We start from the raw sequence: 57,671 nt of genomic DNA, 5'->3' as shown, positions 1-57,671 counted from the left end.
ATGAGCGCGATCAAGCAGGACCTGGGTGTTGTTCCGCGTCTCTCGTCATGCCACACCGCAGTGATCAACGGAAAATTTGTTGAAGGCCATGTACCTGCCGAGCAAATAGTTGCTTTGAGCAAACGCGATGACCTTATCGGGATTGCTGTGCCGGGCATGCCGGCAGGCTCACCTGGTATGGAGGTCGATGGGAAGCAGGATGCTTATCAGGTCATCGGCCTGAGCAAAGCAGGTACCGACCAAGTGATTGCCGAGTACCCGGCAAACTAATCACAAACGTTCATAACCCGAACGATAGTAAACCGATCGATCCGGCATCGGCAAAACGCTCAAATGTCGGTACGAATAGCCCATCATGGCCCAGCATCAATACGATGCCGCCGTCAGATGCCGAATGACTGTACGTGTGCAGTCGGCACGAACATAAGCGGAAGTAGGCCGAGCTAGAGAATGAAAAGCTGGGTTACAGCAGATACCGTGCGCTGGGCAGGTCATGCATGGGTAGGTCCCGGTATCGGCGTCTTTCATGGCCGCGTCGGTCACCAGGAATGGCACCTTCATCAAGCGCATCAGATCTCAGTTGGCCTCGACTCAACTGTATCGGTTCAAACCCCAATGGGTATTCAAGCAGGGGGCGCCATTTTCATTCCGGCCGGCTTGAAACACCGGCTGGGCGGCGCTCACGTCCTGTCGATCTATGTGGATGCGCTGTCCGAGGAAGCTCGTGCTTTGCATGGTGCCGAAGAAGCGAGGGTGATTGGGATCACTCCAGCGGACGTAGCGCCGATTATCGACGCGCTGCACACGACAGGACACACTGATCTCCAGGTTAGGACTGGGGTGCGCCAGGCGCTGCGACTCCCCGATCTCCCGCCCCCAGATCCTCGCTTGATCAAGGTAATTGAGGGGCTGCGCAGAGGCCAAATGGGACGCAGAGAATTGGCCGCGGTGGTGCATCTATCCCCCACACGGTTTTCTCATTGGTTCGTGGAGCAGACGGGGCTGCCGCTTCGCAGTTACGCGAGATGGTTACGTCTCACGCAAGCCCTGCAGCATTTGGCCAAAGGTGCACGGCTGACCGACGCGGCTCATGAGGCGGGCTTTTCAGACTCTGCTCATTTCTCCCGGACATTCCGGGCGCTACTGGGTATCGATCCGTCATCCGCCTTGGCTGAAGTTCATCTCCAGGAGGTTTAGCTCTTTCGTTCAAGTCGAAAGCTCACCTCTTCACATATTGTGATGGTTCCATATCCAGGAGCTGAGCAATGCCTTCCTTTCTCCGATTCGCCTTACGGTGGGTGAGCTATCCACTCGTGTTTGGCGGCTCTGCTGCCTTCATGATCTGGGCGCTGTATACCGGCGTACCGTATTGGCCCACGATTCCCCTTGTCGCTGCAGTGGGACTTTTGATCATTGCTGGTTTGGAGCGCATCCAACCTTTCCGCGAAGCCTGGCTTGAGGATCATCAAGACACCGCGACAGACCTGCTGCACATGCTGGTGAACCTTTCCGTCATTCAATTCACAGCTGGAATCCTGGTCAAGCTTGGAGATGCGGTGCCAGCTTCGGTTCGTCTCTTTCCGATCGAGAGCCCGCTGTGGTTACAGTTGCTACTGGTCATCGCTGTGCTCGATCTGAGCCTGTATGCCATGCACCGGATCAGTCACCGAGTGCATTGGCTGTGGCGTTTTCACATGCCTCATCACAGCGCCGAGCGGTTGTATTGGATGAACGGGGAGCGACGACATCCGTTGCACGCGGTGCTTATGGCGAGTCCGGGGCTGGTGATCCTGTTCGCATCAGGCGCACCCTCCGCAGTTGTGGCCATCTGGTTTGGAATTCTAACAGTGCACTTGGCCTTCCAGCATTCGAACCTGGACTACCGGCTGGGATGGTTGCGCCACATCATTGGGGTTGCCGAAATTCATCGCTGGCATCACAAGCGTGACTTTGAAGACGCCCAGGTCAACTATGGTGAGTTTCTGATGGTGTGGGACCGACTGTTTGGCACGTTCTACGACAGTGTGGGGGATCTGGGCCAAGCCGAAGTCGGATTGCATGAAAAGGATTACCCCCAAAACTACCTTGGACAGCTCATCGAACCCTTTGAGCATGGCCGGGTAAACAAAGGCTAGTGGGCTCCCTCACTTTGTAGCTACGGCAGCTACCGAGGCCACACTAAAGGCAAAACCGATCTAACATGATTCGAGCGGCATGCTGTGAGCTGTAACTACTTCCATGCTCAGGGAATTGGGCGTCGTTGTTTAGCGAGTCCTTGTTTCTAAGAGAGGGAATTCATGTTGATCTGCAAATGCTGTCTGGCAGGCTCTTCCTGACAGATTCGTAATGGTATAGCCCGTCACCAGCGACTAGACTCCCTCGCATGAAACGCTATCTGCGGTGTTGCCTCATTTTCCTGATCAGTCTGGCGCTTCCCCTGAGCGGGATGGCGGGCATTCAGTCACCGACAGAACCTTGCCCGATGCAAACGACGGGCATGACCATGATGGATGATATGAACCAGGACTGCTGCCTTGACCTGAGCAGCTCCGCCGATCACGGCAAACCCTGCAAACCTGGCCAGGAATGCAGGAGCGCCAGTCTGCTACAAGTGTCGTTTGGGAAACCTGCCACCCGTTTGTCCAGTCCGCAGATGCTGACAATCTTCAGCGACTTCCTGCCTACTCAGGCCCCGTCCGGGGTGTGGCGACCGCCTCGCGCTTGATACCGCACCACACTGAGTCTCATCCCGCTCTGACGCGAGATGGCATATCTGCGCGCATGTTTGAAGAGGCGCGCAGTGGATCATCACAGGAATCGTGAACATGAATTCCAAGTGCTACTGCACCGGTTGGCCCCTCGTGGCGGCCCTGGCGGCAAGCGTGCTGGCATTGCCAAGCCTTGCTGCGCCCCTGACACTCGACGAAGCCTTACGCTTGGCTGAAAACAATGCACCATCGCTGACCGCCCAAGCGGCCAAACTGCAAGCCGCCAGCAGCGCCGCCATTCCAGCCGGCGAACTACCCGACCCGAAGCTCCTGCTGGGCGTACAAAACTACCCCATCGGCGGCCCTGACCGCTGGCGCCTCGAGCAGGACTTCATGACCATGCAGATGGTCGGCGTCATGCAGGAGGTGCCCAACCGTGACAAGCGTCGGGCGCGCATCGAAGTTGCCGAGGCGGCCGTAGATCGAGCCGCGGCCGAAGGCCGTGTCGAGCGGCTGAACGTTCGTCAGGCCACAGCATTGGCCTGGATCAGCAGCTACTCCGTCGAGCGTAAAGAGGCGCTGTTTCAGGATTTTTACCGTGAGAACCGTCTGTTGGCTGATACCGTCCGGGCGCAGATCGCCGGTGGTCGTGCTCAGCCTGCCGATGCAGTAACGCCGAAACAGGAGGCGGCTCAGTTGGCGGAGCAACAAGACGACCTGATCCGCCTGCGGGCACAGGCCAGAGCGGCTCTCCGACGTTGGATAGGTCCGGCCGCAAATGACCAGCCCGTCGGTAGGTTGCCCGAGTGGCCCATCGACGCCTCGGGTTATCCGCATAAGCTGCAGCATCACCCCGCACTGGCGGCGTTCGTCCCAATGACTCGCGAAGCGCAGGCCAAGGTCCGTGAAGCAGAGTCGGAAAAGCAGTCCGACTGGAGTTGGGAACTTGATTACCAGCGCCGCGACCGTCAGTTCGGCGACATGGTCAGCGTGCAGTTCACGTTCGACCTGCCACTGTTCCCCGACTCCCGACAAAACCCGAAGATCGCCGCCAAACACGCCGAACTGAATCAGTTGGAGGCCGAGCGCGAAGCGCTTTCACGTGAACATACCCAGCAACTGGAGGACGATTTGGCCGAATACGAGCGTCTGAACCGTGCTGTGCGCCGCAGCCAGGACAGCCTGTTACCCCTAGCCAAGGAAAAGGTTGGGCTGACCATGGCCAGCTACCGCGCCGGTAAAAGCGACTTAGCCGCTGTCATCGCTGCCCGACGTGAACTCATCGAGACCCGCCTCAAACAGATCGACTTCGAAGAACAGCGAGCCCTCACCAGTGCTCGCTTGTATTTTGCTTATGGGGACACCAATCAATGAGCGCTCGAATCTGGAAAGGGGCTGTGCTGGCAGGCCTCTCGATTGCCCTGGGCGCTGCCGGCGGTTACTGGCTCGCTCAGCAGCGCATGAGTGCAATGCCTGAGACCACCGCCGAACAGGCCCCTAAAACGCAAGACGAACGCAAAGTACTGTATTGGTACGACCCGATGTCCCCGCAGCAGAAGTTCGATAAACCAGGCAAATCGCCCTTCATGGATATGGAGTTGGTGCCCCGATACGCTGATGCTGCGGCGGACAGTGCGGCCATCAGTATCGACCCAAGCCTGACCCAGAATCTCGGCTTGCGACTGGCCACCGTCACTCGCGGCGTGCTTGCTTCCAGCCTGGACGTGGTCGGTGTGCTGGCATTCAACGAGCGGGATGTCGCGGTGATTCAATCGCGTACTGCTGGCTTTGTGGAGCGGGTGTATGCCCGTGCTCCAGGCGATGTGCTCAAAGCCCATGCGGCTTTGGCCGATATCCTGGTCCCGGAGTGGGCCGCTGCTCAGGAAGAGTTTCTCGCACTCAAACGCAGTGGCGATGCGGACTTGCTGGCGGCAGCACGCCAACGCTTGCGCTTGACCGGGATGCCAGCGACGCTGATTGCTCAAGTGGAGCGAAGCGGCAAGACCCAGCCGGTCCTGACGCTCACCAGCCCCATAAGCGGTGTGCTGCAAGAGTTGAATGTACGTTCGGGTATGACCGTTGCGGCCGGCGAGACTCTGGCTCGAGTCAATGGCTTGAGCAGCGTCTGGCTGGCAGTGGCCGTTCCAGAGTCGGAGACTGGATCGATCAACATGGGGCAAGCGGTCGAAGCACGTCTGCCAGCCTTTCCAGGAACAGTGCTCAAGGGCACGGTCAGCTCGATTCTGCCCGAAACCAATCCCGACAGCCGAACTGTGCGTGTTCGGGTCGAACTCCCCAACCCTGATGGGCGACTCAGGCCGGGTATGACAGCCCAGGTGCACCTGAATCGTTCGACCGAACAAAGCGTTCTGTGGGTGCCGAGCGAGGCAATCATTCGCACCGGCCGACGGGTCCTGGTGATGCTCGCCGAAGACGCTGGTCGCTACCGACCCGTAGAGGTGCAACTCGGGCAGGAAAACGAAGGCAAGACGGTGGTGTTGAAGGGGTTGGAAGAAGGTCAGCAGGTAGTCAGCTCTGGACAGTTCCTGCTCGACTCTGAGGCCAGTCTCAAGGGCATTGTTGCGAGCGCGCTGGAAATGTCACCACCCAGCGCAGCAGCCTCCAGCTTTCATGAGGCGGATGGGCAGATCGTCGAGATCAACAACCAAGACGTAACAATCGCCCTTGGTCCGTTCAAGACGCTGGGCATGCCTGGTATGACTATGACCTTCCCATTGGCTGACCCTGCTCTCAAGCAAGGACTCAAGGCGGGCGACAAGGTTCGGGTTGCGGTGAGCCAAACCGATGATGGATTGCGCGTTGAACGCCTGGAAAAACTAGGGGGCCAGCCATGATCGCCGCCCTTATCCGCTGGTCAGTCGCCAACCGTTTTCTGGTACTGCTGGCCACGATCTTCGTCACGGTCTGGGGCGTTTGGTCGGTTCAGAGCACTCCCATCGACGCATTGCCAGACCTTTCCGATGTTCAGGTGATTATCCGCACCCCTTATCCGGGACAAGCGCCGCAAATCGTTGAGAACCAGGTGACCTATCCGTTGGCTACCACCATGCTCTCGGTGCCGGGGGCCAAGACCGTACGCGGCTATTCTTTTTTTGGCGACAGCTTCGTGTACGTATTGTTCGAAGACGGTACGGACTTGTACTGGGCCCGCTCGCGGGTGCTGGAATACTTGAGTCAGGTCCAAAGTCGTCTGCCGGCTTCCGCCAAACCGTCGTTGGGGCCAGACGCCACAGGCGTGGGCTGGATCTATCAGTACGCACTGGTGGATCGCACAGGGGGACACGACCTGGCGCAACTGCGCGCCTTGCAGGACTGGTTCCTCAAGTTCGAACTCAAGACCCTGCCGAACGTTGCGGAAGTGGCCACCGTGGGCGGCATGGTCAAGCAGTACCAGGTGCAGCTCGATCCACTGAAACTGGCCAACCTGGGCATCACTCAAGCAGCGGTGACCGAGGCTATCGGCAAGGCCAATCAGGAAACCGGTGGTGCGTTGCTGGAGATGGCGGAGACCGAGTTTATGGTGCGCGCTTCCGGTTATCTGAAGACACTGAATGACTTTCGTTCGATTCCGCTCAAGCTCGGTGCCGGTGGGGTGCCGGTGACCCTCGGCGACGTGGCAACGATCCAGTTGGGCCCGGAGATGCGTCGTGGTATCACCGAGCTCGACGGCGAGGGTGAGACTGTCGGCGGCGTGGTTATTCTGCGTAGCGGCAAGAACGCTCGTGAGACCATTGCGGCGGTCAAGGCCAAACTGGACGACCTGAAAAGCAGTTTGCCGGCTGGGGTGGAAATCGTCACCACCTATGACCGCAGCAAACTGATCGATCGCGCCGTCGAAAACCTCAGCTACAAGCTACTCGAGGAGTTCATCGTCGTCGCGTTGGTCTGTGCAGTATTCCTCTGGCATTTGCGTTCATCCCTGGTGGCAATCATCTCCTTACCGGTAGGGGTGCTGATTGCCTTCATCGTTATGCGTTACCAAGGGATCAACGCCAACATCATGTCCTTGGGCGGGATCGCCATCGCCATCGGCGCCATGGTCGATGCCGCGGTGGTAATGATCGAGAACGCCCACAAGAAGATTGAGGCCTGGCATGTGGCCCATCCAGGGGAAGAGTTGAAGGGCGAACGTCACTGGCATGTGATAACCGAAGCGGCGGCGGAGGTGGGACCGGCGCTGTTCTTCTGCCTGCTGATCATCACCCTGTCGTTCATTCCAGTGTTCACCCTGGAGGCCCAAGAGGGTCGTCTATTTGGTCCATTGGCCTTCACCAAGACCTATGCCATGGCTGCGGCGGCAGGACTATCGGTAACCCTGGTGCCGGTGCTGATGGGCTACTGGATTCGTGGACGGATCCCCAAAGAGGAACGGAATCCTCTAAACCGCTGGTTGATCAGGATCTATCAACCGGCCCTGGATGCGGTGTTACATCGGCCAAAAGTCACCCTGTTGATCGCGTTATTGGTCTTCCTCAGCGCGTTGTGGCCGATCTCCCGTTTGGGTGGCGAATTCCTCCCTGCGCTGGACGAGGGCGATTTGCTCTATATGCCTTCGGCTCTGCCGGGATTGTCCGCGCAGAAAGCGGCGCAGCTGCTGCAACAGACCGACCGCTTGATCAAGACGGTACCCGAAGTCGAACACGTTTTTGGTAAAGCGGGTCGTGCCGAAACCGCGACCGACCCCGCGCCGCTGGAGATGTTCGAGACCACTATCCAGTTCAAACCACGCGAGCAGTGGCGTCCTGGTATGACCCAGGAGAAATTGGTGGAAGAGCTGGATCGAGTGGTGCGCGTCCCTGGGCTGACTAATATTTGGATACCACCGATCCGCAACCGCATCGACATGCTCGCCACCGGGATCAAGAGTCCGATCGGAGTGAAAATTGCCGGCACCAACTTGACGGAGATCGATGCAGCGACTCAGGCGGTTCAGCGCGCGGCCAAGGACGTGCCGGGGGTCAGTTCGGCCTTGGCTGAACGATTGACCGGAGGCCGTTACATCGATGTGGATATCGATCGCAAAGCCGCTGCCCGCTACGGGTTGAATATCGCTGATGTGCAGTCGATCGTCGCCGGTGCTATTGGTGGTGAAAACGTTGGCGAGACCATTGAAGGGCTCGCCCGCTTCCCGATCAATGTGCGTTATCCCCGAGAGTGGCGTGATTCGCTTGGCGCCCTGGAGCAACTGCCGATGTACACCCCGCTGGGGAGCCAGATCACCTTGGGCACGGTGGCGAAGATCAAGGTCAGTGAAGGCCCGCCGATGCTCAAGAGTGAAAATGCCCGACCTTCCGGCTGGGTGTACATCGACGTGCGTGGCCGGGACATTGCCTCAGTGGTTGCTGATCTACGTCGGGTTGTGGGTGAGCAGGTCAAGCTGCAGCCAGGCATGAGCCTGAGTTACTCAGGGCAGTTTGAGTTTCTTGAACGAGCCAACGCACGGCTCAAGCTAGTGGTGCCAGCCACGCTGTTAATCATTTTCGTGCTGCTGTACCTGACGTTTTCCCGATTCGACGAGGCGTTGCTGATCATGGCCACCTTGCCATTCGCCCTTACAGGTGGGGCGTGGTTCCTCTACCTGCTGGGATTTAACCTGTCGGTGGCTACTGGCGTCGGTTTTATCGCTCTGGCGGGTGTGTCTGCCGAATTCGGCGTGATCATGCTGCTCTACTTGAAAAACGCCTGGGCCGAACGTGTAGAGGCCGGCGACAGTACCGAACGTGGGCTAATCGCAGCAATTAGCGAAGGAGCCGTGCAGCGGGTTCGACCCAAGGCCATGACGGTGGCGGTCATCATTGCTGGCCTGTTACCGATCCTATTGGGCAGCGGTTCTGGTAGCGAAGTGATGAGCCGCATCGCTGCGCCCATGGTCGGTGGCATGGTCACCGCGCCCTTACTGTCCCTGTTTGTCATCCCGGCAGCTTACCGCTTGATGCGCCGCCGACGCCTTGTTGTCGAGTCCATACCCGCGGAAGGAAGCAGGCTATGAAGTGATTGTGTCCGCCACTGCCTGTGCCGTCACTGCACGACCCCTGATTGCCTGCGCAACATCATCCAGCGGTCTGGTTTTCTGGTAGGGCAGGGGACGACCCTTACAATCAATCGGGGATCGAACTCTATCGGCATTGCGTCAAAACACGGCTGATAGAGATCGATACTAGGGGCTAATAGGCCATTCTCGACGCGGATTAACTGTAAGAGTGAAGGTGTGTTTCCTCTGAGACAGACCCGGTGTATGGAAATGTCAGGCTTGATTGATTTGTTGGCGGGCAAAGGAAACAGCTTGATCGGCAGTGTTTTGAGTGATGCCGAGGCGGTGGCGTTTGTTAAGGCGAATTTTCCGGGCAGAGCGTATTGCCTGGTAGCTGACTGGACCGTGATCGATGTGTCCGTTTCCGACGAGCAGGCCAAAATGCTTGCGACGCTGGGCCACGCGGCCAGCATCGTTTATGCGCTTTGTGTCATTGAAGACAGTCGTGGGCATTTTCTTCCAGGAGACTGGGTTAAAAGCTCCTACGGAGTTTCGTTCACTCACGGATGCCTATTCGAAACTCAAAACACTGTCTATGTCTTGATGAGAGGCGGTCGCCGGTTGGGTGCAAATCTGGAATTTTTACTAAGCCTACGCTGATGCGCGTATTGCTACGCGCTTGTCGAGGGATGCTTTAGGTAAGCTCATAGCTCGCTAGGCTGGATTCAGCACTGGCGTTTGAGAGCAGACAATCAGCTGTCTGGCCCCGCGGGTGAGTGCCACGTACAAGTGGTTTGCGTCCATCTGATCTAATGTACTGCCGACAGCTCGGCGAGAGACAGGCCGCCCAAGATGACGGTTCTGATCCCGAATTCGCAGGGTGGCTTCATGAAATGTCACTCCTCCCTGTGCCGTCAGATTGAGTGCTTGGCGGGTGGTACGCATTATTTCTGGTCAATACACTCTCACCTCCGGTTGCTCGCTTAAACAAGGTAGCTGCGGTGCTCATCGTCATGGTCTGATTGGCCGCGTAGCAGGCGCATGGCTGGCTTTCAAGCACAACTGAGTGTCTGCGGGGAAACAGGAAACTGGTGAGCGTTTTGTCGTTGAAGGTTCATTCCAATCTTATTCTCGCTGATTCATGTCCTTTGGTGTGCACGGCGAAACCGCTCTACTGCTGCGCGTCGATTAACTATGCAGGGGCGGGTGAGAGCAGGCTTCGAATCAGTCGGTATACTCTGGAAAAACTCATGGGTACTACTATGACACTCACTGACGCTACTCTCGTGTTGTTCTTGGCGGCGCGCATTCATGGGACGGATGAGGCTGTCAGGGCCTCTGCGAAGATCTGTGTAAAGAAGTTGCCGCGCGGCAAACGTGATCTCATGTACACGGTGATTAATAGCCGAAACCCGCTCGAGCTAGTGGGCTTTCTAGCGCAGAACCTCGATACGTGACTGTTGAGGACCGGTAGGTGACTATGTGGGAGGGCCAGTTGAAGAGGCCCAAGATCGTTGCTGCCAGCCATAGTAGTGATGACTACTATTTCTCATCAAGCTTGCTGCGGCTTGTCCGCTGATTGAGCAGTGGCCACAAGACACGAAAAAAGCTCTGCAGAACTGCAGCTCAAAGGTGGCGGACGATGCCTTTGAAGGCACCGCACTCGTTGCACTCGAACTGCGTGGTTTCCCACGGAGCCTTGGGCTACCGGGGAAAAGCATCCTTCGCTCATCCAGGACACTACTGGTGTAAATCCCCTATCCACCGGAAGACAACGGTAACTGGCCGGGAAATCCCCGGCCAGTCTTCTCAATGTTCAAGTCCGGGTTTAACGCACATGCACGTAGGTGCCAGGTGCGGCCTCCATCGGCGGGTGGTTCTGGTTGCCCAGCGCCAGCTGAGTTTCGCGTTGCTCACCAGAACGCGCCTGAATCCAGCCCAACCACTCTGGCCACCAGCTGCCATCGTGCTTCTGCGTGTCGAAATACCAGGCACGCGGGTCGGACGGTAGCTTGTCGTTCTCCAGGTAGCTAGCCTTGGGATTACCTGGCGGGTTGAGGATGCTCTGGATATGCCCGCTGTTGGATAGCACGAAGCGCCGTTCGCCACCGAGCAGCAGGGTCGAGCGATAGACCGCGTCCCAGGGCGTGATGTGGTCGTTGATCCCGGCGATGCTGAAGCTGTCGACCGTGACTTTCTGCAGGTCGATCGGCATGCCGCACACCTCCAAGCCGCCAGGGTGCATGAGCGGGTTGTATTTGAAAAAGTCCAGCAGATCGCCATGCAGGGCGGCCGGTAGGCGAGTGTTGTCGTTGTTCCAGTAGAGGATGTCGAAGGCCGGGGGTTGCTTGCCGAGCAGGTAGTTATTGATCCAATAGTTCCAGATCAGGTCATTCGGGCGCATCCAGGCGAAGACCTTGGCCAAGTCGCGGCCATCCAGCACGCCTTGCTGATAGGAGCGGCACCTGGCGGCTTCCAGGGTTTGCTCATTGACAAACAACATGGCTGAGCTGTCGATCTGACTGTCCAGCAGGCTGACCAGATAGGTTGCGCTGGCGACTTTGCGCAGCTGTCGCTTGGCTTGCAGGTAGCCTTGCAGGGCGGCGATGCTCAGGCCGCCGGCGCAGGCGCCCATCAGGTGGGCCTCTTTGCTACCGCTGATGGCGCGGGTCACATCGAGGGCTTCTTCGATGGCCTGTACATAACTCGATAGACCCCACTCGCGATGACTAGCGTTCGGGTTGCGCCAGCTGACGATGAACACCTGTAAGCCGTTCTTCAGCGCGTACTGGACGAAGCTCTTCTCCGCGCTGAGGTCGAAGATGTAGTACTTGTTGATCTGCGGCGGCACGATCAGCAGCGGGCGGGCATACTGTTTTTCGTTCATCGGCTGGTACTGGATCAGCTCCAGCAGCTCGTTGCGGAACACCACGGCGCCGGGGGTGGTGGCGATATTCCGACCGACTTCGAAGGCCTGCTTGCTGACCTGGCTGGGCATGCCGCCATTGTGCCGCAGGTCGTCGAGCAGATGACCAATCCCCTTGAGCAGGCTGGCGCCGCCGGTGTTGAACAGCTCCTTGACCGCCAGGGGGTTGAGCGGGCTGTTGGACGGCGAGAGCGCATCGCCGAGCTGGGCCAAGATGAAGCGCGCGCGGGCTTGGTCGTCGGCCGCCAGGTTGCTCTCGTCGACCCAGGCGTTCAGTTGCTTCTGCCAGGCCAGATAGGCCTGCAGGCTGCGGCGGTAGAAGGGGTTGAGGCGCCAGGAGGGGTCCTGGAAGCGCGCATCCTGGACGGGGGGTTGCTGCGACGTATCGCCGAGCAGCACGCGGCCCAGTTGGCCGCCGAGGGCCAGAGCATGGCGGGCGCTGTGGATCGGCTGCTTGATGCCCTGCAGCGCCAGGGTACGCAGCGTGGGCAACAGATTACGGCCACGCAGGCCGAGTATTGCGCTTCGTTCTACCTTCACAAAGGACGCGGGTACGGGCAAGGCGCCCGCCGCTGGTTTCTTTCGCATGAACCAAACTCCATCGTCATATCGTCATATCGTCATATCGTCATAGAGCCAAACAGAAAAGACTTGTACCAAGGCACGCCAAACTGCCGCGCGAAGCATCAACCAGAGCCACGTCCCTCTAGCGGGGCAAGTGGCTATGCGCCGCACGGTGACTAAAGATACGGTCACTGGCTGCGTAGCGGTGCCGGCTGCCCAGCGGCGGCGTGCTCTTCGGCATGACCAGGCTGGAGGCCGGCAGCAGAAAGCCGAGTAAGGCGTGCTGGGTGTCGTGCCAGGCCGCCTTGTGTTCCATATCGAGGAAGTGTCCGGTGTTCTTGATTGTGCTGAACTGGCACTGACGGACATGGCCGGCAAAAAGGCGGGCGTCTTGCGCCGAGGTGTACTCGTCCCATTCGCCGTTGACGAACAGTAGCGGAACCTCGATGGCATCGGCGCAGTCGACGTAGCACTGGGTGTCTTGGGTCAGCACCTCATTGATGTGGAAATGCATCTGCCGGTATTCGTGCTCGGCCAGGCTGCTGATATGGCGGTAGTTGAAGCGTTTGAACAGCGACGGCAGGTGCTTGCCGATGGTGTTGTTGACCAAGCGGCCAACGTTGAAGCGGTCGCAGGCCTGGAGAAGGCTCAGGCCGCTCTCCAGGTAGTCGCGCATCGGCTTATTGATCCGCGCTGCGAATGAACTGATCACTGCCTTCTCGATCCGTCGCGGCCGCTGAGCGAGTGCCAGCAGGGTGGCCGCCCCGCCCCAGGAGAAGGACAGCACATGGTCGGCGCGGAAGTGTTCGACCAACTCCAGCAGTATCTCTGCCTCGTCCTCCTTGCAGATCGGCGGACCGTAGCGGTTGTGCGGTCGCGACTGGCCGGCGTAGGGTTGATCGTAGAGAACCACATTGAACCGCGGCTGCAGGTAACGCACCGTTTGGGCGAAGGATGCGGTGGTTGCCAGCGAGCCATTGACCAGAATGATGGTCTTGTCAGCGGCGTTGTTGAGATAGCGTTCGGTATAAACCTTGTACTTGTTGAAAATCTCGACGATGGCAGTTTCTGGCTTCATGTCGTTATCCTTCTGGCACAAGTCTGGCTCAGAGAACAGCGTGAGTGGCTGGTCGCAGGGCCATACAGTAGATTGCAGAACGCCCGGCCCCAACAGTTGAGCACCAGACAAATAAATAACTTGTTTGGTTTCAAATAGTTACCGAGATCTATCGAGTGATACTCCTGCGCCAAAGCAGAGGATTCCCCCCGATTCAACCAGGCAGCACAGAAGCGCGAGGACTCTCTGATGCTCGTGGTGACCGTGTAGTCACTAATCGACCTGAGGTTCAGAGTTAAGCAGGCGATCTCCCACATGCAAGCGCAAACGAACTATTCCGACGAGCCGTGAGCTATGCCTGTGAGGCTGGACTGTCAGCGATCCATGCCGCCCAATTTCGGCGGATTGCTCCGTTCAAACTGCTGAGCGAAAGGATTATCACCCAGCCCCTGACACGCTTGAGTGAGCGCACTCTTGGCAAACGACCTGGTGACCTCGCTGCGCGTTATGGCAGGGCGTAGTGTTGCCTGGCACGGGCTATGTTTAGGGCGTTTCTGGTTGCAGAGAAAATTCGGCGTGCGGTTCAGCAAGCTGGAGTCGAACACGACGAAAGCGCTGAAGGCACCGTCACGGTCAGTCTTGGCGTCAGCGGATGCTGCCTCGATCCAAGGGGTGCCGGTAGTCTCAAATTGAGCCATCGTCGCTCTCTACTCCGATAAATTATCAGAGCGTAGATGAAGGTTGAGCACCAGGGTTGTGAAGGTCTTTGGCGAACTGCTCGACTCAGAGGCCTGGTACTGAATTTTTCCGTTTCCACTCAGACGAATTTAACGGTTGCTGCGTGGTTAGCGGATCTCTGTCGAGGAGGGAGGATAGTCATACTCGGTCATGAGCGATCGCAAGTGCTCGATGGCGTCATGATATTTAAGATCGGCATGCCGTCTACACTCTTGGTACTGCATGAAAACTTCCGCATCCATGTAGGGCCGGTCGAGAAGGTCAAGGGCGGTGCAGCTCAAGCTATGTGCTTCGCTGAACAGCTGGTTGTTACGTTCAAGTGCCAGGTTCAGACATGCCGTGGCTTGATCGGAAATCCTCGAATCATTCATTGCTGCACCCTTTGTATTGACCCGTTCTTGTTTATGCGCCTGATCCTGCTCTCGGCGGTGCTTATCGGACAGCCTCGGAGTACACAAAAAAACCGATTTCAAGAGCGTGACCTGCAGCGAGGCTCCTTCACCGGCTTTGCCAACTGAACACGTTTATCGGTTGGTCTTGTCTTTGGTGTCAAGCCAGTTCTGGCGGGCTTCGATGTACTTGTTGTCCGCACGCCTTTTGAGCTCCGAGAACTCATGAAGGGTTTGAGTCGAAACTGGTTGGTTACTCAAGAGCGCATAGGCCGCTTCGCTGAGCTGATCGGCTTCAACGAAGAGCTGATTGCTGAGGTTAATGGATTCAGGCCATGGGGAGTTTTGCGTTTTTTTTGAATTTACAGTGTTCATAGCGGCATTTCCTTTCGGCAGAACTGGAAGGTGAAAATGCTCTCCTAGCATTCCTTCAAGTCATGGAATCCAGTGCGAGAACTCGCTCGGTTTGCGGGCATCGTTCCTGACCGTTGCGGCATATGGCGTTAAATGAGTTTGTACCAGGTTGAAGCTTTTTGCGGCGTTCAACGATGAATGGTTTCCCGCACCTAGCACCCGTCGGGCCCGTACCCCACTCCCTTCAGTTCCAGACGAGTGTGGACTGACTGGATCTATCGCGCCCTGGTACTTCTGGTGGTTGCCTGCCCTTGTGCGCTGGTCATTTCCACGCTGGTGTCGATCGTCAGCGGTCTGGCGGCAGCGGCTCGCAAGGGGATTTTGGTCAAGGGTGGCGTCTACCTGGAAATTGGCGCGAAGCTGAGCTTCGTCGCGCTCGATAAAACCGGGACGATCACCCACGGCAAACCAGTGCAAACCAATTACCTCCCGCTCTCCGAGACTTCATACGTCGCGCCACAAATCATTGCCGCCAGTCTCGGTGCGCGCTCGGATCATCCGGTTTCGCAGGCAATAGCCAAGCACGAGGCCCTGCACGCATCAACGCTCAAGCAAGTAGATAATTTTGAGGCACTTCCCGGCCGTGGGGTGAAGGGCATGATTGAAGGGCAGCTCTATCACCTTGGAAACCATCGACTGATCAATGAACTGGGGCTCGCTACGCCGCTGCTGGAGGCTTCACTGAATCAGCTGGAGCGTCAGGGCAAAACCGTGGTGGTGTTGACCAGCGCCACTCAGGTCTTTGCGCTGTTTGCCGTGGCCGATACAGTGAGGGATTCCAGCCAGACCGCGATCAAAGAACTGCACGAGCTGGGCATCAAAACCATGATGCTCACGGGGGACAACGCCCACACGGCGCAGGCCATTGCTCAACGGGTCGGAATTGATGAGCCGCGAGGAAACTTGCTGCCCGCCGACAAGCTGGCTGCCATTGGTGAGTTGCAGAACCGTAACCACGTGGTCGGCATGGTCGGTGACGGTATCAACGATGCACCGGCCTTGGCCAAATCGCAGATCGGTTTCGCAATGGCCGCTGCGGGTACAGGAACAGCCATTGAAGCGGCAGACGTCGCGCTGATGGATGATGACCTGCGAAAGATCCCGGCCTTTGTTCGTCTGTCACGACAGACCGCATCGGTTCTTAAACAAAACATTGGGTTCGCGCTCGGAATCAAGGCAGTGTTTCTGGTGTTCACCTTGATGGGCTTGGCCACCATGTGGATGGCAGTGTTTGCAGACGTTGGTGTCAGCCTGTTGGTAGTGCTGAATGGGCTGCGCTTGCTGAAAAAATAGTCCGGGGGCTGAGCATGAAAGAGATGTTGCATAGTGCAATTCTTGAGGGCTTCGACGAAGCTCGTGTAGCGATTCGGTCCCGAGATTACGGGCGCGCTTATCATTGGCTCGAGCGCACCCACATCCTTACGCAACGCCGCACCTTGCTACATGCAAAGTCCCATGTCTTGATGTTGTACTTGGGCATCAGGGCACAAGATCCTCGGGAGGTTTTGGGACAAATACCACGTTTCCTCGCAGCACTGCTATTTTCTCAAGTATGGGTGCCTTCAGGAAATACTGGTCGAGCCCGAGTCAGTGCTTTTCAGGTGATGCCTCTTTCTCAAGAACTGGAATCTCTTCTTAGCGAAGAGTGCTCCCCCCCCGGGCGACTTCTGAGTTGTTTCGCATCCGCTCACACACATGGAGAGACTTATGAGCGCTGGTCATAGTCACGGTCAAGCACGTGCAGGACACGAGAAAAAATTGTGGATCGCTCTGGCGTTAACGACAAGCTTTATGATCGCAGAGGTCATTGGGGCTTTCATTACCGGCAGCTTGGCGTTGTTATCCGACGCCGCTCACATGCTGACCGATTCCACTGCCCTGGCTATTTCATTGGTTGCTATTCAGATCGCCAAACGCGCTGTGGATAAAAAACGGACGTTTGGCTATGCACGATTTGAAATCCTTGCGGCTGCTTTCAACGCGATTTTGTTGTTCATGGTGGCGGTCTACATTCTGTACGAGGCCTATCAACGGTTTAAAACTCCGACAGAAATCCAATCGACAGGCATGCTGATCGTCGCTGTGATAGGGCTACTTGTGAACCTTGCTTCAATGCGCTTGCTCATGTCTGCCAGTGCCGAAAGCCTCAACGTCAAAGGCGCGTACCTGGAGGTTTGGAGCGACATGTTGGGCTCCATAGGTGTAATAGGGGCGGCATTGATCATTCGTTTTACCGGATGGACTTGGGTTGACTCGATCGTTGCCGCGGCTATTGGGCTGTGGGTTCTCCCCAGAACTTGGGTTCTGCTCAAAGAAAGCATAAATATCCTGTTGCAAGGGGTTCCAGAGGGTATCGATATCGCTGAAGTTGAGGCGAGAATCAGGGCGGTTGAAGGCGTTGAAGATATCCATGATCTGCATATCTGGGCTTTGACCAGCGGCAAAAATATCATGAGTGCACACCTTGTCGTCCAACGTTCCTCCCGCAACGAGCAGGATATTTTGGCTGAGGTGACACGACTGATGAGCGAGGCATTCCATATTAGCCAAACGACTCTTCAATTAGAGAACTCGCAATTTCATGCCAGGCTCGAAGAAAACGAAGGCATGCAACACTAGAAAGGTACCTCGCGAACATCCCATGTCAGGGCAGGGCAGGGGTCGCAGTGTGCTGAAATCTCAGCGGACAATATGCCCCTGAACCACCGGAGCATTTCCAGCAGTACAGGGGAATATTGACTGCGGTTTATGCAAGCATGATGTAGAAATTTACCCCTGAGTCTTTTTTGCCTGCTGCCAGGTGGTCTGTCCATCGAGGTTTGGAAAACTCAACCTGAAAACGGTGATGCTGCCAGGCATGCTCTGAACCTCCGCAGTTCCCTGATGAAGGCTCATGATCGATCGAACAATCGCCAAGCCAAGACCGGTACCACCTTCCGCACGCGAGCGACTGGTGTCGACTCGATAAAAGCGGTCGAACACGTGCGCCAGATGCTGAGGTTCGATCCCTGCGCCTGGGTTGCCTACCAGTAGCGAGACCTGTTCGGCATGGCTTTCGATAACAATTGAAATAGATTGTCCTGCCGGGCAGTGGCGTATCGCGTTGGACAACAGATTTGATATTGCTCGCTGAATCATCAACCTGTCGCCAATGGCCTTGCCGTTTCCGGTGACGCTCAGGCTGATCCGTTTCTCTTCCGCAGACAGTGAAAACAGATCGACGACCTTCACTGCTTCATCTTCTAAAGTAATTGTCTCGAACGGGGCGAGCGCCGCGGGGTGACTGACCTGAGCAAGGAAGAGCATATCCGAGACAATTCGAGTGACACGGCCCAACTCTTCGGTGAATGACTCCAGCACCGCTTTGTACTCTTCGGCCGATCGCTCCCTAGACAGTGTCACCTGGGCCTTGCCCATCAAATTGGAGATGGGGGATCGCAGTTCGTGGGCCAAGTCATCGGAGAACTGAGACAGCTGTTGAATACCATTGTCGAGTCGGTGCAGCATGAAATTGATGCTATGGGCCAGCTCACTGAGCTCCTGAGGCATTTTGACCACAGAGAGGCGATGGCTGAGGTCTTGAGCCGAGATCATGGCGGCGACCTTCCGGAACTCTCTCAGTGGAGAAAGTCCTCGCTGCACCACGGCCCAGGCACTTATACCGATAAGTATCAGTAAAAGCGGCAGTGCAATAATCGTCGACCGAAGATACGCACTGAGCAGCGTTTCATCGTTTGCAGAATCCATCGACAGCAATACGGGAACGCCGACACCGTTCTTTAACTGAATGAGCTTGGACGCGGTAAGAAAGTTCCGACCCTCACCATCGGAATTGGTGGAATATGAAATTTTGTCGACGGTAGCACTCGCCGCCTTCAACTCAATCCGCAGATCCGACAAGCCAGACCCGAATTTCAGTAAGGGCGTCCTGAGGTTTGTCAGGTCATAGATGGCCAGGTTCAGATTGTCATGCCCCATGACTTGGTCCAGCAACGAGTGCGGTTTCGAGTTTACGTGGGCCGTGTCCTCGTATAGTGAGAGGTGGTGTTCAACCTGCTGCATTTTCTTGTCCAGGCTGTTTTTCGCCAGCTTGTCCAACTCATGCGTTAACGCGAAAAAAGCCAGGACAGCCAAAAACACTACCTGCAACGCCCCCAGAATACTCACCGTCAAACCTAGTCGCATTGACAGGCTGACCGGCTTCATTTACGCGCCTCCAGTACGTAGCCAACACCGCGTAGCGTATGGATCAATTTGGTATCGAAGGGGTCGTCGATTTTGGCTCTCAATCTACGAATTGAGACCTCGACAACGTTAGTGTCGCAGTCGAAGTTCATGTCCCAGACCAATGAAATGATTTGGGTGCGGGAAAGTACTTCGCCAGTCTGACGCATCAGCAGGTGCAGAAGCGCAAACTCCTTGGTCGTCAGATCTATGCGCTGATCACCACGAAAAGCACGGTGGCGTGCTTGGTCGAGCTCCAGATCGGCTACCTTGAGTACCTGCGGGACAGGAATGTGATCGCTGCGCCGCATCAGGGTTCGTACCCGTGCCAATAGCTCAGGAAACTCAAACGGTTTGACCAGATAGTCATCGGCGCCTAAATCCAGTCCGCGGATCTTGTCCGCCAGGCGCCCTCGGGCCGTCAACATCATGACCCGGGCATTACTGCTTTGGCGCAGACGTTCAAGGACACCCCAACCATCAAGTTCTGGAAGATTAACGTCAAGTAGTACCAAGTCATAGGCATGTTGACGTGCCAGATGAAGTCCATCTGCGCCAGTTACTGCACGGTCTACAACATAGCCACTTTCAGTCAGCCCTTGATGCAAGTATTCGGCAGTTTTAGGCTCGTCCTCAATTACAAGGATTCGCATGATATGTCACCATTTTTAATAGGGAAAATAATTAGTTAATTCAGAAAAGTTAGTATTTTTTAGGTTTCTGACCGAAATGATCCGACTTTGAACCTCTTCAGTTGTTCGTGGCCTCAATGTCCAGCCGCTCGGTAAGGATCATCACCTTAAAGCCTGTAGCTGCTATAGGGTCAAGCCAAGGCCTCGTTTTTTAGCCGTCCAGGCAACTTATCGCGACGAGATGTCACATGAAATGTAACTAAGCTTATCCATGGGCTGATGGCCTGCCATAATTGTAGACTTTTAACAAGTCTTTTCAGCAGATATTTGTTTCGTCATATTGCCAGCCATATGCGTTTATTATTGATTTCCCTATCCTAGTGCATAAAAACACATACGGATCGTCAGATAACGTATTTGTAATTTTTCAGTCACCTTGCTGATAAGTGGAAACTCTATATTTATGCATAGAGAATATTAGCGTTAAAGGAATTATGAAATTGCGTCGGCATAGAAAGTTAACTGCACCCTTGAGCATAAAAAAGGCCTTATTGGTAGTAGGCTTAAGTGGTGTGTTCTCACTGGCAGGCACCTGTTTTGCCGCAGTTTCGTCTTCGCGGACGCTAACCATAGATCAAGCGCTGGAAACGGCTTTTACGAACAATCCCGACTTGGCGGCAGCACAGTGGGAAATTGGTATCGCTCAAGGAGATCGACAACAAGCGGGCTTGATTCCTAACCCCGAGCTGTCCTGGGAGGCTGAAGATACTCGACGAAACTCGCGGACTACGACGGTTATGATCAACCAGCCGATTGAACTCGGTGGCAAGCGTGGGGCCAGGATCGACGTTGCCACCCGAGCCCAGGATGCGGCTGGAATTGAACTGGAGCGCAAACGTAATGTTTTGCGTGCCGATGTCATCCAGGCGTTTTACAGCTCATCGACGGCGCAGCAAAGGTTGCTGTTGGCACGTCAGTCCCTTGAGCTCGCCGAGCGAGGATTGCGTGTTGCTCGGGGGCGTATCGATAGTGGTAAGTCATCTCCCGTGGAAGGTACGCGAGCAGAGGTCCAGCTGTCTGAGGTGCGCCTGGAATTGAGGCGAGCCGAGCGGGATGAGGCCCGTGCCTATCAGCAACTCGCTCAGGTCATGGGGGCACCGTTGCCTGCATTCTCGTCTGTGGGTGATTCAGGCCGGTCGATGCCAACGGTTCCGGAACCTTCACTGCTGCTTAATCGCATCGGTGAAACCGCAGAACTACGGTTGGCAAAGCTGAAAATCGATCAGCGTGAAGCCTCCCTTGGCCTGGAGAAAGCTCAGCGTATTCCGGACCTCACCGTGAGTGTGGGCAGCCAATACGATGAACGGGAACGCGAGCGGGTGAATGTCGTGGGGCTGTCGATGCCCCTTCCGTTGTTCAACCGTAACGAGGGCAATGTACTGGCAGCCGCCCGCCGAACTGATCAGGCCCGCGACCTTCGCAATGCCAGTGAGTTACGCCTGCGCACAGAAATCCAGACCGCTCTGGATCAGTGGATGACCGCGAACACTGAAGTCACGTCGTTCAATCAAACCATCCTGCCTGCCGCGCAAAGTGCCGTCGACACCGCAACCCGAGGGTTCGAAATGGGCAAGTTCAACTTCCTGGACGTACTCGATGCGCAGCGCACCTTGATCAGCGCCCGCACCCAATACATCCAGGCCATTGCAGAGGCGACAGACGCCTGGGTGCGCATTGAGCGAATTTTCGGTGATGTCACCCAGCTCACTCGTACCCCTTGAATTTCATATAACGCTTTTTTTACCGCTGCTCAGCATGGCAGTGCCACGGTAATCCGTGAATGCCGACTGAGCTGCGTGGGGAGTCTCCATGGATAAAAAACAAATCCTTGTCGCCGCACTGACCTTGACGGTGGGCATAGGAATCGGTTCGCTCTGGATGGGTAACACGTCGGCACCGTCCACCGAAGCTCTGGCCCAAGAGGAACAGGGCCACGACGATCACGGCGACGAAGGTGCTGGCAAGGAGTCAGCTGAAGGCAAACATGCCGAAGGCGAAACGGAAGAAGGTCACCTGACACTGAGCGATGAGCAGATCAGCTCGGCCGGCATCCAGTTGGCCGAAGCAAAGGCACAGAACATCAGCCTCTCATTGCCCTTTCCTGGAGAAATCCGCTTCGATGAAGACCGCACTGCGCATGTGGTGCCCCGGGTGCCGGGTGTCGTCGAGTCGGTACATGTCAATCTTGGCCAACCGGTGAAAAAAGGTCAGCTACTGGCCGTGATCGCCAGCCAACAAATTTCTGATCAGCGTAGTGAGCAAGCCGCAGCGCAACGTCGTCTGGAGTTGGCGCGCACCACCTACGAGCGTGAGCGGCAGTTATGGCAGGACAAAATCTCTGCCGAACAAGATTTCCTTCAAGCCCGTCAGGCTCTGCAAGAAGCTGAAATCGCCCTCAGCAATGCCCGTCAAAAAATCAGTGTACTCAGTGGCAGCTCGGTGGCCAGCGGTGGCAACCGGTATGAGCTGCGTGCGCCGTTCGACGGCGTCGTGGTCGAGAAACACTTGGGCCTCGGTGAGGTTGTCAGCGAAACCACCAATGCCTTCACCCTCTCGGATTTGTCGCGTGTGTGGGTAACTTTCGGCGTTTCCCCCAAGGATTTGAACAAGGTGCTGGTGGGCAAGGCAGTCACGGTCAGTGCCCCTGAGTTGAACGCCGAAGTCACGGGAACCGTGGCCTACGTCGGAAGTTTGTTGGGCGAGCAGACCCGTACCGCCACGGTCCGTGTGACCTTGGCCAATCCGCAAGGCGCTTGGCGTCCCGGGCTGTTCGTGACCGTGCTGGTTGACACCGATACCCGGCAAGCGAAAGTCGCAGTGCCAGAAGCCGCAATCCAGACGGTCGAGGATAAGCCAACTGTTTTCGTTCGAACTGATGACGGGTTTAAGGCGCAGCCGGTGGAAATAGGCAGCCGTGCGGCGGGGCTGGTCGAGATCACAGAGGGCCTGGAGCCCGGTGTTCAAGTCGCTGCTGCCGGCAGCTTCATTCTGAAATCAGAGCTGGGTAAAGCCTCGGCTGAACACGCCCACTGATCCGCCATTTCCACGAGAAGGTTCTCATGTTCGAACGCCTGATCCAATTTGCCATCGAGCAACGCATCATCGTGCTGCTCGCGGTTCTACTCATGGCTGGCCTCGGCATCGCCAGCTACCAGAAGCTGCCGATCGATGCCGTACCCGACATCACCAACGTCCAGGTGCAAATCAACACGGGTGCCGCAGGTTTCTCACCGCTGGAGACCGAGCAGCGCATCACTTTCCCCATCGAAACCGCCATGGCCGGCCTGCCCGCTCTTGAGCAGACGCGTTCGCTCTCACGCTCGGGCCTGTCGCAAGTCACGGTGATCTTCAAGGAAGGCACCGACCTGTTCTTCGCCAGGCAATTGGTCAATGAGCGATTGCAGGTGGCCAAGGAACAACTGCCCGAGGGCGTGGAAGCCGTCATGGGGCCGATCTCTACCGGCCTGGGTGAGATTTTCCTGTGGACGGTCGAGGCCGAAGAAGGTGCCGTCAAGGAAGACGGTAGTCCCTATACGCCGACGGACCTGAGAGTGATCCAGGACTGGATTATCAAACCTCAGTTACGCAACGTTCCCGGCGTCGCCGAAATCAACACCATTGGCGGGTTCGCCAAGGAGTACCAGATTGCGCCCGATCCAAAACGTCTGGCGGCTTACAAGCTGACGCTGACTGACCTCGTGACAGCGCTGGAGAGGAATAACGCCAACGTCGGTGCCGGTTACATCGAACATAGCGGCGAACAGTTACTGATTCGTGCGCCCGGCCAAGTAGCGACCACCGACGACATCGCCAATATCGTGATGGCCAACGTCGACGGCACTCCTATTCGCATTAAGAACGTTGCGACCGTGGATATCGGCCGTGAAATGCGCACGGGTGCGGCTACCGAGAACGGTCGTGAAGTCGTGCTCGGTACGGTGTTCATGTTGATCGGTGAGAACAGCCGAACCGTGTCTCAGGATGTTGCTCTCAAGCTGGAGCAAATCAATCGTTCGCTGCCTAAAGGGGTGGCGGCGGTCACCGTCTATGATCGTACCAATTTGGTGGACAAGGCGATTGCCACGGTCAAGAAGAACTTGATTGAAGGTGCGATCCTGGTGATCGCGATTCTGTTCCTGTTCTTGGGCAACATTCGCGCGGCGCTGATCACTGCTATGGTGATCCCGCTCGCTATGCTATTCACATTCACCGGCATGTTCACCAACAAAGTCAGCGCTAACTTGATGAGTCTTGGCGCGCTGGACTTCGGCATCATCGTTGACGGTGCGGTGGTGATTGTCGAGAACGCAATCCGGCGTCTGGCTCATGCTCAACAGCATCATGGCCGTATCCTCACACGCTCCGAACGCATGCATGAAGTGTTTGCCGCAGCCAAGGAAGCCCGCCGCCCGCTGATTTTCGGTCAGTTGATCATCATGGTCGTGTATCTGCCGATTTTTGCCCTGACCGGCGTCGAAGGGAAAATGTTCCATCCCATGGCGTTTACCGTCGTGATCGCCTTGTTGGGCGCCATGCTGCTGTCCGTTACCTTTGTTCCTGCGGCGATTGCCATGTTTGTGACTGGCAAGGTGAAGGAAGAGGAGAACGCGGTCATGCGAGGGGCGCGACGGGCGTATGCACCCGCACTGGATTGGGTCATGAGCCATCGATCGCTGGCATTCGCCATGGCACTGGGCGTCATTGCGGGATGCGGGGTCGTCGCCAGTCGAATGGGCAGTGAGTTTGTGCCGAGCCTCAGCGAAGGGGATTTTGCCCTGCAAGCATTGCGCGTACCGGGTACCAGTCTGACGCAATCGGTAGAAATGCAGCAGCGTCTGGAAAAGCTTGTGTTGGCAAAAGTGCCTGAAGTCGAGCGGATGTTCGCTCGTACCGGTACCGCAGAGATTGCCTCCGATCCAATGCCACCGAACATCTCTGATAGTTATGTGATGCTCAAGCCGAAGGATCAATGGCCTGATCCGGATAAATCCCGGGAGACGTTGATTGCCGAGATCCAGAAAGCTGCGGCCGCTATGCCCGGTAGCAACTATGAGCTTTCCCAGCCTATTCAACTACGTTTTAACGAGTTGATTTCAGGCGTGCGCAGTGATGTGGCGGTCAAGGTCTTTGGTGATGACATGGCGGTGCTGAACAGCACCGCCGCGAAAATTGCCGCGTCCATGCAGAAGATCAATGGCGCCTCCGAGGTCAAGGTTGAGCAAACGACGGGGTTGCCGGTACTGACCATCAACATCGACCGTGACAAAGCTGCTCGTTACGGCCTGAACGTTGGCGATGTACAAGACACCATTGCGGTGGCGGTCGGTGGCCGCCAAGCCGGCACGATGTATGAAGGAGACCGCCGCTTTGACATGGTGGTGCGTTTATCCGACGCCATGCGCAAGGATCTCGAGGAATTGTCCACACTGCTGATTCCAGTGCCGGCGCTGCTCAACGGCAATGACGATCAGATTGGTTTCATTGCCCTTTCAGAAGTGGCAACTCTCGATCTGGTGCTGGGGCCGAACCAGGTCAGTCGTGAGAACGGAAAGCGTCTGGTGATCGTCAGCGCCAACGTGCGTGGACGAGATATCGGCTCGTTTGTACAGGAAGCCAGCAGCGCCATTGATCAAGAGGTGCAGATACCGGCCGGTTATTGGATCAACTGGGGTGGGCAGTTCGAGCAACTCCAATCAGCGGCCAAACGCCTACAGATCGTAGTCCCGGTGGCTCTGCTTCTGGTATTCGCCCTACTGTTCATGATGTTCAACAATCTCAAGGACGGTCTGTTGGTGTTCACCGGGATTCCATTCGCATTGACGGGTGGAGTCATGGCTTTGTGGCTACGTGATATTCCGCTGTCGATCTCGGCGGGTGTTGGTTTTATTGCTTTGTCGGGAGTGGCGGTGCTGAACGGTTTGGTGATGATCGCTTTCATCCGCAATCTTCGAGAGGAGGGGCATTCGTTGGGCTCTGCAATCAATGAGGGAGCCCTAACACGGCTACGCCCAGTGTTGATGACGGCTCTGGTGGCCTCCCTTGGCTTTATTCCTATGGCTCTGGCCACCGGTACCGGGGCAGAGGTCCAACGACCACTGGCTACCGTTGTGATCGGGGGCATCCTGTCCTCAACTGCGTTGACCCTGTTAATACTGCCTGCGCTATATCACTGGGCGCACCGTCGAGATGAGGATGAAGCAGGAGAAGAAAACACAACAACCGAATAGTTCTTTTGGTTTTAAAGCCCGCTGCTGATATTCAGTAGCGAGTTTTTATACTAGTAATAATTACGGATATGTAATCTGAGCGCCACCATGATGACAGGTTCGGATTGATACCCTACTAGCGTTATCTATATGAGGTGTCAGAATGAAACTTACTCAAATATTTCTTCTCGCAGGCGCTTTGGTCCTTTCTTCGTTCGCTTTGGCGGAAGGCGGGGGGGATAGAACTTTTGAGAAGATGATGGCGGCGAAGGATCTGGCAATGGAGAAGTATGTAGCGAGAGAAGGGAAGAAGGCCCCGGTGGTGTCAGGTGATGCTAATGATAAGACGACTAAAGACAGATAGTAGTATCGATGATAAAAAGCTCGTCATCGATAATCGGTGGCGAGTTTTTTGTTGTGCGCCCAGCATGGGCGCAATCTTGTGGGTGAAAGTCCCGCCGTGAGCTGACCACAGCGAACGAAGCGAAGCGCAACTGCATGAGGGCGACCGAGTGTGGGGAGGAAGCGTGAATCGAAACCGCGAGCCGATGGACAAGCACTGGATATAAGGCGATGCCGACCAAGGCGAGCGGGCAACAAATCGAAAAGCTCTTGTGGTCAAAGGGCGGTAACGTAAATCCGGCGGTTGCGCGGGGAAGGATTGCGTTCTTACCTGGGGAGATCTCGCCTCGTGCCTGAAAGGGTGACGGTGCAAGCCGGAGCGAGAAGTCAGCAGAGGCCGTAGTAGTCTTTTTTTTGATGAAGGGCCGAACGAGAGAAAGCGTTATAGGCCATGTTGATGCGAACGACCGGAAGTCAGATGCCTGCCAAACGCGGGGCGGATGGAGATAACGAGCGGTGAAGCCGTGAGAAGTCCCGTCAGCGACGAGGTCAATCGCCCGCAAGATGAATCCGACAACGCAGGGCAAGGGTTGCTGGAACGGGCCTTTGCGAGAGAAAACCTGAAACGGGCGTGGAAACGGGTCAAAGCCAATAAAGGTGCAGCGGGAGTCGATGGTCTGGATATTGAACAGACCGCCGAACATCTCCTGAGCCAATGGGCAGCGATTCGTGAACAGAGCTTCTTTCGGGTGTCTACCGGCCCAGTCCGGTACGGCGTGTGGTCATTCCCAAGCCTGACGGCGGTCAACGTGAGTTGGGTATTCCGACGGTCACCGACCGTTTGATCCAACAAGCGCTGCTGCAAGTCTTGCAGCCACTCCTCGATCCAACTTTCAGTGAACACAGCTACGGCTTTCGCCCGGGACGTTGCGCGCAGGACGCCGTTTTGGCGGCTAGCGGCATGTGTCCTCGGGGCGAAAAGTGGTGGTGGATGTTGATCTGGAGAAGTTCTTCGACCGGGTCGACCACGATATTTTGATGGGCCGTTTACGCAGCGGATTGCGGATCGGGCGGTTATCCGGCTGATTCGGGCGTATCTGGATGCGGGGACGCTGATCAATGGCGTGGTCGAGAAAAGCCGCTGTGGGGCGCCGCAAGGCGGCCCGCTTACGCCGCGTACGATCTTGCATACTTTTCTCTCTGGTGCCGGAGCCAGTCGACGTCTCGCTGGCGTTGAACCCGGGATCCGGATCAACCCGGAATACCACCAAAATTTCGTCCTTATGAATTTCGACACGTTTGACCAGGCCGCGGATAATCTCGCGTTTCGTGACGAAATCGACAGTACCCAATCGGTCATGGACAGCAGCGGCAAACTCTTCGAGACGATTAATTACGAGAAACAGCTCGCGTTGACCCACGCCGTGAGTCCTGAATCTGCTGATCAAGCTGTTCCAGACGGCTCTTCAAGTTTCGCATCTTTGGATCAAAGTCCATTTTGTCGATCATACCTTCGGCATAACTATCGATGAGCCGCGACTTGCCTTTCTCGAGTTGCAGTCGTTGTCGTTCCAGTGCGGCAGTGTCAGGGTTTGTTTTTTCTTTTTCTTCGAGGATTCCCAGCCGACGTTCATATTCATTCTTTAGCCTTCCAGGGTGGGCGAGCAGCTCAACAACCTGCTGCCACACCAGTTCATCAAGACGGTCCGTTCGTATTTGCTGATTGTCACAGACACGTTCGCCACCAAAGCGGTAGGCATCGGTTCCAATGCAACGATAATAGGCATAGTCCCGACGTTGGCCTTTGGCCGCTGCCTTGCTGACCTTTTTACCGTAATAGGCGTAGTGACAATGCCCGCAAACGGTCAAGCCCTGAAGCAGGTAAACAGCACCATGACGGCTCTGACGCGTTCTTCGATTCTCAGCAAGTTGCTCTTGAACCGACTGAAATAACCCTTCGCTGATGATTGCCGGTACGGATATCTCGACCCACTGACTTGGATCCGTGCGTACGGTTGAATAGCCCTTCTTGGGCACCTCGGCACTGTGGCGTTGTGCGCGTATCCGAGGTAAGCGATCACGCGCCTGTGTTTTACCGAAAGCGGCCCGGCCTATATAGGCTGGATTTTGTAATATCCCCCACACGGTACTGCGATCCCAATACGGTTTACCTGAGGCGGTTACGGTGCCTGTTGCGGTAAGGCGACGCACCACTTCGCCAATGCTCAGGCGCTCCATCCCAATCCATTGAAAGATGGCTCTGACCGTCGCCGCTTGCGCCAAGTCGATAACGTACTGTGCGGGTGCGCCATCAAGTTGCTTACGAATGTAGCGATAACCGTAGGGCGCAGTCGACAGCACATTGATGCTGCCGCGTCTGGCTCCATGAAGCTTGCCGCGACGATTGCGCTCCATGATTTTGGCACGCTCATATTCCGCGATCATGCCCTGCATCTGCAGCAGCAACGACTCCTCTGGCGTGACGCCAATGGCATGATTGAGGAACACGACCTGTACACCGCACGCCGATAGTTCTTCCATCAGCAATGCCTGGTGGGCATATTTTCGCGACAGCCGGTCTGGGGACAGGACGTAGAGACGATCTACCAAGCCAAGTGCAGCGCGGTCTCTGAGCCGTTCCAATTGTGGGCGAATCAGCGTCGCGCCGCTGACGCCGGCGTCGATAAAGCACATGTCCTCAACGACTTGGGCGCCATCAGCCACGATCCGCTCCATCAGCGCGGCAATCTGGCTTTCAATCGTGCCGCGTTTAGCCTGTTGGTCAGAGGATACCCGGGCATAGAGCGCCACCATCACAGCCTGGCTCATTGCTCACCTCGCTTGGCAGTACGATGCTTTTTCACAGGGGACCGGGATTGCGACAACTCTGAGGAAGTCCGCGTTTCTGTCGGTTTTAGCTGCTCGTAGACCCTCTCGAGCTCTTCACAAGAGAATCGATTTGGCTCAAAAGCCAGACGAATACGCCAGATCCGTGGTTTTCGGCTCATGACTGAAGTCTCCCGTCAGTGGGGGCGATGACCTCAATGACGAGAACAATCTCGACGTCGGGGCATCCCGCATACCTCGGAGCAAAACTCTCCCTGGCAATGCGCAGCCCCCATTTTATCCGAGAGTTTGCTCTATTGTTGCCGGCGCTCTGTCGCCGTTGCTGGCGAATGTGCTGCTGGACGAAGTGGATCGGGAGCTTGAACGTCGAGGCCACTGTTTCGTGCGTTATGCCGACGATGCGAATGTATATGTTCGCAGCCGAAGGGCGGGGCAGCGGGTGATGGCTTTGCTGAAACGTCTGTATGAAAAGCTGCACTTGAGCGTCAACGAGAGCAAGAGTGCGGTGGCGAGTGCATTGGGTCGCAAGTTTCTTGGATACTCTTTCTGGGCGTCAAAAGAACAGTAGCGGTCAAGGCGCGCAAGCAGTTCAAGCAACGGATACGCGAACTCACCCGTCGCTCAGGCGGTCGCAGTCTGCGACAAGTTGTCGAGAGTCTACGCCCTTATCTTTTGGGCTGGAAAACTTACTTTGGGTTGTCGCAAACGCCGAAAGTCTGGCGAGGGCTGGACGAATGGATGCGACACCGATTGCGGGCAATCCAGCTTAAACAATGGAGGCGCGGTCCGACGATTTACCGCGAGCTGAGAGCGTTGGGAGCCAGCAGCCAAACGGCCCGGAAAGTGGAAGCTAACTCTTATAGTTGGTGGCGTAACAGCCGCTTTGAGCTCAATCGAGTGCTGGATGTGGCGTGGTTCGACAGGCTGGGTCTGGTGCTACTCTCATAACCTCAATCTCTCGAACCGCCCGGTGCGGACCCGCATGCCGGGAGGTGTGGCAGGGGAGCGGCCTATGAAGGCCGCCCCCTATGCCGATTTAGCTGCTTTATTACATATTCGTAATCCTAGCGCCATGCCATCGCAATGCTCTGGTTGATATCCTTTGTTGTAACTCTAGGAGGTATTGGATATGAATTTTTTAAAGGTTATCACCTTCGCTGGGATTCTGGCGACTTCATCAAGCATATTGGCGGAAGGTGGTGGAGACAAGGCCTTTGAAATGATGATGGCTGCTAATGCTAAAGCTATGGAGCAGTATGCCATTAGCCAGGGAAAAAACGCCCCTGTGGCGAAGCAATACGAGTACGGGATGGCGTTGGATGTTGTAAAGGTGATTAGTGTGGTGCGGCCTGCGAAAGTCTGTGCAGTAGTGCCCGCCGCAATGACCTATGAAGATTCAGAAGGGCAGCTAAATACGGTTAAGTACACTGTCGCGGGAGAGTGTCGTCAACGAGGCGGCTAGCAGCTACGCTGCTGTCAGAGGGGTTCATAACACTCGATTCACCTCGTCACTTAAAGTTGTCGGGCGTTTTTTTGTCCTCGAGTTTTGACCGGATCGAGTAGGAGGCGGATTTACATCCGCCGTCCTCTCACGTACATCGACGCCCCCAGTTTGCCGAGCTTTCAATTCGTGCCGACACAGGCGGGGTTGAGATTGCAGCCATACATCCGGACTTTTTGTGAGGCTCTGCCTCTGTCCCTGATGGAATTCGCTGATCGGGCTCTTATCACCACCACGCGCTCGAAGCGCCTGTGAGAGGGCAGAGTTACCCGATCCCGGTCCGACCTGTCTTGCCATCACGTCATGATTGCCTAGGCAACCTTGGAAGTACTCCTTCTAACGCATCATCGCCTGACTCCACCGACCCGGCTATACCCCTGCGACGTCAGGGGTGTAGCCGGGTCGGAATCTGCGGTCATGGGCCAACAGCGCCCAGGCAATCCGGGCATTTTTGTTGGCCTGTGCGAGGGGAGCCTACAGAATTCGGAAAAAATCGTACGCGAAGACTTTCGGACTCTAGCGACGGGCCAGATTCAGGGCTGCCATGACCGTATCAATGAGGGGTTCCAGAATTGCTTTCCTCTCTTCGAAACGGCCATCTGTAAGATCAATCACTTCGTATGTGATATTGCAGCCACCCTGATGGACAGGCGTAACCGTCCGGCCAGTACCCACTCCTGAGAGCCTCCAAAATCAGCAAAAATAGCGTCCATCATTTTTTAGTGGACACTATCTTGGATATTATTGCCCCAGCCCGTCGACCGGGTCACCGCCCCAACTTCCCGCCAGAGTTCAAACGCAAAGTTGTCGAAGCCACGTTCCAGTCTGGCACCTCCGTGTCGTTGATCTCTCGCGAACATGACGCCAATGCCAACCTGGTCTTTCGCTGGCGGCAGCAATATCAAGAGGGCTTGTTCGGCCCGATCAGCCAGAGTGCTACGCTTTTGCCTGTCCAGGTGATCGAGGCGCCAATAGATTTACCGCAAGTCATTCAGTCACCGCCAGAGTGTCATTCCGTGATCGTTGTTGAGGCGGGAAAAGCCAAGCTGCGCATCATTGGCACGCCTGATCTGCCGACCCTGCAACTCATCTTGCAGCAGTTACTGCGATGATTGCTCCTCCCGCTGGAACACGTATCTGGATCGCCGCTGGTGTCACGGACATGCGCCGTGGCTTCGATGGGTTGGCGGCATTGTGCAGACTCAACTGGAAGCCGATCCTTTCTCGGGTCAGATCTTTGCTTTTCGCGGACGGCGCGGTGATCGGATCAAGCTGTTGTGGTGGGATGGCGACGGGTTGTGCCTGTTTTGCAAACGGTTGGAACAAGGACGCTTTGTCTGGCCGCAAGCAACCAGCGGCAGTGTGTCGCTGACGACTGCGCAGTTGTCGATGCTGTTGGAAGGCTTTGATTGGCGCAGGCCAATTCGTACAGCACCCGTTCTCGCGATCTGACTTGCCACGCTGAAAAAATCCCCAGTAACATTCGGTCATGACTCTCGCGACCGACTCCTTGCCGAATGATCTTCAAGCCTCGAAGGCTCTGGTCTCTGCCCAGCGGGCAGAGATTGAGCGCTTGAAAATGATGATCGCCAAGCTGCGTCGTATGCAGTTCGGTCGCAGCTCCGAACAACTGGACGCCATGATCGATCAGCTCCAACTGAGTCTTGAAGAGTTGCAAGTCAGCCAGACCGAACTGACGCCGCCAACCGAACCGCCACCTCGCCCTGTCTCTCGGCGCAAGCCATTACCTGAACACCTGCCTCGCGAAACGCACGTCCATCAGCCCGAATCACAATGTTCTGGTTGCGGTGGGAAACTTCGCCATTTGGGTGAGGACGTGGCCGAAGTGCTGGAATATGTGCCGGCGCGTTATAAGGTGATTCGCCATGTCCGCCCCAAGCTGGTCTGCCGCTGCTGTGAGCACATCGCTCAGGTGCCGGCACCGAGTCACCCGATAGCCCGAGGCCTTGCAGGCCCTGGGCTACTGGCCCACGTGCTGGTCTCCAAGTTTGTTGACCATTTGCCGCTGTATCGGCAATCCGAAATCTACGCCCGTGAGGGCGTGGAGCTGGAGCGCTCAACCCTGGCCGACTGGGTCGGCCAGAGCAGTCAATTACTGCGACCGCTGAACAGCGCCCTGAGCGCCATGTCATGAGCGGCCATAAAGTCCATGCCGACGACACACCGATTGGCGTACTTGCGCCGGGCAACGGCAAGACCAAAACGGCTCGCCTGTGGACGTACGTGCGGGACGACCGACCTGCCGGTGACTCGACACCGGCGGCGGTCTGGTTTGCCTACTCGCCGGATCGCAAAGGCCAGCATCCCCGCGCTCATCTCAAGCGCTTCAGCGGCATCTTGCAGGCTGACGGCTATGCCGGTTTTGCTCAGCTGTATGCGACAGGCACCATTCAGGAAGCCGCCTGCTGGGCTCACGCCCGCCGCAAGTTTTACGATGTCTACAAAGACCAGGCTTCACCACTTGCTGGCGAGGCGCTGCAATGGATTGCGGCCCTGTATGCCATCGAAAGCGAGATCCGAGGACAACCGCCTAATCAGAGAAAAACGGTTCGGCAAAGTCGGGCAAGTCCACTTCTGGAGCACCTGCACGCGTGGCTTAACCAGACGCTGACTCAGTTGTCGAAAAAGTCGACATTGGGCGGTGCAATCCTCTATGCCCTCAACCGGTGGCAGGCTTTAACGCGCTTCTGCGATGACGGCCGAATCGAAATCGACAACAACGCCGCCGAGCGGGCCCTGCGCGCCGTCGCGCTGGGCCGCAATTATCCGCAGTCGGAAATTATGCTCAGTTCGCCCGTGCCCGGTTTTGTGATCGCATAGTCCGCCTGCTTTACGGGTCTACTGGCGCGTTTCGGACACGCCATAATTTTCGGTGGTTTCCAGTAGAGTCCAGTCACCACCCACGGTTATGTTGAAGCCAATCTGGCCATAAAGGAACATGCGCTTGCCACCATCGGCCCACCCGAATCCAAGCGCACGCGCTATCAGCGCCGACTGACGCCCTGCTGAAGTTTCTGGAAAGTCTCTGAAATTATGCAAAGTCGGCAGTGGTGGGCAGCCAGGCGCGCCGCCACCACTGCTGCATACCCGACATAATTTCCGACTGCGGATAATTGCGCTTATGCCAAGCTTCGCATAATCGCTAAAACTACCTGTTTGCCGGTTCCGATGCTGGCGGAGAGCGAGCGGCTGCGATTTACAGCCTGGTGGGTACTGCCAAGCTAAACGGATTGAACCCACAGGCGTATCTGACCTACGTGCTTGAGCACATTGCCGAGCACCCGATCACTCGGGTGAGCGAGTTGCTGCCCTGGAACATTTCTTTGAACCACACTGAACACTGCGAGGCCGCCTGATCCATGGTTAAAACTGTCCGTTTACCCAAACCCGCCCCCGACCTGTTGCTGCTGCGCATTGAGCTGAAGTAGATCACTCCGACGATCTGGCGTCGGTTCGCGGTGCCTGAAAACATCACCTTGGGCTAACTGCACCATGTCATCCAGGTCGTGATGGGCTGGAGTGATAGCCATCTGCATGAGTTTGAAATTGCCGGTGAGAATTACGGTATTCCCGACCCTGATGGCTGGGGGCCGACGGTGAACCCGGAAGCCCGTAAAACGCTGATCAAGGCGCTGAACGGAAAGCGGACATTCAATTATCTCTACGACTTTGGTGACCGTTGGCATCACAGCATCAAGGTCGAAAAAACGCTACCCGCTATTGTCTGTCCTCAGGTGCCGTACTGCATCGAGGGCGCCAACGCTTGCCCACCGGAAGACGTTGGTGGCGGGCCTGGTTATGAGGACTTTCTGGAGGCGATGGCCAACTCCAATCATCCAGAGCATGACGCCATGGTTGAATGGCATGGAGATGCTTTTGATCCAGCGGCATTTGAGTGCGAGCGCGTGAATCAGTGGTTTAAACGGATTAAGGTTTGATTTGCAAGGCGGTGTGGTTCGGACGCTTACGGACAGGCTGTGCAGAATGCGTCCCAGCTCTCCCACCTCGGCATAGCGCAGGTTGTAAGCGACGGAACCGTCTCTGAGGAATTCCCGATCAGCCTTGATTTCTTTCGGCCACATGTGGCGTCCTCCAATTCAGGTTGTGAATGCCCATGTTTCACGGGTGATGACCACAATGGTGACAGCCAAAGCCTCGGACGGGCCTCCCGCGACCAAGCAACGTTTCCATGGCTCAGCCTCAACAGCGGCGTTTTTAGTCGTCGGTTGCACGGCCACAAAGGCTTTGAAACCAAGTGATGACTCTTCGATCTTCACACCCCATTCATAACTGGACGGCAAACCACGATAGCGTAGCGACAGGAGCCGGATCGCATCGTCCAGTTTTTGCGTGGGCTTGAACTGCTGAGACTGAATCCCAAGCAATTGCGCGATCTTGCGGTCTAACAGGTCGGAACCACCCTTGTTTTCGCCACGGGTCAACTCCTTGAGTAGATCGTCCAGGGCCCAGCGTGTTTCTGCGTTCGGTGTGCAACGAGCAGTCGTCACCTCCCGGACGGCCAAGTCGTGACCATCGGGGGCACAATGCTAATCATGACCGCGCGACTCATCTCTGCGGTGGTGGCTGTCAGCAGGAACGACCTCATACTTTCGTAGTCACCAAGGGCACCAACCAGCCACGCAGGCCAGGTAAATAAGGCGAAGCTGGGCGCGATTAAAAATAGATTTCTTAACTAACCAGACAGAACACTAGCCATCTTCAGTCGTGAGTTAGCGGCTCGTCTTGCGCTGTTGTAGATCGCAAACAACTCGACGAAAGCGTCTGAGCCGATTTTAGAGTCTGCCCTGAACAGGTCACCGCAATAGCGTGCAGGGCGACGGTAGATGGTTTGGAGAGGAATAATTTCTTAAGCCCAGCCTCTCCTTTCTAGCCACCGTCTCCCCTCCGTTTCACGCTAGCTTGAGGTCAACCATTTTGCACTGGCTTGGCCACCTCTAATTCTCCATTACGATACAGCAGGTGATACAGAGCTGGCAGCACTAAGAGGGTCAACAGCGTGGACGAAATGATGCCGCCGATCACGACGGTGGCCAAGGGGCGTTGCACCTCGGCACCGGTGCCAACATTGAGTGCCATTGGCACGAAACCGAGGCTGGCGACCAACGCGGTCATCAGTACGGGGCGCAAGCGAGTCATCGCTCCGTTGACGATCGCATCGTGCAATGGCTCGCCATCGGCACGCAGCTTACGAATGAAGCTGATCATCACCAAGCCATTGAGCACTGCCACACCAGACAGCGCGATAAAGCCCACTCCAGTGGAGATCGAGAATGGGATGTCGCGTAGCCACAATGCCAGCACACCGCCTGTCAACGCCAGTGGCACACCGCTGAACACGATGGTGGCGTCTTTCGCCGAGCCGAAGGCCATGAACAGCAGTCCGAAGATCAACAGCAATACCACTGGTACTACTACCGTCAGCCGCTGACTCGCCGAGATGAGCTGCTCGAAGGTACCGCCGTACTCAACCCAGGTACCTACCGGCAGCTCGACCTCTGTAGCGATCCTGGCGCGCAACTCTTCGACGAATGAGCCCAAGTCGCGACCGCGTACGTTGGCAGTGACCACCACGCGTCGTTTGCCATTCTCGCGACTGATCTGATTTGGGCCCAGTTCGGTTACGATCTTGGCGACTGCGCTCAGCGGCACATGTCGGGGTGCGGAGACCAAACCTGCTTCATTGGCGTCTGCTGCTGCGGGTAGGGCGATCGCAAGGTCTGCGAGTACGTTGGGGTCAAGACGCTGGCTGTCATCCAGGCGCACGACGATGTCGAAGCGGCGGTCGCCGTCGAACAACTGTCCGGCGGTGCCGCCACCCAGCGCCACGGACACGGCATCACCCAGATTGACCACTGAAAGACCATACCGCGCCAGTGCCGCGCGGTCGGGGATAATCGTCATCAGCGGCAACCCGGTGACCTGCTCCAGCTTCACGTCTGCCGCCCCGTCTATCCCGGCGGCAATCGCCTCGATATGTGCTCCGACAGTGGCCAGTTGTTCTAGGTCGTCGCCAAAGAGTTTGATTGCAACCTCGGCACGTACACCCGCGATCAGCTCGTTCATTCGCATCTGAACAGGTTGGGTGAACTCGTAGTTGTTGCCTGGGATGGCCCGGACTGCGGTTTCCATTTCTGCGACAAGCGCGGCTTTGGACTTGCGTGGGTCCGGCCAATCGGCGCGGTCCTTGAGCATGATGAAGGTATCGGCGACAGAAGGCGGCATTGGGTCCGTAGCTACTTCGGCTGTGCCAAGCTTGGCGACCACCTGTTCGACTTCAGGAAATGCCTTGATTCGCGCTTCGAGTTGCTCTTGCATGCCGATTGCCTGAGTCAGACTGGTGCCCGGAATACGCAGTGCGTGCAAGGCTATGTCACCTTCGTCCAGGTTGGGAATGAACTCTGTGCCAAGGCGCGTCACCAACATACCGGCCAGTACGGTCAACACGATTGCCCCTGCCACAACGGCCACGGGCATGACCAGAACCTTGTGCAGCAGAGGCGCATAGATACGCTTCAACCCGCGCATGGCCCGGGTCTCATTTTCGTTGACCTTGCCGGCGACGAATTGCGCCACCGCTGCTGGCACGAACGTCAGGGACAGCGTCATCGCTGCGGTCAGCGCCATCACCACGGTAATTGCCATGGGATGGAAGGTTTTGCCCTCGACGCCGGTCAGGGCAAAGATCGGCAGATAAACGGCGGTGATGATGAACAGGCCGAACAGGCTGGGCTTGATGACCTCCGCGCTGGCCGCGGCAGCCAGTTCGAAGCGCTCCTCGCGACTCAGCAGGCGCCCAAGTGCATGCTGGCGTTCGCCGAAGCGGCGCAGGCAGTTCTCGACGATGATCACCGCACCATCCACGATGAGACCGAAGTCCAAGGCTCCCAGGCTCATCAGGTTGGCCGAGACACGGTTGTGCACCATGCCGGTTATGGTCAAAAGCATGGTCAAGGGAATCACCGCAGCGGTGATCAAGGCGGCGCGCAGGTTGCCGAGCAGTAGAAACAGCACGGCTACGACCAGCAATGCACCTTCCACCAGGTTCTTCTGCACGGTGGCGATGCTGCGATCGACAAGGTCAGTGCGGTCATACACGGAGAGTGCACTGATGCCGTCGGGCAGCGTCTCGTTGATCTCCTTGAGCTTGTTCCCCGCACGCTGCGCGACATCACGACTGTTTTCGCCGATCAGCATGATCACCGTGCCAAGCACCACTTCGCGGCCGTCCTTGGTCGCCGCGCCAGTCCTGAGTTCGGCGCCTTCACTGACTTGGGCGATGTCACTGATGCGCAGTGGCAGCCCTTCGCGCATTGCCACCACCACTTCGTTCAGGCCCTCCGCTACACCGATCTGGCCGTGCAGCCGAATCAGGTGTTGCTCGCCGGAACGTTCGATGTAGCCGGCACCTGTATTGGTGTTGTTGCGCTCAACTGCACTGAGCAGATCGTTCAGGGTCAGATCATAGGCAACCAGCTTGGCTGGATCGGGAGAGATGAGAATCTGGCGGACATGGCCGCCGATGGTGTTGACCTCAGTTACTCCCTTGAGATTTCGCAACTGAGGCCGAACGACCCAATCCTGCAGGCTGCGCAGGTCCGTCGAACTCCATGGTGTGCCATCGGCTTTCATTGCGCCGGGTTCGGCTTCGACGGTATACATGAAAATTTCGCCAAGCCCGGTTGCTACCGGCCCCAAGTTCGGCTCCAGTCCTTGTGGCAGCTGCGCTGCGGCTTGCTGCAGCCGCTCGGCGACTTGTTGCCGGGCGAAGTAAATGTCAGTGCCATCCTCGAAGACTACGGTGACTTGGGACAAGCCATAGCGGGAAATCGATCGCGTGTATTGCAAGCGAGCGAGGCCGGCCAAAGCGGTCTCGACCGGATAGGTGACCCGCTGCTCGGCTTCCAGGGGCGAGTAGCCCGGCGCTTCGGTGTTGACCTGCACCTGAACGTTGGTAATGTCGGGCACCGCGTCGATCGGCAGGCGGCCGTAGTTCCAGATGCCGAGCGCAGAAACGCCCAGCATCAGAACCAGGACCAACCAGCGATGCGCTATCGCGGCGCGGATGGTTTTTTCTAACATGGCGCTTCCTCAGTGGTCGTGGCTAGCGCCGGATTTATCGATGTCGGCTTTGATCAAGAAGCTCTGCTCGGTGACGTATGACGTCCCTGGCTTGAGCCCGCTCAGCACCTCCACGTACTCACCATCGCGCGTACCTAGCTCGAGCATCCGTACTTCGTAGGTTTCGCCGATCTGGGCAAATACCACGGTGAAATCGCGAAACCGTTGAAGGCCCGACTCCTTTACCGCTAGCGAGGCCTGGCGCTCATCGAGGGTAACATCGCCTTCCACGGCCATGCCCGGACGCCAGCGGCCATCGGGGTTGGCAATACTTGCGCGAGCGACAACGCTCTGACCACGGGTGGTGAGTGGCAGCAACATATCGATGACGGTCTCTGTTACGGCATCCTGGGTGGCTGCACGGATGCGCACCGGTTGACCGGCGGACACGCGCGAGGCGTTCTCGCCGATCGCGTGCAGTTCCACCCAGACCCTGGACATATCGGCCATCTCGATGAGGGTATTGCCGTCGGCGACGTCGCCGATATTGGTATTGAGTGCCAGTATCACGCCATCGAACGGCGCGGTGATCGTGTAACTGCGCAGACTGTCATTGCCCTCAACCACCACCAACGTTTGCCCACGGCTTACGTTTTGGCCGTGCTGCACCGCAACTGCACGCACGATACCGGGAAAGCGTGCCTTGATTGCCGCGCGACGGTTGGCGTCCAGCACGACATTACCGACCAGACGTACGCTATCGCGTATCACGGCGGGGCCGGCTGCTTCGACCATGACGCCCGCATCCTTCGCGACGCCGGCGGGGATGCTGGTGCGGCCTTCATAGGAAGCGAACTCCCACTGGTGGGTTTTGTCGCCCTGTTTGGCGCTGACCCTGACATAGAACGAGTGAGGCTCGACCACGGTGCCGCTGCCGGTCAAGTAGTCGTTCTCCGGCTGGAAGGTAAAGCGATTGACCTCGCCATCCAGGCGCTCAACTTCGACTGTGGCTTGAATCTCGGATGGATCGAGCGGTGTATCGCCTTGATAGGCGTAGAGCCGATACTGTGGTGGTACGTTGGTTTCGAAGATTGTCACTTCGAGTGCAAAGTTACCCGCGCGCAGCATGCGGCCTCGATGGGGGCCGCGCTCATAGTCAGCATTGGTGGCCGCCTGGCCTTCGCTGGGTTTGGCGGCCGAACTCGATTCGCCACAGCTGACGAGAACAAGGGACAGGGCTAGTACAAGAATAAGACGGTCAATCATGGCGTAGGTCCCGAAGCGACGGCGGTGAGGCGTTCGACTTCAACTAGTAGGGTGTGGTAGCGGGCGGCGGCGTCAATAACGCGAGCACGCTGGTCGAACAATGTGCGTTGAGCCTGGATCAGTTCGGTGAAAGAGGAGCGGCCAGCATCGAAGGCATAGCGAGCGAAAGTGAATGCCTGCTCGGCCTTGGGCACCAGACGCGTACGCAAGGCTTCATATTCGGTACGCGCCTGCGTCAGTTGTTGGTACAGTCCGAACAGTGACTGGTAACTTTCCAGGCGCTGGGCCTCCTGGCGGGACGCCAGCGCCGTAAGCTGTGCATCGGCTTCTGTGATCGCATACGAGGCACGCGGTTTGCTGCCCAGCGGCACAGAAACCGACATGACCAACCCCTGGTCGTTCAGCTCCTCGAACCGACGTACACCGAGGCTGAGGTCGATGTCCGGCTTGGCGCTGACTTGTGCAACCCGACGTTTGGCAGCAATGGTATCGGCCTCAAAGGCCGCCTTGCGCTGGACCAGCGCCATGGGCAAGCGAGCGGCTAGCGCCTCGAAGGTTTCAATCGATGGCAGTACGTGGATATTGCCTTCAACCTGAGGAAAATCGGGCTTGATCGCCCCCCAACTTGCGGCCAGCGCGACCTTGCTGCTCGCCAGATTTCGCTCGGCCGCATCGCGTTTGAGTTCGGCATCGCCCACAACGATCTCTGCTGCACGTAAATCGGATTCAGGATTGCGCGCCGCCGCCACCCCTCGGGCCACCTCGCGACGTGTAGCGTCGGCTAATTCGACCTGCTGGCGCGCGAATTCCAGACGGTGCTGGTTGGCCGCGACTGCGATGAAACGCCCGGTGGTCCGACTGGCGACCTCTAGGCGCGCCATGTCGAAAAGGTGCTGCTGGTGAGCCATCTCTGCCGCCCCCAGTGCTTGCCGGGCAGCCTGCTTACCACCGAGTTCGATGACCCGACTTAGACGGAGCGTAGTTTCAGCGGATTTCAGACCGCTCATGCTGCCGGTGCCACCGACATTTTCCAGATCGACACCGACACTGTATGGCGTTGAGAGACTTCCAAGCTTGGCCCGGGCCTGCACTGCTTGCAGATCGGCCTCATGAGCCGCTATGAATAGATCTGAAGCGAGGCTACGCACTACAGCCTCCTCAAGACGCAATGAATCGGCAGCCATCCCTACAGGGATACTGCAAAAGACCCCGGCAAAAGCCGGTGCCATGAGCCAACGCAGGTTCAAGGAATACCTCCGAATTATCGATAAACAACGCAATGCAGGCAGCCAAAAGCAGCCTGGTGGATGTCATCAGATAATCGGAGGGCGGTAGGGCGGAAGCGGCGCTTCAGAGGGAGGGGAAGACACGACCAGGCGACTCCCAAGAGAGGAAGAAGCCATATCGTTTTGCGTCATCATCACCGGTAGTGGGGGCAATCCCGTTGAGGTCGTGCCTATATCGTGTGCATGTAAAACCACGTCACCCACAGGCTCTGAAGGCCCCGAGTGATTATCGTGCTCGAACGAGGCAACGCTGGCTGGCGCGATTTCGTGACCATGTTCCACAGCCCCGCCTGTATGGGCATGAACCTTCCCTGACGGCAGTGCCGCGCAGGCTATTGCCAGCAGCAGCAGCAACATACTGGCTAGCCGCCCGATGGGGCGTCTAATCCAGAGGTGCAGGGATTGATGGAAGGCTCGCATAGTCATCCGGCTATCATGCCCTAGAGCGCGGATTGTTTACAACTCCGTCTGTGTCACCTAGGGGGGCGTTCTCATTGGGGAGCCTACAAAATTCGGAAAAAACCGTACGCGTGCGACGTGAAGTCGCACCAGTTATTGTTTCACCTCGATAGAGGTAGTGAGACTCGTTGTTCCCTCAACGGTAGCCTACCGGTGCAGGCGAAGCTGGCAACGGCTTGGTCTGAAGCCAACGGGACAATGAAGTCCTTCGAAAGAGAAGGAAAAGCCGCGAGGTGATTCCAACCGCTACCAGCATCAGGTGGCGAGGATGCTTGGCTGGATAATATGACCAACATAAGTGAACTGTTGATAAACCTCGTTATTTTTAACAAGCCAAAGATGCTGACAGGCTGGGACCAAAAGGTGAGTGGTGGGTTGCTCGATTACGTACTGCGGGCACAGGGACAAAAACATCACCGGGGGAAAGACAGGGTCTACGTTATTCATGTAACTGGTGTGGAACACGGTAAACCCATATTTCTGCCCAGAACATCGGGCAAGCGAACTGCAAGGAACGCTGATGGAGGTGTGGGTAGAGGATTGAGGAAAAAGCAAATTGCCGCCCTGTAATCGGGTGGATAGGGGTGAAAATAACATCTCACGCGAAAGCGGGCAGACTTCCTCATGGTCTCTCTTCACGAGAGAGTTTCCAGAACCATCTAAACGGAAGGAGAGCAAATGAGTGCAGCGACACTGGCACGTGCACCTTCTGGCGTGACGTGGGACGGCATCAATTGGGCCGATGTCCAGCGTCAGGTAAGAGGGCTGCAAGCACGTATAGTGAAGGCAACACAGGAAGGCAGACATAACAAGGTGAAAGCCCTGCAATGGCTGCTGACTCACTCGTTTAGCGGCAAAGCACTGGCTGTCAAACGGGTGACTGAAAATAAAGGCAAGAAGACTCCCGGCGTGGACAAGGTCACATGGAAAACGCCGGTGGCAAAGGCCAACGCGATAGCGTCGTTGAAGCGGCGAGGTTATTCGCCACTTCCACTTCGGAGAGTGTTAACTCCGAAGAAAAACGGTAAGACAAGGCCCCTCGGTATTCCGACAATGAAATGCCGCGCCATGCAAGCGCTGTATCTGCTGGCGTTGGAACCAATTGCCGAAACTACCGCTGATCGCGTTTGTTATGTGTCGTGATCCCGGACACGGCCAATGCGGTGGCCAAGTGCGTTTTGCCTGTTCCAGGCCCGCCGATGAACACCACATTTTGCGCGATATCTGTGAACTCCAGGCTGGACAGATCCTTGACCAGGCGGGCGTCTGCGCTGGAAGCGCTGAAATCAAAACCTGCCAAGTCACGATGCATGGGCAGTTTGGCCATGTTCATCTGATGATTTACAGACCGTACGGCACGATCTGCATGTTCCTGTTGAAGCAGATGTTCGAGCAGCCATTTCGACGACACCGTAGAGGCTTCTCCTTGGGAAGCCAGTTCTTCCCAGGCATTGGCCATGCCATGCAAACGCAGCTCTTTGAGTTCCTTCATAAGATCACGCATTGCGGGTCTCCTCATCGGTGGTACGGAGCCGGTCGTAACGCGCCGTATTGGCGACAGGCGCTATCTTGAGTTGGAGGCTGGTTTCGGCGGACGGAGGGGCTGCTGTCGATGTCAGTCGAGCCACGACATTCAGAATGTGATCAGCGCTCAAGCTGCCTGACTCAAGTACCAACTCCACCGCCACCAACACGGCATCGAGCCCGACGATGGGAACCGCAGCCAGTACCTGCGTCATGACTCGATCACCATTGGTGTAACGTCTCAGGCCTTGTTTGAGCAGGCGTAATGGCTTCGGTAGATCGGCAAAGGGCGCGCCATTGCGCAGCGCTCCGGGCTTTCGCTCAATGAGCGGGATGTAATGCTGCCAGTCAAAACTAACTTGATCTCGATCAAAGAGACGCTCGTGACAGGCAATCATTGTTTCATCGGCGATGACCACAATCCGGGAAGGATACAGGCGGCTGCTGACCCACTGGCCGACCCGCTCACAAGGCACCGAGTAGCGATTTCGCGCCACGCTAACCAAACAGGTGCTGGACACCCGCACGGTGCGTTCGACGTAGCCATCGAAGGCGGTCGGCATCGGCATCATTTCGACCCTCTCCAGCTCCAGGACTTCCGCCACCGTCAGCCCGTTGTACTGCGGGTGCAGCAGTTCCCCCCAGAGCGCACGACAGCGTTGGCCGAGCCAGGCATTAAGCTCTTCGAAGGTGCGGAACATGCAGTCTTGAGCATCGAGCCAGATGCGTCGCCGGCTGTCTTGGACGTTCTTTTCGACGATCCCTTTTTCCCAACCCGAGGCCACGTTGCAGAAGTCCGGGTCGAACAGGTAGTGCGCACACATCACTGCAAACCGGGCATTGACCGTGCGGCCTTTACCCTTATTGACCTTGTCGACAGCGGTCTTCATGTTGTCGTAGATACCACGACGCGGCAGCCCACCTAACGCGCCAAACGAGCGGGTATGGGCATCGAACAGCATCTCGTGGCCTTGGCTGGGATACGCAACCAACCAAAATGCGCGACTGGCGCACAGTTTCATGTGGGAGACCTGGACGCGTCGAAACAGGCCGCCGATCAGCAGGCCTTCTTCGCTCCAGTCAAATTGAAAGGCCTCACCGAGTGCGAACGTCAACGGTACAAAGGCACGTAAAGATTTGCCTTGCTCACCGCGCCACGAGCGTATGAAGGCGGTTAGCTGGCTGTAGCCGCCGTCGTAACCCTCGGCCTTGATCTGCGCGAAAAGTGCTTTGGCGCTCCTGCGGTTGTGCTTCGCCCGAAACGAATCGGCCTTGAGCGCCTGCTCCAGCGTCTCGTGAAAAGGACTGAGTTTGTTGAGGACTGCGCGCCGCTGGTACGCCGGCTGAGTTGCTTCGGATGCTCTGACCCATTTTCGGATGGTGTTTCTCGACAGCCCGGTACGCTTGGCTATCTGATGCAGCTTGTTGCGAAAATACATCCGCCGAATTTTGCCCATCATTTCCATGCTGATCACCCTGTGTTCTCCTGCTCAAAAATTGAGCAGAAGCAGTTGAACACCTGGGTCAGTTTTCAGTCGGCAGAACAGCCTCTACTGGGTCAGTTTTCGGTCAGCGGCAACATGCCTGGGCCACATTACGCATAAAATGTGGCTGAGCACATTTTATGCGGTAGTTCCGCACGTACGGATCTGTGCAGGGGGTGGCAGGTGACTGCCATTCCTACCGCGACCGGAGTAACAGTCCTCTTTGGGAGAAATTTCTGCATTTCGGTATTCAACGAGACTCTGACGCCTACCAGCGGCATAACCTGTTCGGCCCTTGGTGACGAGGTTAACCGCCACTTACTATGGCTTCGGCTGACTTCTGCACGCTCATCCCGTCGCCTCTCGACGCCCGGTAGCACAATGTCAAACGTACAGATCTCCCAGGGTAATTCGCGCGACCTTCCTGCTTATGCCTGTCGGATTTACGTCACAGCGTTCCGTGCAAGTATTGGGCTTTAACGGTTTGGGCCGCCTTACCCCGCTGTGCCGCCTCTATCCGCTTCCTGTTCGTCAGGCCAGCATTTTGCCTCGGGCTTCCTTCAGATTCGCAGTCGCCCGCGACACCCTTGCCTCCGGCTAACACTTCCCCTTGCCGGGTGTGTAGAGGACTTTCACCTCCAAGTCACCAGCGTGGCCACCACAGCCAAACTGGTTGCGCTCACGCGCAACGCGCCATGCCTGGCGCACCCATAAAAAAAGACGTCCCGAGGGACGTCTTAAAAATTCACCTTTTCCAAAGGAGCAAAGGAGCTTCCAAAGGTGAATGTACACTTCAACTGAACAGCAATGAGTTTTAGACTTTCACAGACTAGCTACTTGTCTATAGGGATCCAACCAGATGCGCTAGCTAGATCCCTATTAACTCCCGCGCACTATAAGCAAATCAAGTTAACAGGGAGATGATTGAAAAATGACAATTTTGAAATCTTGCTAGTGTGCTGTTTTCGAAATAATTTTTCTGCGGTCTTGGCTACACTCTCCCTATCATCCAGCGCTCGGGGGAACGCAAGTGAACGCCCAAGAGATTGTCCTCAGCCCAGAAGAGCAGGCCGAACTGAACCGCCGTGTACGCTCAGCCACCATCAGTCAGCGCGACCAGTCAGCGCGACGGCCGTCGCGCCCGAGTGATCCTGCTGGCAGCCCAAGGTTGTTCAAGGGTGGAAATCGCTCGTTTGACCGGTTTCTCACTCCCCACGATCACCTGTTGGTGCCAACGTTTTCAGACGCTGCGTCTAGAAGGCCTGCTCGACAAGCCCGGCCGCGGACGCAAATCCTCCCGTCCTACCGACACGATCCGTCGCGTACTCGAACAGGTCACCAAGCCCCGTATTGGCGAGCCCCGCTGGAGCTGCCGAAGCATGGCCCGTGCCGCTGGCATCTCGGCGACCACCGTCAACAAGCTATGGGCTGCCAATGACTTGAAGCCTCATCTGACACGTACCTTCAAGGTGCGAACGACCCGCAGTTCGAGGAAAAATTCTGGGATGTCATCGGGCTGTATCTGGCCCCGCCAGACAAGGCGTTGGTGCTCTGCTGCGACGAAAAAAGTCAGGTTCAAGCCTTGGAGCGCACCCAGCCCGGGCTGCCTTTGGGGGTCGGTCATATCCAAACAAAATCCCATGATTACACTCGCCACGGCACGGTCACGCTGTTCGCGGCGCTGGATTATCTCCAGGGCAAACTGATCAGTAGCATCGAGCGCCAGCACCGCCATCAGGAGTGGTTGGCGTTCCTCAAGAAAATCAACAAGGAAACTCCCAAACACCTCCAGCTGCATCTGATCGTGGATAACTACGCGACGCACAAGCATGCAAAAGTGAAGGCTTGGCTGGCGAAACATCCGCGTTTCCATGTGCACTTCACGCCGACCTCAAGCTCCTGGATGAACATGGTCGAGCGGTTTTTCAGGGACATTACCGTGTTCTTGCGCGACGGTAGTTTCGGCTCTGTACGCGAGTTGGAAAGTTCGATTACCACCTTCCTGGCATTACGAAACGCGCAACCGACCCGGTACGTTTGGAACGCAAAGGGAGAGGAGATTTTGAACAAGATCCGGCGAGCACGCGATGTGATGGAAGCGCAGATAAATGGGTAAGCTATTTCGAAAACAGCACACTAGGAAAATGGGATGTTCGCTAAGACGAGTCATCCCATTCAGGTATTACAGAATAGCTAATGGATACTCAACAATTACACGAACTTCATCCAGGTCCGACTCAAATGCGGTTGCGCGAGTGTTAGCCTGGCGCAGGCGGAAAGACATGTCTTTCAAGGAACCTGTCTGAACGACGTATTTTACTTCGATGTCGCGCTCCCAACGTTTCTGGTCAGTCAATGGGTTCCCGTCCGCATCACGCCGCATGTACGTCGCGTTTGCATTAGAGTAGTCAGCGTCAGTGCCACGAGCATAGCGTGTCATAAACGACAAACCAGGAACGCCATAGGAGCTCATGTCGAGATCGTAACGAACCATCCAGGAGCGTTCTTTCGGCGAGTTGAAGTCGCTGTACTGAATTGAGTTGTCAAGAAAAATGGAATCCGATTGACGCAGATAATCGAAGTCGTCGTTACCATTATTTCGCTGGTGAGAAAGTGCAACCGAGTGCGCACCATACTTCACACCAACTTTTCCGCTCCAGATATTGTTGTCGAACTCACCCAGTAGTTTTTTTCCTTCATCGACAGCCTTGTAGTAGTTCACGCCACCGAATACGGAAAGCTCATCCGTTAATTCGTAATTCAACCCCGTGCCAGCATAGTATTGATTCCAAGCGTCTTTGAGGCGGCTGGAGTAAAGACTGATGATGACATTTTTGTTCAGGTTATAGTCGCCACCAAAGTAGCCGACCCAAGGCGAGTTAACTGGTCCCGCATAGAATGTCGCGAAGTTATCACGCATATTGCTGGATACTGGTTGGCTCATGGCGTGCAAGCGACCGCCCTGAACTGTCAGGCCTTCAATACTAGTGTTAGTTGCCGTCACACCGGTGAAACTTTCTGGCAGAAGTCTCGAGTCACCGGCAGCAACAACTGGGTTGGATGGGAATACGTCACCGACTTTTACTACGGTGTCAAATGCGCGAATTTTTGCCGCGCCCCCCACTTTGGTGTACTCGTCCCTTGCCTTTCCTTCGCTATTGACGGGGAGTACATCGAACGAACTACGACCGCCATTACGGCCGTCACCTGTGTCGAGTTTCAATCCGATCATAGCGAACGCGTCGATGCCGACACCCACAGTGCCCTGAGTAAATCCAGACTCAAATTTACTAATAATAGCGTGTGCCCATGCTTCGGAATATCCGTTGCCTGTCGGGCTTGACTGGCCGTTGCGGTGATCACGATTGAAATAGTAGTTACGGTTCAGGACTGTCAGGCTGCTATCCTCTATAAACCCTCCCGCCTTTTCCTCCGCAATCACTATGGAAGGCACAGAGCTGACAACCATTGCCAATGCGGCCATCGAAAATTTTGTATTGTTAACCATTAATCACTCCTTAGGTTCGGCAGAACTAGAAAGCTCTTCGGCTGGAATTATTGTTTACGGAAAGCAGGTTGCACTCCCGTATCGTCGCCGAGCTGTATAGTTGCAATCTGTAGATAACGTAGAGATGACCATAAAATTACAATTTTGTAATGTTTGCCTGTTTTTTTTAATTGACTTTTGTGCCATACACCCAGCCAGTGCAGACTGTGTGAAAACCTAGCAATCTGTGCGGCACTCAAAGAAAATGCTCCGTATCGAAAGATACGGAGCATTTTTCGTTATGGCCTACATCCAAGGAGAGTCCCGCAGTGCCAGACCAGCCTGTTCCCGGTCTCGCTGGAGGAACTGATCCCCGAGGATCACCTCGTTCGTGTGATCGACCTCTACGGCGCCAAGCTGGATCTGGTGCAACTGGGCTTCGACAAAGCGCTGCCCAAAGGCACCGGGCGCCCCTCTTATGATCCTGCCGATCAGCTAAAACTCTATCTCTACGGCTATTTCCAGCGGATTCGCTCATCGCGGCGGCTCGAAGCCGAGTGTCAGCGCAACATCGAAGTGATGTGGTTGATCAACCGGCTCAAACCCGACTTCAAGACCATCGCCGACTTTCGCAAAAACAACAAACCGGCCTTTGTGGCGACGTGCCGTGCCTTCGTCCAGTTCTGCCGAACCGCCGGTCTGATAGCCGGTGAGTTGGTGGCCATCGATGGCAGCAAGTTTCAGGCGGTTGCTTCCTCGCGGCGTCATATGAGTTTGAAGCGGCTCAAGCACCAGGAGCAGAAGCTGGATAAACGCATTGCCCAGTATCTGGCCGAGCTGGATGAAGCTGATAAAACCGAAGCCGATGAGGTGGTTGATCGCAGGGCGGTCAGGACTGCTTTGGTGCAACTTGAAGTCAGGCACTCCAACAACCTGACTTGCCAGGCAACGATGAAATCCATGGTGCTTGAGCAATTCAATACCCACGAAAGCGATGCCCGAATGATGCGAACGCACACAGGACCGAGGGTCGCGTACAACGTGCAAACAGCCGTGGACGCTGAGCATTGCCTGATCCTGCATCATGTAGTCACGCAGGACAGTGATGATCGCAAGCAACTTGAGCCTATGGCCAAGGCCGCCAAGGAACACTTGCAGCAAGATGAATTGACGGTGACTGCCGATGCAGGCTACTCGAATGGCAAGCAGTTCCAGGCCTGCGAGGATGAGAACATCACGGTTTATGTACCGCCCAATCGGTCAGGCAACTCCAGCGGCAAGGAAAAGGAGTTCTTTGACCGAACAGTGTTTACCTACGATGCGTCGCAGGATCGATATCAATGTCCCGCCGGTAAATGGCTGACACTCAAGCAAACCAGTAAGGGCGATCGTATCTACCAGGCGGCGATCAGCGACTGCGCCGACTGTCCGCTGAAAGCGCAATGCACTGAGGCCCGGCGCCGATACGTCTCACGCCATGCTCACGAAGAGGCGTTCGAACGCATGGATGCGCATTCCACGCCATCCGGACACTCAGCCCACCAACATCCGGACACCTATTCCACGCTCATTCGGACAGGCAGTCGGAGCGCAGCGACGCAGGTTTGCATTGTTAGTCTGAAGTCTCTGCCGCCGTCAATTTCGTTGCGCGCCTGCGCATCGATTCGCCCTTCAGTTCGATCCGATAAGCGTTGTGCACCAGCCGGTCGAGGATCGCATCGCCCAAGGTCGGATCGCCGATCAGCGCATGCCATTTGTCCACCGGCATCTGGCTGGTCACCAGCGTCGAGCGGTTCCCGTAGCGGTCGTCCAGCAGCTCGAGCATGTCGCGCCGTTGCGTAGCGGTAAACGGCGCCAGGCCCCAGTCGTCCAGTAATGTTGAGCTCAACATTATTGGACTTATGTTGCGTACCCCGTTATGTGGAGTTGAGCAGCAAACATGGCGAGTTGCGCCGACTCCAACCGCCCGAACTCCACATAACCACTCACAGCCGTTTCAACCAATCGACCACATCGACCGCAGCCGGCGACAGGTGCCCGGCACGTGGCGACGCCAACACTTCGGGGAACACCTGGGCAAGCGCTTGGCGTTTGATGTCCAAATCCACCCGGGCATAGACCATGGTCGTGTTCAGCGTCGCATGGCCCAGCCACTGGCTAATTGTGGCGAAGTCAACGCCAGCCTTGAGCAAATGAACCGCTGTGGCGTGTCGAAGCGAATGCGGATGAAGTCGCTTCTCTCGCATGGTGTTGGCCACCGGTGTGCCCGCTGCCACATATTTCTTGAGCAGGTAGCGAACACCGAACCGCGTAAGCTTGGCACCGTGGCGGTTGGTGAACAGAGACGCCTCCGGCGCTATGGTCTGTGCCGACTGCTGAGCCAGTTCCCGCAGCAGCGCCGCGGTATGCGGCCAGATGGGGCATAAACGAATCTTCCCGCCCTTGCCACGCAGACGTACTTGGTGCGGCGGCTCGGTTCTCACGTCGCGTACCTGCAGATCGAGTACCTCCTGCACGCGAGCACCGGTATTGAACATCAGCGCAAACAACGCATAGTCGCGCCGCCCCGAGTCGGTAGTGCGATCAATGCTATCGAGCACCGCGTCGACTTCGTCAGACTCGAAATACGCTATTGGTGCGCTGCGGGCGCCGCGCTTGAATGGCAGCCCAAGCACCCGCTGCAACTCGGCTAGATGCTCCGGGTGTTCGCTGGCCAGGAATCGGGCAAAAGTGTGGATAGCCGCCAGCCGTGCATTGCGCGTCGCGACACCATTGTGACGCTCCTGTTCCAGATGCGTCAGGAATTGGCTGACCTGCTCTGCCGTAAAATCGTCGAGTTCCAAATCCTCGACGCCCCGTTTGCTGCGAGCTGAGGCAAATCGCAAGAACAGCACGACGGCATCGCGATAACTGCGAATCGTGAGCAGGCTCATGCCACGGAGCTCGGGCAGATATTCCCGGAAGAAGTGCGTGATGCAATTGCCAAGCGAGTTGGGCCGAGCGGGCTTCATGGCGCACCTCCAGCAATCAAATGGCCGAAGTGGGCCTGGAAGCGATCACTGGCCGCTGCCGTAATATCCGGCATCCAACGCAGGTAATAAGCGGTAGAGACGATCGACACGTGCCCCATATACAACGCTAGTTTCGGCAAGTTGGATTGCACATCGGCGCCTTGCCGATACCAACGCAGCAGTGCCTGGACGGCAAAGCTATGCCGAAAGTCATGAATCCGCGGCCCTCGGCCATCGCTACTGTGAACATCCGCAGCTTGGAATAACGTTTTTATGCCACCGCTTATTCCTGTCCCCGTATAGCCGCGCAAGCCTCTAGCGCAGTTGCACAGCAAGGGAGAATTCGGTGTGATGCTGAAGGGCGGCGCCAGCCGCTGCTTGAGATAGACGCGCAGCTCACGATGGGCGTCCTGCGATAGTGGAACGAATCGGGATTTGTGGAACTTCGATTCGCGGATATGCAATACGCCTTGCGCCGAATCGGCATCGGCCAGGGTCAGCCGTAGCAGTTCGCCGCGACGTAGTCCTGCGGTATAGAGGAGCACGACGGCCAGCCGCAGGACCGCTGGCCGCAGAGGCGAGGTGGGCACCGGACCCAATTGCTCGGCAGCCGCGAGCATACTCGCGACCTCGCTCGAACCGAAGATGACGGGGGTGACAGCAGGACAGGGTCGCGGGAAGTGGTTGGGGTCGGGCACAAAGCACTGCGGTTCGGTGCGCTGTCGATACAGACAAAAGTTGCGCACGATGCGCTGCCGTTTGCGTCGCACCGTGGCGTTAAGCCCGGCGAGCGTGTTGCACCACCCAAGGAAGCGATCGTAGTCCAGATCCGTACATGTCGCCGCCACCAGGAACTGGCGGACCGATGTGAGGACACGCTCTTCATTTCCATAAGCTCGACCAAGCGATCGCCGAAGTTGCAGATAGCGCGCAATGGTCAAGTCGAGTGCGGTCTCAGTGGAGAACATGGTGGTCCCCCTTCTGCGCAGCATGCCGGCATGGAAGGGGTAGTGCCACGTCACGTAACGACTCGGTTTGCAGCCGAAGGTAGACGCAGGTGCTTTCCAGCGAGCGATGCCCAAGCAAATCGCCGATCGCCTTGACGCCCACACCGCGCTCAAGCAGTCGCATGGCGAAGGCGTGGCGCAGGCAATAAGAAGAGCTGCCATCGAGCGGCAGTCCGCTTTGCCGCGCGCGCTTCTCGTAGAGGTTGCAGACCGCATAATGCTGTATCGGAGCCAGCGGTGTTCTTACACGCAGGAACAATTCCGGCCGAGTGCTGCCAGGCCGACCGCAATGCAAATACCGCTTGAGCAGGCGCAGCGTTTGATCGGATAACGGCATAATCAAGTTCGAGCGGGTCTTGCGCTGATCGACACGCAACGTCCGGGCTGTCCAATCTATCGATGCCACGGTGAGCGCCACGATCTCCGATGGCCGCAATCCGTAGTAAGCCATCAAGTGCAGGATGGCGTAGTCGCGCCAACCGGCTTTGCTGTCGCGATCGACTGACTGCAATAGTTGCTGCACCAAACGCCAGGCAAGGGCACGCGGCGGGGCTTCGCCGCGATAGGTGCGCGGCGTGTCGATCGTATAGAGGCGCTCCCGGAGATGGCCGTGGTCGAAGCAGTAGCGGAGAAAGGCACGCAATCTGGCGATGGAATGCTGCAGGCTCTGGCGCTTGATCAGTTGGCCCTTGGTAATGACAAACTGTTCTACGGCCGGCGCCGACAGATCCACAAGCGCCGCCTCGTGTGGCCCGGACTGAGTCAGAAAGTCAGCAATGGTCGAGATATGCTGGCTGACCGTCGGCGGCGCCAAGCCGCGAACTTCAATGAGGTGATGGCGGTATGCCTTGAGTAGCGGGGCAAACCGATCGACATCGGGTTCTACAGTCAGAAGCCTGCGAGCAGCCAGGAAGCGTTCAAAGACACGCCGGGTTGCACGGTATCGAGGTCGCGTTCGGACCGAAGTGAATATCGTATCGAGCTGGTGTACCGAGAATTTGGCATCAGGTGCGATCGATTCGATGCGCTCAAGCACCAGCTTAAGTCTGCGAACATGGTGGCAAGTGGGACTGCGTGCGTAGCCGACGGACATTAGCCAGTCCGCAAAGCCTTCGAGCCAGCAGCCAACGGGCGACTCGACATAGCGCCGATGTGTCTTGGGGAAGATTCGAGTGAGCATGATGTTCTCCATTGCGTTCGATGGAGAAATCCACGCTACCCCTGGGACTAGTTATGTTGAGTACGGACGCTCCAAAGTCAGACCAGTGGCGGGCTGAAAGTCGCTACTCCACATAACGGGGTACGTAACATAAGTCCAGGATCAGCAAGTCGGTCTTGGCATAACCCGCCATCAGTTTCGCGAAGCGGCCGTCGCCGTGGGCCAGGCCTAGTTCTTCCATCAAGCGCGGCAAGCGCAGATAACGCACGCTGTAACCGTCGCGGCAGGCCTTATGAGCCAGCGCGCAGGCGAGCCAGGTTTTGCCTACGCCAGTTGGGCCGCCGATGATCAGGTTCAGGCCGTCGCGCAGCCACTGGCCGCTGCCCAGTTGCAGGATCAAGGCCTTGTCCAAGCCACGCGGACTGCGATAGTCGATGTCTTCCAGGCAGGCGTTATGGCGCAGTCGTGCGGCCTTGAGGCGAGTAGTCAGGCGGGCGTCTTCGCGCTCGGTCAGCTCGCGGTCGACCATCAGACCGAGGCGTTCGTCGAAGCTGAGATCATTGATGTCAGGCGTTGCGTGTTGTTCGCCAAGCGCCTTGATCATGCCGTGCAGGCGCAGGGTTTGTAGCTTGTCGAGTGTCGGGTTGGGCAGCATTTTGGTGCTCCTTTTTCAGGTCAGTGGTAGTAGCCAGGGCCGCGCAGGTTGATGTGTTCATCGGGCAGCAGGGGCAGGTTTTGCTGGGCCAGCGGCAGCCGTTCCAGCCCTTGGCGCAGGATCGATTCGAGGCTTTTGTAACTGCATGCGCCCAGCGCCAGCGCACGCTGGCAAGCGGCTTCCAGCCGCTCTTCGCCGTGCTGTTTGCTCAGGCGCAGGATGCCCAGGCAGGCGCGGAAGCCGTGCTGCGGATGGATCCGGCGTTCGAGGATGTAGGCGATGACGCCGGCCGTATTCGGGCCCGTCTGCTCGGCCCAGCGGATCAGTCGCTGGGGCGTCCACTCGGCGTGTTCGCGGTGGCTCTTGGGCATGTGCTCGGTTTGGGTGGTGTGGCGGCCTTTATGTGCCGAGCGCAGATGGCTGGCCACGCGCTGGTTGGCGTGGAAGCACTCGACGGTCTGCGCAGTCAGCCGCACTTCGAGTTGGTGCTTCACCAGCTGATACGGCACCGAGTAGTAATGGCCGTCGACCTCGACGTGGTAGTCGATGTGGACGCGTACCTTTTTCCATTCGGCGTAGACGTAAGGGTGTTCCGGCAGCGGTTGCAACGCCGGTTGGTCGATGGTCTCGAAGGCTGACCGGCGTGAGCCGGGCAGCTTCTTGAAGGGTTTCTGATTGAGTCGATCCAGCAGCAGTCCGATGGCCGTGTTGAGTTCGCCCAGCGAGAAGAACTGGCGGTTGCGCAGCACTGCCAGGATCCAGCGCTCGACCACTTGCACGCCGACTTCGACCTTGGCTTTGTCCCGAGGCTTGCGGGATCTGGCAGGCAACACGGCCACGCCGTAATGCTCGGCCAGGTCGCGGTAACTGGGATTGATGTCAGGCTCGTAACGATGCGCTTTGGTAACGCCGCTGCGCAGATTATCCGGTACCAGGATCTGCGATGTGCCGCCGAGAAAGGCGAAGCAGCGGGCATGCGAGCCCAGCCAGTCAGAGAGTTTCTGCGACCAAGTGGCTTCGGCGAAGGTGTAGCTGGACGCGCCTAGCACGGCAACGAAGATCTGAGTCTGGCGGATCTCGCCGGTCTGTCGGTCGATGACCGGCACGGTCTGGCCGGCGTAATCGACAAACAGCTTTTCGCCCGCACGGTGCTCCTGGCGCATGACCATGTCGACCTTGGCAGCCCAGAGGCGGTAGTGCTCGCAGAACCAGCTGTACTGGAAGCCTTGCGGATGGGCGAGTCGATACTCTTGCCAGAGCAGGGCCAAGGTGACGCCGGGGCGGCGCAACTCGGCATGGACATGAGCCCAGTCAGGCATCGGCCTTTGATCGCTGGGAATAGCGAGCGGCGGCGGAAAAAGATGCCGTTGCAACTCGGCGTCAGTCAGCGCAGAGGGCCAGGTCAGGCCGCTGGCAGCAAAGCGATTGAGGTACTCACCGACGCTAGCTCGACCTACTTGCAAGCTGATAGCGACCTGCCGGGCAGATAGACCGACCTCGAATTTGAGACGTAGCACTTCTCGAATCTTACGCATGGATAACCGCTCCACGACGACCTCTCTGCTTCGATAAAAGAGGTCGATGGTAGTGAATTAATCCTGCGTTGCTGCCTGCCTTATTGGTGGCCGGATGGCCGTGGAATGGGTGGCCGGATCATCGTGGAATCAGTGGCCGGATGTTCATGGAATGGGTGGCCGGATGCCCGTGGAATCCGCACGCATGGAGCGGCGAATGCAGGCGCACCCCGAAATGATGGTCAGCCGAAGATCCATCGTGGAGCATCCCTTCGGAAACCTAAAACAGTGGTTGTTTGGCAACGCTCGCTTCTTGCTGCGACAGCTCGAAGGGACGAGAGCCGAAATGGCTTTGGCGGTGAACGCCTATAACCTGAAAAGAGCGATTAACGTGCTGGGCGCACGTCAGTTGATGGCGTTGATGGGCTGAAACGCCCTTTTTCGTCTTCTGTCCGCACAAAAGCAAACGCCCCGAACAAGTCGGGGCGTTTGCAGAAACCACCATCAGTGTGTTTTCACACAGTCTGAGTGGGCGGCTCTTTCTTGCTAAGGAAACGCTGAAAAAGCCTCCCATCTCTGGTGAAATACTCGCATGACCCGAACACGACGGTTAAACCCGATGAAACAGATGGCCTTCGCCGATGCCGAATACGCCGGCAAACGTAGGCAGACCCGCCGCGAGCGCTTCCTGATCGAGATGGATCAGGTGATGTCCTGGAAGGGGTTGATTACCTTGATCGAGCTGCGCTATCCGAAGGGTGACGGTGGTCGTCCGGCGTATCCGTTGATGGCGATGTTGCGGGTTCATCTGATGCAGAACTGGTTCGGCTACAGCGTTCCGGCGATGGAAGAAACGCTGTGCGAGACCACGATCCTGCGCCAGTTTTCGGGCTGCATCTGGTCCGGAATCCCGATGAAACCACAATCCTCAACTTCCGTCGCCTGCTGGAAAAACATGCGCTGATGGCGGTATTTGGCAGGTCATCAACGGCTATCTGAGCGACCGCGTGTTGGCGCTGATGGAAAATCCCCACCCTGCCGATTGAAATTTGACCCAGGGCGGGTTGCTGATTTTTACATCAACAACGTCCAATAGTGCGGTTAAAGGCCCACCACATGCAGCCATCTAGCAGGCCCACCCTCCCATAAAGTCAATACGGTTGGTCGGCCAGCGTATCGTTGTCTCCTTGGGTCGCGGTAGGGGTGGCAGGTGACTGCCATTCTACCGCGACCTCTCTTTCCGCCCCCGATGTGCTTTTTTAGGAAAATTCGAAGAGGCGACAACTATCCTGACACCGGGGGATAGCTTGGCAGAGGCTCTATGTTAAATGTTTTTATGATTATAGGGGGGGCAGCTGAAAACCTTACGTTCCGTCGGTGATAATTCCACATGAAAGATAACTGTGGCGTCACTTGAAAAGAAAATTACTTTTTTGTCAGCTTGATGCAAGGCTTGTTGAATGTGCAATTAGTTGCTTTTTACGTTTCCGGTGTTTGGCTTTTTAAGCGATCAGCCGCCATGAGGACAGTTGCTGCCCAACACTTGGTACTCGATGGTGTTGAGATTGCCCCTGGAGTCTTCGTAGGTCATGTGCGAAGGGACCAGCCCACAATACTCAGCGGTTGGAGTCACGTTAACCACCTTTGCAATGTCAAGGTCCAGCCCATACTTATAGTGGACAATTTCAGGCGCGGCTTTACCGTTTTTGATGGCATATTGCTCCATTGCCTGCTGATTCGCTTGCAACATTCGACCGTAGACGCGATCCTTTCCGCCTTCAGCCATGGTTGCGGAGGAAGCTGCCAACATTGCAATAGCGATGCCTGCATTCAATATTTTCATGATTTTCATCTTCCTATATCTAACTTGTAATTAGATAGTAGCAAGTGATACCTGTCAAAAAGCTGCCGCTAACATTACTTATGTGTAAGGTATGATATTTTCTCTGTTAATGTCCTCTCTGGCAATGCACCTATTGTGGTTTACTCCTCGTCAGTTAAACAGGATCGGATGCTGCTTAATACCCATGCACAACGAAACACTAAGGAAGGTCTGAAGTAAGCAGCCGTTTTTAACGGCCTCGCTGTCTGAGGTTCAAAAAACACCGACTTAATCGAA

General features: G+C 56.6%; 36 protein-coding genes and 15 pseudogenes (1 of these 51 running past the window's edge). 31 read left to right on the top strand and 20 right to left on the bottom strand.

Annotated elements, in window-relative coordinates; genetic code table 11:
- From AC1ROI_RS29475 to AC1ROI_RS29435, 9 genes are all read left to right on the top strand, one after another.
- Window positions 1-270 carry the 3' portion of a DUF411 domain-containing protein gene (locus AC1ROI_RS29475; RefSeq protein WP_102599670.1) on the top strand. The gene continues 198 nt to the left of window position 1, outside the view, so only the last 270 of its 468 coding nucleotides appear in the window; the start codon falls outside the window, past its left edge; the stop codon is at window positions 268-270.
- Window positions 271-450: 180 nt separating this feature from the next.
- Window positions 451-1,197 (top strand): helix-turn-helix transcriptional regulator, encoded by a 747-nt coding sequence (locus AC1ROI_RS29470; RefSeq protein ID WP_256580134.1) that lies wholly within the window; start codon window positions 451-453, stop codon window positions 1,195-1,197.
- Window positions 1,198-1,265: 68 nt separating this feature from the next.
- Window positions 1,266-2,135 (top strand): sterol desaturase family protein, encoded by an 870-nt coding sequence (locus AC1ROI_RS29465; protein WP_102599672.1) that lies wholly within the window; start codon window positions 1,266-1,268, stop codon window positions 2,133-2,135.
- A 248-nt stretch (window positions 2,136-2,383) separates the two neighbouring features.
- Window positions 2,384-2,725, top strand: a complete 342-nt coding sequence (locus AC1ROI_RS29460) for a hypothetical protein (RefSeq protein WP_102599673.1) — start codon at window positions 2,384-2,386, stop codon at window positions 2,723-2,725.
- A gap of 100 nt (window positions 2,726-2,825) precedes the next feature.
- Complete coding sequence (locus tag AC1ROI_RS29455) at window positions 2,826-4,082, top strand: TolC family protein (RefSeq protein WP_077747119.1); 1,257 nt, start codon at window positions 2,826-2,828, stop codon at window positions 4,080-4,082.
- Window positions 4,079-5,563, top strand: a complete 1,485-nt coding sequence (locus AC1ROI_RS29450) for an efflux RND transporter periplasmic adaptor subunit (RefSeq protein WP_102599674.1) — start codon at window positions 4,079-4,081, stop codon at window positions 5,561-5,563. The genes AC1ROI_RS29455 and AC1ROI_RS29450 overlap by 4 nt, the downstream gene beginning before the upstream one ends.
- On the top strand, window positions 5,560-8,718 hold the full coding sequence (locus tag AC1ROI_RS29445; RefSeq protein WP_102599675.1) for an efflux RND transporter permease subunit: 3,159 nt from the start codon (window positions 5,560-5,562) through the stop codon (window positions 8,716-8,718). The genes AC1ROI_RS29450 and AC1ROI_RS29445 overlap by 4 nt, the downstream gene beginning before the upstream one ends.
- Before the next feature lie 252 nt (window positions 8,719-8,970).
- Complete coding sequence (locus tag AC1ROI_RS29440) at window positions 8,971-9,360, top strand: DUF6957 family protein (protein ID WP_102599676.1); 390 nt, start codon at window positions 8,971-8,973, stop codon at window positions 9,358-9,360.
- Window positions 9,361-9,962: 602 nt separating this feature from the next.
- Complete coding sequence (locus tag AC1ROI_RS29435; RefSeq protein WP_442964081.1) at window positions 9,963-10,157, top strand: DUF7740 domain-containing protein; 195 nt, start codon at window positions 9,963-9,965, stop codon at window positions 10,155-10,157.
- Between the two features lie 371 nt (window positions 10,158-10,528).
- On the opposite strand, the gene phaC is transcribed toward AC1ROI_RS29435, so the two are convergent.
- Entirely contained in the window at window positions 10,529-12,214 is a 1,686-nt protein-coding gene (phaC, locus tag AC1ROI_RS29430) for a class II poly(R)-hydroxyalkanoic acid synthase (protein WP_102599678.1), read from the bottom strand.
- 118 nt (window positions 12,215-12,332) lie between these two features.
- Entirely contained in the window at window positions 12,333-13,268 is a 936-nt protein-coding gene (locus tag AC1ROI_RS29425) for an alpha/beta fold hydrolase (RefSeq protein WP_102599679.1), read from the bottom strand.
- Window positions 13,269-13,726: 458 nt separating this feature from the next.
- Between AC1ROI_RS29425 and AC1ROI_RS29420 the strand changes: the two are divergent.
- A pseudogene (locus tag AC1ROI_RS29420) lies at window positions 13,727-13,894 on the top strand (GGDEF domain-containing protein); the annotation flags it as partial.
- Between the two features lie 270 nt (window positions 13,895-14,164).
- Window positions 14,165-14,503, top strand: a complete 339-nt coding sequence (locus tag AC1ROI_RS29415; RefSeq protein ID WP_158244045.1) for a hypothetical protein — start codon at window positions 14,165-14,167, stop codon at window positions 14,501-14,503.
- A 6-nt stretch (window positions 14,504-14,509) separates the two neighbouring features.
- Here the strand turns inward: AC1ROI_RS29415 and AC1ROI_RS29410 are convergent, their stop codons facing one another.
- On the bottom strand, window positions 14,510-14,749 hold the full coding sequence (locus tag AC1ROI_RS29410; protein ID WP_102599680.1) for a hypothetical protein: 240 nt from the start codon (window positions 14,747-14,749) through the stop codon (window positions 14,510-14,512).
- A 240-nt stretch (window positions 14,750-14,989) separates the two neighbouring features.
- On the opposite strand from AC1ROI_RS29410, the pseudogene AC1ROI_RS29405 reads away from it, so the two are divergent.
- From AC1ROI_RS29405 to AC1ROI_RS29395, 3 genes and pseudogenes are all read left to right on the top strand, one after another.
- Window positions 14,990-16,081, top strand: a pseudogene (locus AC1ROI_RS29405) (heavy metal translocating P-type ATPase); the annotation flags it as partial.
- Window positions 16,082-16,095: 14 nt separating this feature from the next.
- Window positions 16,096-16,512: a DUF3703 domain-containing protein gene (locus AC1ROI_RS29400; RefSeq protein ID WP_173678018.1), complete on the top strand. Its 417-nt coding sequence runs from the start codon at window positions 16,096-16,098 to the stop codon at window positions 16,510-16,512.
- Complete coding sequence (locus tag AC1ROI_RS29395) at window positions 16,496-17,407, top strand: cation diffusion facilitator family transporter (RefSeq protein ID WP_102599682.1); 912 nt, start codon at window positions 16,496-16,498, stop codon at window positions 17,405-17,407. Before AC1ROI_RS29400 ends, AC1ROI_RS29395 begins: the two co-directional genes overlap by 17 nt.
- Window positions 17,408-17,557: 150 nt before the next feature.
- Here AC1ROI_RS29395 and AC1ROI_RS29390 read toward each other — a convergent pair whose 3' ends face one another.
- Window positions 17,558-18,994, bottom strand: coding sequence for a heavy metal sensor histidine kinase (locus tag AC1ROI_RS29390; RefSeq protein ID WP_102599683.1), 1,437 nt, complete (start codon window positions 18,992-18,994; stop codon window positions 17,558-17,560).
- Window positions 18,991-19,665, bottom strand: coding sequence for a heavy metal response regulator transcription factor (locus AC1ROI_RS29385; protein ID WP_102599684.1), 675 nt, complete (start codon window positions 19,663-19,665; stop codon window positions 18,991-18,993). Before AC1ROI_RS29385 ends, AC1ROI_RS29390 begins: the two co-directional genes overlap by 4 nt.
- A 473-nt stretch (window positions 19,666-20,138) precedes the next feature.
- Between AC1ROI_RS29385 and AC1ROI_RS29380 the strand changes: the two genes are divergently transcribed.
- The 5 genes and pseudogenes from AC1ROI_RS29380 to AC1ROI_RS29360 form a co-directional block, all read left to right on the top strand.
- A complete protein-coding gene (locus AC1ROI_RS29380) occupies window positions 20,139-21,425 on the top strand; it encodes a TolC family protein (protein ID WP_256580135.1) in 1,287 nt (428 codons plus the stop codon).
- 88 nt (window positions 21,426-21,513) lie between these two features.
- Window positions 21,514-22,737, top strand: coding sequence for an efflux RND transporter periplasmic adaptor subunit (locus AC1ROI_RS29375; RefSeq protein WP_102599685.1), 1,224 nt, complete (start codon window positions 21,514-21,516; stop codon window positions 22,735-22,737).
- Between the two features lie 26 nt (window positions 22,738-22,763).
- Window positions 22,764-25,931 (top strand): CusA/CzcA family heavy metal efflux RND transporter, encoded by a 3,168-nt coding sequence (locus AC1ROI_RS29370; RefSeq protein WP_102599686.1) that lies wholly within the window; start codon window positions 22,764-22,766, stop codon window positions 25,929-25,931.
- A 142-nt stretch (window positions 25,932-26,073) separates the two neighbouring features.
- Window positions 26,074-26,274 carry a co-regulatory protein PtrA N-terminal domain-containing protein gene (locus AC1ROI_RS29365; RefSeq protein WP_010465926.1) on the top strand — a complete coding sequence of 67 codons (201 nt, stop codon included), beginning with the start codon at window positions 26,074-26,076 and terminating at the stop codon, window positions 26,272-26,274.
- 478 nt (window positions 26,275-26,752) lie between these two features.
- Window positions 26,753-27,427 (top strand): annotated as a pseudogene (locus AC1ROI_RS29360) (reverse transcriptase domain-containing protein); the annotation flags it as partial.
- Window positions 27,428-27,641: 214 nt separating this feature from the next.
- Here the strand turns inward: AC1ROI_RS29360 and AC1ROI_RS29355 are convergent.
- Window positions 27,642-29,081 (bottom strand): recombinase family protein, encoded by a 1,440-nt coding sequence (locus AC1ROI_RS29355; RefSeq protein ID WP_256580136.1) that lies wholly within the window; start codon window positions 29,079-29,081, stop codon window positions 27,642-27,644.
- A 322-nt stretch (window positions 29,082-29,403) separates the two neighbouring features.
- Between AC1ROI_RS29355 and AC1ROI_RS29350 the strand changes: the two are divergent.
- The 7 genes and pseudogenes from AC1ROI_RS29350 to AC1ROI_RS29320 all read left to right on the top strand — a co-directional run.
- Window positions 29,404-30,047 (top strand): annotated as a pseudogene (locus tag AC1ROI_RS29350) (group II intron maturase-specific domain-containing protein); the annotation flags it as partial.
- Window positions 30,048-30,228: 181 nt separating this feature from the next.
- A complete protein-coding gene (locus tag AC1ROI_RS29345) occupies window positions 30,229-30,561 on the top strand; it encodes a DUF2790 domain-containing protein (RefSeq protein ID WP_010465912.1) in 333 nt (110 codons plus the stop codon).
- A 773-nt stretch (window positions 30,562-31,334) separates the two neighbouring features.
- Complete coding sequence (locus tag AC1ROI_RS29340; protein WP_158244046.1) at window positions 31,335-31,712, top strand: transposase; 378 nt, start codon at window positions 31,335-31,337, stop codon at window positions 31,710-31,712.
- Window positions 31,713-31,794: 82 nt separating this feature from the next.
- Entirely contained in the window at window positions 31,795-32,052 is a 258-nt protein-coding gene (gene tnpB, locus AC1ROI_RS29335) for an IS66 family insertion sequence element accessory protein TnpB (RefSeq protein WP_347359843.1), read from the top strand.
- A 37-nt stretch (window positions 32,053-32,089) separates the two neighbouring features.
- Window positions 32,090-33,387, top strand: a pseudogene (gene tnpC / locus AC1ROI_RS29330) (IS66 family transposase); the annotation flags it as partial.
- Window positions 33,388-33,767: 380 nt separating this feature from the next.
- Window positions 33,768-33,977 (top strand): annotated as a pseudogene (locus AC1ROI_RS29325) (transposase domain-containing protein); the annotation flags it as partial.
- Window positions 33,978-33,980: 3 nt separating this feature from the next.
- A pseudogene (locus tag AC1ROI_RS29320) lies at window positions 33,981-34,559 on the top strand (plasmid pRiA4b ORF-3 family protein).
- 159 nt (window positions 34,560-34,718) lie between these two features.
- On the opposite strand, the gene AC1ROI_RS29315 reads toward AC1ROI_RS29320, so the two are convergent.
- The 4 genes from AC1ROI_RS29315 to AC1ROI_RS29300 all read right to left on the bottom strand — a co-directional run bounded on the left by AC1ROI_RS29315 (window position 34,719) and on the right by AC1ROI_RS29300 (window position 41,114).
- On the bottom strand, window positions 34,719-35,129 hold the full coding sequence (locus tag AC1ROI_RS29315) for a hypothetical protein (RefSeq protein WP_146013518.1): 411 nt from the start codon (window positions 35,127-35,129) through the stop codon (window positions 34,719-34,721).
- A gap of 418 nt (window positions 35,130-35,547) precedes the next feature.
- Complete coding sequence (locus AC1ROI_RS29310; protein ID WP_102599692.1) at window positions 35,548-38,721, bottom strand: efflux RND transporter permease subunit; 3,174 nt, start codon at window positions 38,719-38,721, stop codon at window positions 35,548-35,550.
- A gap of 9 nt (window positions 38,722-38,730) precedes the next feature.
- Window positions 38,731-39,966 carry an efflux RND transporter periplasmic adaptor subunit gene (locus tag AC1ROI_RS29305; protein ID WP_102599693.1) on the bottom strand — a complete coding sequence of 412 codons (1,236 nt, stop codon included), beginning with the start codon at window positions 39,964-39,966 and terminating at the stop codon, window positions 38,731-38,733.
- Window positions 39,963-41,114 carry a TolC family protein gene (locus tag AC1ROI_RS29300; protein WP_256580137.1) on the bottom strand — a complete coding sequence of 384 codons (1,152 nt, stop codon included), beginning with the start codon at window positions 41,112-41,114 and terminating at the stop codon, window positions 39,963-39,965. Before AC1ROI_RS29300 ends, AC1ROI_RS29305 begins: the two co-directional genes overlap by 4 nt.
- 1,275 nt (window positions 41,115-42,389) lie before the next feature.
- Between AC1ROI_RS29300 and AC1ROI_RS29295 the strand changes: the two are divergent.
- Window positions 42,390-42,845, top strand: a pseudogene (locus tag AC1ROI_RS29295) (reverse transcriptase N-terminal domain-containing protein); the annotation flags it as partial.
- Here AC1ROI_RS29295 and AC1ROI_RS29290 read toward each other — a convergent pair.
- Both AC1ROI_RS29290 and istA (AC1ROI_RS29285) read right to left on the bottom strand, forming a co-directional pair.
- Window positions 42,835-43,215: pseudogene (locus tag AC1ROI_RS29290) on the bottom strand (ATP-binding protein); the annotation flags it as partial. The pseudogenes AC1ROI_RS29295 and AC1ROI_RS29290 sit on opposite strands and share 11 nt — an antisense overlap.
- Window positions 43,208-44,701, bottom strand: a complete 1,494-nt coding sequence (gene istA, locus AC1ROI_RS29285) for an IS21 family transposase (RefSeq protein ID WP_173678021.1) — start codon at window positions 44,699-44,701, stop codon at window positions 43,208-43,210. The pseudogene AC1ROI_RS29290 and the gene istA (AC1ROI_RS29285), both read right to left, overlap by 8 nt.
- Before the next feature lie 1,048 nt (window positions 44,702-45,749).
- On the opposite strand from istA (AC1ROI_RS29285), the pseudogene AC1ROI_RS29280 reads away from it, so the two are divergent.
- A pseudogene (locus AC1ROI_RS29280) lies at window positions 45,750-46,835 on the top strand (IS630 family transposase).
- A 66-nt stretch (window positions 46,836-46,901) separates the two neighbouring features.
- Here the strand turns inward: AC1ROI_RS29280 and AC1ROI_RS29275 are convergent.
- The gene (locus tag AC1ROI_RS29275; RefSeq protein WP_102599695.1) at window positions 46,902-48,227 is read right to left on the bottom strand and encodes an OprD family porin; all 1,326 of its coding nucleotides are present in this window, start codon (window positions 48,225-48,227) and stop codon (window positions 46,902-46,904) included.
- A gap of 280 nt (window positions 48,228-48,507) precedes the next feature.
- Here AC1ROI_RS29275 and AC1ROI_RS29270 point away from each other — a divergent pair.
- Window positions 48,508-49,715 (top strand): annotated as a pseudogene (locus AC1ROI_RS29270) (IS1182 family transposase); the annotation flags it as partial.
- A gap of 103 nt (window positions 49,716-49,818) precedes the next feature.
- Here the strand turns inward: AC1ROI_RS29270 and AC1ROI_RS29265 are convergent.
- From AC1ROI_RS29265 to istA (AC1ROI_RS29240), 6 genes and pseudogenes are all read right to left on the bottom strand, one after another.
- Window positions 49,819-50,082 (bottom strand): annotated as a pseudogene (locus AC1ROI_RS29265) (ATP-binding protein); the annotation flags it as partial.
- Between the two features lie 109 nt (window positions 50,083-50,191).
- Entirely contained in the window at window positions 50,192-51,217 is a 1,026-nt protein-coding gene (locus AC1ROI_RS29260; protein WP_102599696.1) for a tyrosine-type recombinase/integrase, read from the bottom strand.
- Window positions 51,214-52,185: a tyrosine-type recombinase/integrase gene (locus tag AC1ROI_RS29255; RefSeq protein ID WP_102599697.1), complete on the bottom strand. Its 972-nt coding sequence runs from the start codon at window positions 52,183-52,185 to the stop codon at window positions 51,214-51,216. Before AC1ROI_RS29255 ends, AC1ROI_RS29260 begins: the two co-directional genes overlap by 4 nt.
- A complete protein-coding gene (locus AC1ROI_RS29250) occupies window positions 52,172-53,404 on the bottom strand; it encodes a site-specific integrase (protein ID WP_256580138.1) in 1,233 nt (410 codons plus the stop codon). The genes AC1ROI_RS29255 and AC1ROI_RS29250 overlap by 14 nt, the downstream gene beginning before the upstream one ends.
- A 133-nt stretch (window positions 53,405-53,537) precedes the next feature.
- A pseudogene (gene istB / locus AC1ROI_RS29245) lies at window positions 53,538-54,038 on the bottom strand (IS21-like element ISPsy14 family helper ATPase IstB); the annotation flags it as partial.
- A 20-nt stretch (window positions 54,039-54,058) separates the two neighbouring features.
- Entirely contained in the window at window positions 54,059-55,573 is a 1,515-nt protein-coding gene (istA, locus tag AC1ROI_RS29240; RefSeq protein WP_102599698.1) for an IS21 family transposase, read from the bottom strand.
- 181 nt (window positions 55,574-55,754) lie between these two features.
- Here istA (AC1ROI_RS29240) and AC1ROI_RS29235 point away from each other — a divergent pair.
- Window positions 55,755-55,982, top strand: a pseudogene (locus AC1ROI_RS29235) (transposase); the annotation flags it as partial.
- A gap of 189 nt (window positions 55,983-56,171) precedes the next feature.
- Window positions 56,172-56,577: pseudogene (locus AC1ROI_RS29230) on the top strand (transposase); the annotation flags it as partial.
- A 485-nt stretch (window positions 56,578-57,062) separates the two neighbouring features.
- Here AC1ROI_RS29230 and AC1ROI_RS29225 read toward each other — a convergent pair.
- On the bottom strand, window positions 57,063-57,395 hold the full coding sequence (locus tag AC1ROI_RS29225) for a DUF2790 domain-containing protein (protein ID WP_102599711.1): 333 nt from the start codon (window positions 57,393-57,395) through the stop codon (window positions 57,063-57,065).
- Window positions 57,396-57,671: the final 276 nt, after the last annotated feature.

The sequence above is a fragment of the Pseudomonas sp. GW823-FHT02C02 genome (genome assembly GCF_058797635.1).
The sequence above is the reverse complement of the archived record's forward strand: the minus strand, read 5'-3'. Positions and strand labels throughout refer to the sequence as shown.

Coding starts and splice junctions, on each gene's coding strand:
- AC1ROI_RS29375 (WP_102599685.1), top strand. CDS start 21,514: ATGGATAAAAAACAAATCCTTGTCGCCGCACTGACCTTGACGGTGGGC.
- AC1ROI_RS29250 (WP_256580138.1), bottom strand. CDS start 53,404: ATGCTCACTCGAATCTTCCCCAAGACACATCGGCGCTATGTCGAGTCG.
- AC1ROI_RS29390 (WP_102599683.1), bottom strand. CDS start 18,994: ATGAAGCCGGTCAGCCTGTCAATGCGACTAGGTTTGACGGTGAGTATT.
- AC1ROI_RS29435 (WP_442964081.1), top strand. CDS start 9,963: ATGACACTCACTGACGCTACTCTCGTGTTGTTCTTGGCGGCGCGCATT.
- AC1ROI_RS29365 (WP_010465926.1), top strand. CDS start 26,074: ATGAAACTTACTCAAATATTTCTTCTCGCAGGCGCTTTGGTCCTTTCT.
- phaC (WP_102599678.1), bottom strand. CDS start 12,214: ATGCGAAAGAAACCAGCGGCGGGCGCCTTGCCCGTACCCGCGTCCTTT.
- AC1ROI_RS29305 (WP_102599693.1), bottom strand. CDS start 39,966: ATGATTGACCGTCTTATTCTTGTACTAGCCCTGTCCCTTGTTCTCGTC.
- AC1ROI_RS29310 (WP_102599692.1), bottom strand. CDS start 38,721: ATGTTAGAAAAAACCATCCGCGCCGCGATAGCGCATCGCTGGTTGGTC.
- AC1ROI_RS29415 (WP_158244045.1), top strand. CDS start 14,165: ATGATATTTAAGATCGGCATGCCGTCTACACTCTTGGTACTGCATGAA.
- AC1ROI_RS29260 (WP_102599696.1), bottom strand. CDS start 51,217: ATGAAGCCCGCTCGGCCCAACTCGCTTGGCAATTGCATCACGCACTTC.
- AC1ROI_RS29455 (WP_077747119.1), top strand. CDS start 2,826: ATGAATTCCAAGTGCTACTGCACCGGTTGGCCCCTCGTGGCGGCCCTG.
- AC1ROI_RS29440 (WP_102599676.1), top strand. CDS start 8,971: ATGTCAGGCTTGATTGATTTGTTGGCGGGCAAAGGAAACAGCTTGATC.
- AC1ROI_RS29275 (WP_102599695.1), bottom strand. CDS start 48,227: ATGGTTAACAATACAAAATTTTCGATGGCCGCATTGGCAATGGTTGTC.
- AC1ROI_RS29445 (WP_102599675.1), top strand. CDS start 5,560: ATGATCGCCGCCCTTATCCGCTGGTCAGTCGCCAACCGTTTTCTGGTA.
- AC1ROI_RS29410 (WP_102599680.1), bottom strand. CDS start 14,749: ATGAACACTGTAAATTCAAAAAAAACGCAAAACTCCCCATGGCCTGAA.
- AC1ROI_RS29255 (WP_102599697.1), bottom strand. CDS start 52,185: ATGTTCTCCACTGAGACCGCACTCGACTTGACCATTGCGCGCTATCTG.
- AC1ROI_RS29465 (WP_102599672.1), top strand. CDS start 1,266: ATGCCTTCCTTTCTCCGATTCGCCTTACGGTGGGTGAGCTATCCACTC.
- AC1ROI_RS29395 (WP_102599682.1), top strand. CDS start 16,496: ATGAGCGCTGGTCATAGTCACGGTCAAGCACGTGCAGGACACGAGAAA.
- AC1ROI_RS29460 (WP_102599673.1), top strand. CDS start 2,384: ATGAAACGCTATCTGCGGTGTTGCCTCATTTTCCTGATCAGTCTGGCG.
- AC1ROI_RS29345 (WP_010465912.1), top strand. CDS start 30,229: ATGAATTTTTTAAAGGTTATCACCTTCGCTGGGATTCTGGCGACTTCA.
- istA (WP_102599698.1), bottom strand. CDS start 55,573: ATGCGTAAGATTCGAGAAGTGCTACGTCTCAAATTCGAGGTCGGTCTA.
- AC1ROI_RS29355 (WP_256580136.1), bottom strand. CDS start 29,081: ATGAGCCAGGCTGTGATGGTGGCGCTCTATGCCCGGGTATCCTCTGAC.
- istA (WP_173678021.1), bottom strand. CDS start 44,701: ATGGAAATGATGGGCAAAATTCGGCGGATGTATTTTCGCAACAAGCTG.
- AC1ROI_RS29450 (WP_102599674.1), top strand. CDS start 4,079: ATGAGCGCTCGAATCTGGAAAGGGGCTGTGCTGGCAGGCCTCTCGATT.
- AC1ROI_RS29370 (WP_102599686.1), top strand. CDS start 22,764: ATGTTCGAACGCCTGATCCAATTTGCCATCGAGCAACGCATCATCGTG.
- AC1ROI_RS29400 (WP_173678018.1), top strand. CDS start 16,096: ATGAAAGAGATGTTGCATAGTGCAATTCTTGAGGGCTTCGACGAAGCT.
- AC1ROI_RS29385 (WP_102599684.1), bottom strand. CDS start 19,665: ATGCGAATCCTTGTAATTGAGGACGAGCCTAAAACTGCCGAATACTTG.
- AC1ROI_RS29225 (WP_102599711.1), bottom strand. CDS start 57,395: ATGAAAATATTGAATGCAGGCATCGCTATTGCAATGTTGGCAGCTTCC.
- AC1ROI_RS29425 (WP_102599679.1), bottom strand. CDS start 13,268: ATGAAGCCAGAAACTGCCATCGTCGAGATTTTCAACAAGTACAAGGTT.
- AC1ROI_RS29470 (WP_256580134.1), top strand. CDS start 451: ATGAAAAGCTGGGTTACAGCAGATACCGTGCGCTGGGCAGGTCATGCA.
- AC1ROI_RS29380 (WP_256580135.1), top strand. CDS start 20,139: ATGAAATTGCGTCGGCATAGAAAGTTAACTGCACCCTTGAGCATAAAA.